Annotated in this window: 50 protein-coding genes and 2 tRNA genes (2 of these 52 running past the window's edge); 22 read left to right on the forward strand and 30 right to left on the reverse strand. The window is 71.9% G+C overall.

The genetic code is table 11. The annotated features are described in order from the left end of the window. The 5 genes from ACGFML_RS10125 to ehuB all read right to left on the reverse strand — a co-directional run. Window positions 1-318: the 5' end (the start) of an IclR family transcriptional regulator gene (locus ACGFML_RS10125; RefSeq protein ID WP_393541957.1), read on the reverse strand. The gene continues 441 nt to the left of window position 1, outside the view; the window shows 318 of its 759 coding nt (coding positions 1-318); it begins with the start codon at window positions 316-318; its stop codon lies off the left edge, out of view. Between the two features lie 439 nt (window positions 319-757). Then, window positions 758-1,513 carry an ectoine/hydroxyectoine ABC transporter ATP-binding protein EhuA gene (gene ehuA / locus ACGFML_RS10130; protein WP_393542718.1) on the reverse strand — a complete coding sequence of 252 codons (756 nt, stop codon included), beginning with the start codon at window positions 1,511-1,513 and terminating at the stop codon, window positions 758-760. 97 nt (window positions 1,514-1,610) lie between these two features. Beyond that, the gene (gene ehuD, locus ACGFML_RS10135; protein ID WP_393541959.1) at window positions 1,611-2,261 is read right to left on the reverse strand and encodes an ectoine/hydroxyectoine ABC transporter permease subunit EhuD; all 651 of its coding nucleotides are present in this window, start codon (window positions 2,259-2,261) and stop codon (window positions 1,611-1,613) included. Beyond that, window positions 2,261-3,040, reverse strand: coding sequence for an ectoine/hydroxyectoine ABC transporter permease subunit EhuC (gene ehuC / locus ACGFML_RS10140; protein ID WP_393541961.1), 780 nt, complete (start codon window positions 3,038-3,040; stop codon window positions 2,261-2,263). The genes ehuD and ehuC overlap by 1 nt, the downstream gene beginning before the upstream one ends. Next, window positions 3,037-3,969, reverse strand: a complete 933-nt coding sequence (gene ehuB / locus ACGFML_RS10145) for an ectoine/hydroxyectoine ABC transporter substrate-binding protein EhuB (protein WP_393541963.1) — start codon at window positions 3,967-3,969, stop codon at window positions 3,037-3,039. The genes ehuC and ehuB overlap by 4 nt, the downstream gene beginning before the upstream one ends. Window positions 3,970-4,108: 139 nt before the next feature. Between ehuB and ACGFML_RS10150 the strand changes: the two genes are divergently transcribed. Next, on the forward strand, window positions 4,109-4,609 hold the full coding sequence (locus ACGFML_RS10150) for a DUF3830 family protein (RefSeq protein WP_393541965.1): 501 nt from the start codon (window positions 4,109-4,111) through the stop codon (window positions 4,607-4,609). 27 nt (window positions 4,610-4,636) lie between these two features. On the opposite strand, the gene ACGFML_RS10155 is transcribed toward ACGFML_RS10150, so the two are convergent. Then, window positions 4,637-6,055, reverse strand: coding sequence for an amidase (locus ACGFML_RS10155; RefSeq protein ID WP_393541967.1), 1,419 nt, complete (start codon window positions 6,053-6,055; stop codon window positions 4,637-4,639). Window positions 6,056-6,137: 82 nt separating this feature from the next. After that, window positions 6,138-7,103: a D-2-hydroxyacid dehydrogenase gene (locus ACGFML_RS10160; RefSeq protein ID WP_393541969.1), complete on the reverse strand. Its 966-nt coding sequence runs from the start codon at window positions 7,101-7,103 to the stop codon at window positions 6,138-6,140. Window positions 7,104-7,310: 207 nt separating this feature from the next. Between ACGFML_RS10160 and ACGFML_RS10165 the strand changes: the two genes are divergently transcribed. From ACGFML_RS10165 to ACGFML_RS10175, 3 genes are all read left to right on the forward strand, one after another. Then, window positions 7,311-8,222, forward strand: a complete 912-nt coding sequence (locus tag ACGFML_RS10165; protein WP_393541971.1) for a decarboxylase — start codon at window positions 7,311-7,313, stop codon at window positions 8,220-8,222. A gap of 104 nt (window positions 8,223-8,326) precedes the next feature. After that, complete coding sequence (locus ACGFML_RS10170; protein ID WP_393541973.1) at window positions 8,327-9,052, forward strand: aspartate/glutamate racemase family protein; 726 nt, start codon at window positions 8,327-8,329, stop codon at window positions 9,050-9,052. 148 nt (window positions 9,053-9,200) lie between these two features. Then, complete coding sequence (locus tag ACGFML_RS10175; protein WP_393542719.1) at window positions 9,201-10,304, forward strand: LLM class flavin-dependent oxidoreductase; 1,104 nt, start codon at window positions 9,201-9,203, stop codon at window positions 10,302-10,304. A gap of 90 nt (window positions 10,305-10,394) precedes the next feature. Here ACGFML_RS10175 and ACGFML_RS10180 read toward each other — a convergent pair whose 3' ends face one another. Further along, on the reverse strand, window positions 10,395-12,215 hold the full coding sequence (locus ACGFML_RS10180) for a putative bifunctional diguanylate cyclase/phosphodiesterase (protein WP_393541975.1): 1,821 nt from the start codon (window positions 12,213-12,215) through the stop codon (window positions 10,395-10,397). 362 nt (window positions 12,216-12,577) lie between these two features. On the opposite strand from ACGFML_RS10180, the gene ACGFML_RS10185 reads away from it, so the two are divergent. After that, window positions 12,578-13,819 (forward strand): M6 family metalloprotease domain-containing protein, encoded by a 1,242-nt coding sequence (locus ACGFML_RS10185; protein ID WP_393541977.1) that lies wholly within the window; start codon window positions 12,578-12,580, stop codon window positions 13,817-13,819. Window positions 13,820-13,887: 68 nt separating this feature from the next. Here the strand turns inward: ACGFML_RS10185 and ACGFML_RS10190 are convergent. From ACGFML_RS10190 to ACGFML_RS10215, 6 genes are all read right to left on the reverse strand, one after another. Continuing rightward, window positions 13,888-13,961 (reverse strand) — tRNA-Lys (locus tag ACGFML_RS10190). 56 nt (window positions 13,962-14,017) lie between these two features. Next, on the reverse strand, window positions 14,018-14,620 hold the full coding sequence (locus ACGFML_RS10195) for a bifunctional DNA primase/polymerase (protein ID WP_393541979.1): 603 nt from the start codon (window positions 14,618-14,620) through the stop codon (window positions 14,018-14,020). Window positions 14,621-14,799: 179 nt separating this feature from the next. Continuing rightward, the gene (locus ACGFML_RS10200; RefSeq protein WP_393541981.1) at window positions 14,800-15,183 is read right to left on the reverse strand and encodes a hypothetical protein; all 384 of its coding nucleotides are present in this window, start codon (window positions 15,181-15,183) and stop codon (window positions 14,800-14,802) included. A gap of 123 nt (window positions 15,184-15,306) precedes the next feature. Next, window positions 15,307-16,686: an AAA domain-containing protein gene (locus ACGFML_RS10205; RefSeq protein ID WP_393541983.1), complete on the reverse strand. Its 1,380-nt coding sequence runs from the start codon at window positions 16,684-16,686 to the stop codon at window positions 15,307-15,309. Beyond that, complete coding sequence (locus ACGFML_RS10210; RefSeq protein ID WP_393541985.1) at window positions 16,683-18,236, reverse strand: hypothetical protein; 1,554 nt, start codon at window positions 18,234-18,236, stop codon at window positions 16,683-16,685. The genes ACGFML_RS10205 and ACGFML_RS10210 overlap by 4 nt, the downstream gene beginning before the upstream one ends. Next, window positions 18,227-19,495: a hypothetical protein gene (locus ACGFML_RS10215; protein WP_393541987.1), complete on the reverse strand. Its 1,269-nt coding sequence runs from the start codon at window positions 19,493-19,495 to the stop codon at window positions 18,227-18,229. The genes ACGFML_RS10210 and ACGFML_RS10215 overlap by 10 nt, the downstream gene beginning before the upstream one ends. A gap of 175 nt (window positions 19,496-19,670) precedes the next feature. Between ACGFML_RS10215 and ACGFML_RS10220 the strand changes: the two genes are divergently transcribed. Further along, the gene (locus ACGFML_RS10220) at window positions 19,671-20,264 is read left to right on the forward strand and encodes a histidine phosphatase family protein (protein ID WP_393541989.1); all 594 of its coding nucleotides are present in this window, start codon (window positions 19,671-19,673) and stop codon (window positions 20,262-20,264) included. Between the two features lie 91 nt (window positions 20,265-20,355). On the opposite strand, the gene ACGFML_RS10225 is transcribed toward ACGFML_RS10220, so the two are convergent. Further along, window positions 20,356-21,744, reverse strand: a complete 1,389-nt coding sequence (locus ACGFML_RS10225; RefSeq protein WP_393541991.1) for a tetratricopeptide repeat protein — start codon at window positions 21,742-21,744, stop codon at window positions 20,356-20,358. A gap of 245 nt (window positions 21,745-21,989) precedes the next feature. Here ACGFML_RS10225 and ACGFML_RS10230 point away from each other — a divergent pair, with 245 nt between their 5' ends. Further along, on the forward strand, window positions 21,990-22,424 hold the full coding sequence (locus tag ACGFML_RS10230; RefSeq protein ID WP_393541993.1) for a hypothetical protein: 435 nt from the start codon (window positions 21,990-21,992) through the stop codon (window positions 22,422-22,424). Between the two features lie 19 nt (window positions 22,425-22,443). Here the strand turns inward: ACGFML_RS10230 and ACGFML_RS10235 are convergent, their stop codons facing one another. Both ACGFML_RS10235 and ACGFML_RS10240 read right to left on the reverse strand, forming a co-directional pair. Then, a complete protein-coding gene (locus ACGFML_RS10235) occupies window positions 22,444-23,739 on the reverse strand; it encodes a glycosyltransferase (protein ID WP_393542721.1) in 1,296 nt (431 codons plus the stop codon). 62 nt (window positions 23,740-23,801) lie between these two features. Continuing rightward, on the reverse strand, window positions 23,802-24,902 hold the full coding sequence (locus ACGFML_RS10240; protein WP_393541994.1) for a hypothetical protein: 1,101 nt from the start codon (window positions 24,900-24,902) through the stop codon (window positions 23,802-23,804). Between the two features lie 265 nt (window positions 24,903-25,167). On the opposite strand from ACGFML_RS10240, the gene ACGFML_RS10245 reads away from it, so the two are divergent. Both ACGFML_RS10245 and ACGFML_RS10250 read left to right on the forward strand, forming a co-directional pair. Continuing rightward, complete coding sequence (locus ACGFML_RS10245; RefSeq protein ID WP_393541996.1) at window positions 25,168-25,440, forward strand: chaplin; 273 nt, start codon at window positions 25,168-25,170, stop codon at window positions 25,438-25,440. Window positions 25,441-25,587: 147 nt separating this feature from the next. Then, complete coding sequence (locus ACGFML_RS10250; protein ID WP_393541998.1) at window positions 25,588-26,448, forward strand: spermidine synthase; 861 nt, start codon at window positions 25,588-25,590, stop codon at window positions 26,446-26,448. Between the two features lie 45 nt (window positions 26,449-26,493). Here ACGFML_RS10250 and ACGFML_RS10255 read toward each other — a convergent pair whose 3' ends face one another. Further along, window positions 26,494-27,066 (reverse strand): hypothetical protein, encoded by a 573-nt coding sequence (locus ACGFML_RS10255; protein WP_393542000.1) that lies wholly within the window; start codon window positions 27,064-27,066, stop codon window positions 26,494-26,496. Window positions 27,067-27,183: 117 nt separating this feature from the next. Here ACGFML_RS10255 and ACGFML_RS10260 point away from each other — a divergent pair, with 117 nt between their 5' ends. The 3 genes from ACGFML_RS10260 (at window position 27,184) to ACGFML_RS10270 (ending at window position 30,544) form a co-directional block, all read left to right on the forward strand. Next, on the forward strand, window positions 27,184-27,876 hold the full coding sequence (locus ACGFML_RS10260; protein ID WP_393542002.1) for a response regulator transcription factor: 693 nt from the start codon (window positions 27,184-27,186) through the stop codon (window positions 27,874-27,876). Further along, window positions 27,873-29,276 (forward strand): sensor histidine kinase, encoded by a 1,404-nt coding sequence (locus ACGFML_RS10265; RefSeq protein ID WP_393542004.1) that lies wholly within the window; start codon window positions 27,873-27,875, stop codon window positions 29,274-29,276. Before ACGFML_RS10260 ends, ACGFML_RS10265 begins: the two co-directional genes overlap by 4 nt. Window positions 29,277-29,482: 206 nt before the next feature. Next, complete coding sequence (locus tag ACGFML_RS10270; protein ID WP_393542006.1) at window positions 29,483-30,544, forward strand: chitinase; 1,062 nt, start codon at window positions 29,483-29,485, stop codon at window positions 30,542-30,544. 92 nt (window positions 30,545-30,636) lie between these two features. On the opposite strand, the gene ACGFML_RS10275 is transcribed toward ACGFML_RS10270, so the two are convergent. Continuing rightward, window positions 30,637-31,560, reverse strand: coding sequence for a helix-turn-helix domain-containing protein (locus ACGFML_RS10275; RefSeq protein ID WP_393542008.1), 924 nt, complete (start codon window positions 31,558-31,560; stop codon window positions 30,637-30,639). A 123-nt stretch (window positions 31,561-31,683) separates the two neighbouring features. On the opposite strand from ACGFML_RS10275, the gene ACGFML_RS10280 reads away from it, so the two are divergent. Next, a complete protein-coding gene (locus tag ACGFML_RS10280; protein ID WP_393542010.1) occupies window positions 31,684-32,337 on the forward strand; it encodes an NAD(P)-dependent oxidoreductase in 654 nt (217 codons plus the stop codon). Window positions 32,338-32,403: 66 nt separating this feature from the next. Here the strand turns inward: ACGFML_RS10280 and ACGFML_RS10285 are convergent. The 4 genes from ACGFML_RS10285 to ACGFML_RS10300 all read right to left on the reverse strand — a co-directional run bounded on the left by ACGFML_RS10285 (window position 32,404) and on the right by ACGFML_RS10300 (window position 35,139). Continuing rightward, a tRNA-His gene (locus tag ACGFML_RS10285) sits at window positions 32,404-32,479 on the reverse strand. Between the two features lie 106 nt (window positions 32,480-32,585). After that, window positions 32,586-33,206: an oligoribonuclease gene (gene orn, locus ACGFML_RS10290; RefSeq protein ID WP_393542012.1), complete on the reverse strand. Its 621-nt coding sequence runs from the start codon at window positions 33,204-33,206 to the stop codon at window positions 32,586-32,588. Window positions 33,207-33,211: 5 nt separating this feature from the next. Further along, window positions 33,212-34,291, reverse strand: coding sequence for a GlxA family transcriptional regulator (locus ACGFML_RS10295; RefSeq protein ID WP_393542014.1), 1,080 nt, complete (start codon window positions 34,289-34,291; stop codon window positions 33,212-33,214). A 542-nt stretch (window positions 34,292-34,833) separates the two neighbouring features. Next, on the reverse strand, window positions 34,834-35,139 hold the full coding sequence (locus ACGFML_RS10300; protein WP_393542016.1) for a hypothetical protein: 306 nt from the start codon (window positions 35,137-35,139) through the stop codon (window positions 34,834-34,836). 365 nt (window positions 35,140-35,504) lie between these two features. Here ACGFML_RS10300 and ACGFML_RS10305 point away from each other — a divergent pair, with 365 nt between their 5' ends. Then, window positions 35,505-36,026 (forward strand): universal stress protein, encoded by a 522-nt coding sequence (locus ACGFML_RS10305; protein ID WP_393542018.1) that lies wholly within the window; start codon window positions 35,505-35,507, stop codon window positions 36,024-36,026. Between the two features lie 344 nt (window positions 36,027-36,370). On the opposite strand, the gene glmS is transcribed toward ACGFML_RS10305, so the two are convergent. Further along, complete coding sequence (glmS, locus tag ACGFML_RS10310; RefSeq protein ID WP_393542020.1) at window positions 36,371-38,200, reverse strand: glutamine--fructose-6-phosphate transaminase (isomerizing); 1,830 nt, start codon at window positions 38,198-38,200, stop codon at window positions 36,371-36,373. 105 nt (window positions 38,201-38,305) lie between these two features. Continuing rightward, entirely contained in the window at window positions 38,306-38,581 is a 276-nt protein-coding gene (locus tag ACGFML_RS10315; protein ID WP_393542022.1) for a hypothetical protein, read from the reverse strand. 218 nt (window positions 38,582-38,799) lie between these two features. Between ACGFML_RS10315 and ACGFML_RS10320 the strand changes: the two genes are divergently transcribed. Next, window positions 38,800-40,389, forward strand: a complete 1,590-nt coding sequence (locus ACGFML_RS10320) for a beta-N-acetylhexosaminidase (protein WP_393542024.1) — start codon at window positions 38,800-38,802, stop codon at window positions 40,387-40,389. Between the two features lie 47 nt (window positions 40,390-40,436). On the opposite strand, the gene ACGFML_RS10325 is transcribed toward ACGFML_RS10320, so the two are convergent. From ACGFML_RS10325 to ACGFML_RS10340, 4 genes are read right to left on the reverse strand one after another with little or no spacing between them, the layout of a single operon-like run. After that, complete coding sequence (locus ACGFML_RS10325; protein ID WP_393542026.1) at window positions 40,437-41,597, reverse strand: acyl-CoA dehydrogenase family protein; 1,161 nt, start codon at window positions 41,595-41,597, stop codon at window positions 40,437-40,439. Window positions 41,598-41,602: 5 nt separating this feature from the next. Further along, a complete protein-coding gene (locus ACGFML_RS10330) occupies window positions 41,603-42,559 on the reverse strand; it encodes a hydroxymethylglutaryl-CoA lyase (RefSeq protein WP_393542028.1) in 957 nt (318 codons plus the stop codon). Beyond that, complete coding sequence (locus ACGFML_RS10335) at window positions 42,556-44,571, reverse strand: biotin carboxylase N-terminal domain-containing protein (protein ID WP_393542030.1); 2,016 nt, start codon at window positions 44,569-44,571, stop codon at window positions 42,556-42,558. Before ACGFML_RS10335 ends, ACGFML_RS10330 begins: the two co-directional genes overlap by 4 nt. 14 nt (window positions 44,572-44,585) lie before the next feature. Next, the gene (locus tag ACGFML_RS10340; protein ID WP_393542032.1) at window positions 44,586-46,217 is read right to left on the reverse strand and encodes a carboxyl transferase domain-containing protein; all 1,632 of its coding nucleotides are present in this window, start codon (window positions 46,215-46,217) and stop codon (window positions 44,586-44,588) included. 127 nt (window positions 46,218-46,344) lie between these two features. Between ACGFML_RS10340 and ACGFML_RS10345 the strand changes: the two genes are divergently transcribed. The 3 genes from ACGFML_RS10345 to ACGFML_RS10355 all read left to right on the forward strand — a co-directional run bounded on the left by ACGFML_RS10345 (window position 46,345) and on the right by ACGFML_RS10355 (window position 49,181). Then, entirely contained in the window at window positions 46,345-46,968 is a 624-nt protein-coding gene (locus ACGFML_RS10345) for a TetR/AcrR family transcriptional regulator (RefSeq protein ID WP_393542034.1), read from the forward strand. A 136-nt stretch (window positions 46,969-47,104) separates the two neighbouring features. After that, window positions 47,105-48,262, forward strand: coding sequence for an acyl-CoA dehydrogenase family protein (locus tag ACGFML_RS10350; RefSeq protein WP_393542036.1), 1,158 nt, complete (start codon window positions 47,105-47,107; stop codon window positions 48,260-48,262). 28 nt (window positions 48,263-48,290) lie between these two features. Continuing rightward, window positions 48,291-49,181: an acyl-CoA thioesterase gene (locus ACGFML_RS10355; protein WP_393542038.1), complete on the forward strand. Its 891-nt coding sequence runs from the start codon at window positions 48,291-48,293 to the stop codon at window positions 49,179-49,181. Window positions 49,182-49,250: 69 nt separating this feature from the next. Here the strand turns inward: ACGFML_RS10355 and ACGFML_RS10360 are convergent, their stop codons facing one another. Next, on the reverse strand, window positions 49,251-50,048 hold the full coding sequence (locus ACGFML_RS10360; protein ID WP_393542040.1) for a phosphatase: 798 nt from the start codon (window positions 50,046-50,048) through the stop codon (window positions 49,251-49,253). Between the two features lie 160 nt (window positions 50,049-50,208). Between ACGFML_RS10360 and speB the strand changes: the two genes are divergently transcribed. The 4 genes from speB to ACGFML_RS10380 form a co-directional block, all read left to right on the forward strand. Next, the gene (gene speB / locus ACGFML_RS10365; RefSeq protein WP_393542042.1) at window positions 50,209-51,186 is read left to right on the forward strand and encodes an agmatinase; all 978 of its coding nucleotides are present in this window, start codon (window positions 50,209-50,211) and stop codon (window positions 51,184-51,186) included. A 118-nt stretch (window positions 51,187-51,304) separates the two neighbouring features. Continuing rightward, window positions 51,305-52,549 carry an ATP/GTP-binding protein gene (locus tag ACGFML_RS10370; RefSeq protein ID WP_393542044.1) on the forward strand — a complete coding sequence of 415 codons (1,245 nt, stop codon included), beginning with the start codon at window positions 51,305-51,307 and terminating at the stop codon, window positions 52,547-52,549. Next, window positions 52,549-53,220, forward strand: coding sequence for an RloB family protein (locus ACGFML_RS10375; RefSeq protein ID WP_393542046.1), 672 nt, complete (start codon window positions 52,549-52,551; stop codon window positions 53,218-53,220). The genes ACGFML_RS10370 and ACGFML_RS10375 overlap by 1 nt, the downstream gene beginning before the upstream one ends. 110 nt (window positions 53,221-53,330) lie before the next feature. Continuing rightward, window positions 53,331-55,888, forward strand: partial view of an N-6 DNA methylase gene (locus ACGFML_RS10380; RefSeq protein ID WP_393542048.1) — the 5' portion only. The gene runs 61 nt beyond the window's last position; the window shows 2,558 of its 2,619 coding nt (coding positions 1-2,558); it begins with the start codon at window positions 53,331-53,333; its stop codon lies off the right edge, out of view.

Genomic DNA, 55,888 nt, shown 5'->3' on the forward strand with positions numbered 1-55,888 from the left:
GACCGCCGCACCCACCGAATCGCGCAGCTCGTCGAGCGTGATCTGGAGCTTGTCGCGCAGCGCGTGGTTCCGGTCGCCGCCGGATCCCAGCAGGAGCAGCGATTCGCCGACCACATACGCGCCGTCCGCGACCTGTTCCACATAGCCTTCGCGCCGCAGCATCGACAGCATGTGGGCGAGGTGGCCCGAGGGCAGGCCGGTTTCGCGTGCGACCTGGACATCGGTCACGCCGTCGGCGTGCCTGGAGATCGTTTCGAGCACGCGAAGGGCGTACTGCACCGAATGGAACGGCGCGGTCGGCTCGGGCTTCAGCGCCACGGTGTCCCCCTAGCAGGTCGGTACCGCTTGCGTCGTCACCTCGTCGGCGGTCACGGCGGCGCATGCGCAGTCGTTCCCGGACAACGGGGCTCGTATCACGATAGCGGTCAACGGCCCGCGATGGAGGGGGTCTTGACCGAAAGACGATGCCTTTCACGCGTCTGTGCAGGGGAGAGTTTCCCTGGCATATGCCAGGAGCATGGTAGAGGTTTGGCGATGCGCCGGGTCGATGCCGTGTGACGTGCCGAAGCCCGGCCCTTCGGGGTGGGCCGGGCTCCGTTCCGTGCGAGACGGGGGGCGCAGAGAGAGGTGTCCGGGCGTGCGCTGGGGGCGCACCAGAAGCATCGACGGGGCGTCCGTCACGAGAGTCGCACGGGTCCCGGCGGTCGCAGGAATTCCATCAAGCCAACTTTCCGCCGGGACCGGTGACCGGCCGCCGCTACAGCACGGCGCTGAGGAACTCCCGCGTCCGCTCGTGCTCCGGGTCCGTGAAGATCTGCTCCGGCGGGCCGAACTCGATGACCCGGCCGGCGTCGAACATCATCACGCAGTCCGAGATGTCCCGGGCGAAGTTCATCTCGTGGGTGACGCAGAGCATCGTGATGTCCGTGGTGTGCGCGATGTCCCGCAGGACGTCCAGCACGCCGGCCACCAGCTCCGGGTCGAGCGCCGAGGTCACCTCGTCCAGCAGGAGGACCTGCGGCCGCATCGCCAACGCCCGCGCGATGGCGACCCGCTGCTGCTGGCCGCCGGAGAGCTGGGTGGGGTACTTGTCGAGGTGCTCGGTCAGGCCCACCAGGTCCAGCAGTTCGCGGGCGCGCTCCTCGGCCGCGTCCTTGTCCAGTCCGAGCACATGGACCGGCGCTTCGGTGATGTTCCGCAGCACCTTCATGTTGGGGAAGAGGTTGAACTGCTGGAAGACCATCCCGATGTTCTTGCGGACCTCGCGGCTGTGCCGGTCGCTCGCCGGGACGAGCTTGCCGCCCTTCTGCTCGTGGGTGAGGTATTCGCCGTTGAGCGTGATGGTGCCCTCGTCCGGCTTCAGCAGCGTCATCATCAGCCGCAGGATCGTGGTCTTGCCGGAGCCGGACGGGCCGATCAGGGTGACGTGCTTGCCGGAGAAGACCTTCATGTCCAGCGAGTCGAGCACGGTGTGCGAACCGAAGCGCTTGGTGACCTTGTCGAAGCGGATCAACTCGCTGCCGTCGACGGCCGGGTTGGTGCCCTCCCCGCCGGCGCCGGACGCGGCGTCCTGCCCGCTCGCGGTGTTCTTGGACGTGTTGGGGGTGCTGTCAGCGGACAAGGCGACGCTCCAGGGCTCGCAGAAGAAGAGAAGCGGGGTAGGCGATGAGGATGAAGGCGATACCGACGACGGTGTAGGGCTCGACGGTCTGGAAGGTCTCGGAGGAGAACTGCCGTGCCTCGCCGAGCATTTCCAGCACACCGATGCCGACGAGCATCGGGGAGTCCTTCAGCATCGCGATGACGTAGTTGCCCAGCGCGGGGGCGACCCGGCGGACCGCCTGCGGCAGGATCACCGCGATCCAGGTGCGGCTGCGCGGCAGGCTCAGCGCGGTCGCCGCCTCCCACTGCCCCACGGGCACGCCCTCGATACCGGCGCGGTAGACCTCGGCGGTGTACGTCGAGTAGTGCAGCCCCAGCCCGATCACGCCGGTGACCATGGCGGTCAGCGTGATGCCCCACTCGGGCATGACGAAGTAGAGGAAGAACAGCTGCACCAGCAGCGGGGTGTTGCGCACGAACTCGGTGAGCGCGGTCACCGGCCAGCGCACCACCTTGAGAGAGGAGCGCTGCGCCAGTGCCCATACGAGACCGAGCGCGAAGGCCATCAGTGAGCCGAGCGCCAGCACCTCGAGGGTGACCACGACGCCCCGCCAGAACGCCGGCATGAAGTCGCCGACCGCGGACCAGTCGAACTTCATCACACATCACCTTCCGCTGCGGCGCCGGTCGTCGGGCCGGCGGCCGTACGGGCCACCGGGCCGATCGGAGACGACTGCCGGCCGATGCTCAACCTCGATGTCAGTCCGGCCCGCTTCGGTGGGGCCTGGCCGATGCCCGTCTTGGCGTGCCGCTCCACCACCCGCATCCCCCGGGTCAGCACAAAGGCCAGTACGAAGTACATGACCAGGATGATCGTGTAGACGGGCGCGCTCTGCGCGGTCGCGTTCCGCACCAGCTGCGCGCCGAAGGTGATGTCGGGGACGCCCAGGAGCGACACCAGCGCGGTGCCCTTGAGCAGCTCGATCAGCAGGTTGTTGAACGGCGGGACCATCTCCGGCCAGGCCTGCGGCAGGATGATCTTCCGCAGCTGCTGGGCGGGCGAGAAGCTGAGCGCGATGCCCGCCTCGCGCTGGGCGGGGGAGACCGCCGCGATGGCGCCGCGGACGACCTCGGAGCCGTACGCGCCGTATGTCAGGCCGAGGGTGAGGACCGCGGCCCACAACTGGACCAGCTGCCAGCCGAAGGCCATCGGCAGCACGAAGAACACCCAGAACATCAGGATCAGCGCGGAGGTGCCGCGGAAGATCTCGAAGTAGGCGCCGGACAGGAAGCGGACGATCCGCAGGCGGTGGGTGCGCGCGATGCCGATCCCGAAGGCCACCACCGCGCCGAGTGCCGCGCTGTAGACGGTCAACTGGATGGTGATCCAGACGCCGTCGAGGAGGAGTTTCCACAAACCCCAGCTGATATCGCTCATGGCCGGCACTTCTCCTTGGCGGTGATCTTCGTCATCTGATCCTTCGTGAAGCCGAAGGGCCGCATGAGCTCGAGGAGTTCGCCGGACTTCTTCATCTTGTGCAGCTCGCGGTTGAACGCGTCGCGCAGATTCGTCTCCGGAGTGCGGAACGCGAAGCCGCCGACATCGATGACCGGCTTGCCCTTCACGTACGGGGTGACCTCTCCGGTCGCCTCGGCCTTGGTGGTCTTCGAGTCCCGTACGACGTTCCGCACGGTCACGGCCGTACCGACGAAGACGTCCACCCGACCCTGCTCGACGGCGAGCAGACCCGCCAGCTGGTCCGGCAGGGTGGTGATGTTCTTGACGCCGGCTTCCTCGCCATATCCGATTTCGGCATAGCCGACACCGGTCGCCATCTTTGCCCCGATACGAGCGATGTCCTTGTAGGAGTGGAGCTTGAGCGGATTGCCCTTTCGGACCACGAACGCGTCCAGCATCTGGTATTCGGGGTCGGCGAAAATGACCTTTGCGCAGCGCTCCGGGTTGATGTACATCCCGGCCGCGACCACGTCGAACTGCTGGGAATTCAGCCCGACGATCAGCGAGCCGAAATCGGTCGGAAAGGGTTCGACCTTGGGCACGCCGAGACGTTTGAAGATCACCCGGGCGATGGTGGGTGCCGAGCCGGTCATCTTGCCGTCCCGGCCGATGTATCCGTAGGGCTGCTCGCCCGCCAGGCCCAGCGTCACGGAGCCCTTCGCGCGCAGCCGTTCCAGCAGATGCCCCCCGTCCGTGGCCTCGGCGGTCGAGACCCGGCTGCAGGCGGTGGTTGCTCCTATCGCACCCGTTGCGCCGAGCGCCACTACCCCCGCGAGCAGCGAGCGACGACGGATGCCGCCTGATGAATGATGTGTGACCTCTGAGGTGTTCCCCTGTGGTGGAGCCATGGGCGCGCGACTACCCGAAAGTCGTCGAATATATGCCGATCGTTTCCAGCCCTTGATGAAAGCGAGAGCAAGGAGAATGGGACGGATCGAGTCAAGGGACTTGTTCCGTTGGCCGGTATTGCACCCCTACGATCTGGGCATGACCGATCGCTTCATCGAAGTCTCCCTGGACAAGCGCGGCGTCAGCTGCACGGCCAAGTTGCTCGACGACCGCGCGCCGATCACCTGCAATGCCGTCTGGAACGCCCTCCCGCTAGGCGGCGACGTCTACCACGCCAAGTACGCCCGCAACGAGATCTACGCCCTGGTCCCACCGTTCGCTCCCCAGGAGCCGCCGCTGGAGAACCCGACGATCACCCCGATCCCCGGCGACCTGTGCTACTTCACCTTCAGCGAGACCCAGCTGGGCACCGCCTCCTACGGCTACGAACAGGAGGCCAAGCACCAGGGCCGCGCCACCGTCGTCGATCTCGCGCTCTTCTACGAGCGCAACAACCTGCTGATCAACGGTGACGCGGGCTGGGTGCCGGGCATCGTGTGGGGTGCGGTCGTCGACGGCCTCGACCGGATGGCGGACGCCTGCCAGGACCTGTGGCGGGCCGGCGCCCTGGGGGAGACCCTCAGCTTCCGGCGGGCCTAGCTCTCCCAGGGACCGTCGTCGACCTCCCTACGGAGCGGGGGGCGCGGGGATCTCCGCGGCCCCCGCTCCGTACAGCGCGTGCGCGGCGCGCAGCACCAGCGCGTCCGCGTGCCGTGCCCCCACCAGCTGGACGCCGATCGGCAGCCCGTCGCCGTCCACCCCGCAGGGCAGGGTCGCGGCGGGCTGCTGCGTCATGTTGAAGGGATAGGTGAACGGCGTCCAGCCGGTCCAGCGGGAGTGGCCGGACCCCTTCGGCACCTCGGCGCCGGCCTCGAACGCGGTGATCGGCTCGGTCGGTGTCACCAGCAGGTCGTAGGCGCTGTGGAAGCGGCCCATCGCCTGACCGAGCGCCATGCGGGTGTCCACCGCCGCCAGATAGTCCAGCGCGCTGTAGCGGGCGCCCTGCTCGCAGATCTCCCGCAGCCCCGGGTCGAGCAACTCGCGCGCCGCGTCGTCCAGGGGCTGGACGACCCGCGCCGCGCCGCTGAACCACAGCGTGTGGAAGGCCTCCACGGGGTCGGCGATGCCCGGGTCGATCTCCTCCACCACCGCGCCGAGCCCGGCGAGCCTTTCGACGGTCGCCCGGACCGCCGCCGCGACCTCGGGCGCGACCGGCACGTCCCAGCCGAGCGACGGGCTGAACGCCACCCGCAGCCCGGCCACCGGACCGTCCAGCGCCGCACGGAACGAGCCGGCCACCGGCCCCAGCTGTGACCAGTCCCGCCAGTCCGCTCCGCAGATCACATCCATCATCAGCGCCGCGTCCGCCGCGTCGCGGGTCATCGGCCCGACGTGCGCCAGCGTCCCGAACGGGCTGGCCGGATAGTGCGGGACCCGCCCGTAGGTGGCCTTCAGGGCGAAGATCCCGCAGAAGGACGCCGGGATCCGGACCGATCCGCCGCCGTCCGTACCCAGGCTCAGCGGGCCCGCGCCCAACGCCACCGCCGCCGCGCTGCCGCCGCTGGAGCCGCCCGCGGTGCGGTCCGGGGCGTACGGATTGCCCGTCACCCCGTGCCGCGGGCTGTCGGTGACACCCTTCCAGCCGAACTCCGGGGTGGTCGTCTTGCCCACGAAGACCGCGCCCGCCTCGCGCAGCCGGGCGACCGACGGCGTGTCCTCGTCCCAGGCCGAGTCCTCGGCCCGGACCGTCCGCGAGCCGCGCAGTGTCGGCGTGCCCCGGGTCAGCAGGAGGTCCTTGACGGTGACCGGCACCCCGTCCAGCGGGCCGGCGGGCTCGGCGGACCGCCAGCGCTCCGCCGACGCGCCGGCCTCGGCCAGCGCCTCGTCGGCGGAGATCCGGGTGAAGCAGTTGGTGCGGGCCTGAGCGGCCTCGGCGCGCTCGAGGACGGCGCGGGTGGCCTCGACGGGGGAGAAGTCGCCGGCGGCGTACCCGGCGGTCAGCGCGGTGGCGGTGAAGTCGGCGAGGTCGGTCGGTTCGGTCGTCATGCGTCCTCCGAGCGTTGGCCGCCCCCGGGGTCGGGGTGCGGGCGGGGTGCGGGGGCTGCCTGGGGCCCAACGGCCCGCACCGTCACTGCACCGGTACGTACCCGAGCCGCTTGTCGACGAGGTTGCGCAGCGGCTCGCCTGCCGACCACTGGTCGAAGTTGTCCTGGAACTGCTCGGCGAGCGCGTCCCGCCAGCCCAGCGTGTCCCCGCTCATGTGCGGCGAGACGATCAGGTGCGGCACGTCCCACAGGGAGCTGTCGGTGCTCAGCGGCTCCTCCTCGAAGACGTCCAGCGCGGCGGCCGCGATCTGCCGGCCGCGCAGCGCCGCGACGAGATCCTTCTCGACGACCAGGGAGCCGCGCCCGATGTTGATGAACCGGGCCCCGGCCGGCATCCGGGCGAACGCCTCCTTGCCGAAGAGGCCGCGGGTGGCGTCCGTCAGGGGCGCCGCGCAGACCACCCAATCCGCCTGCGGCAGCAGGTCGTTCAGGGCGTCACCCGGGTGTACGAAGCCGAAGTCCGGATCGTCCTCCCGCGCCCGGCGGCCGACCAGATCGACCTTGACACCCAGTGCCAGGAGGGTGGTGCCGATGGCCCGGCCGATCGGCCCGGAGCCCACCACCACCGCTCGGCTGCCCGCCACCCGGAGGGTTTCGCGGTGCTGCCAGCGCCGCTGCCGCTGGAGTTCCCAACTTCCGTAAAAATCTTTGGCCATGGCGATCACCAGTCCGGCGACGTATTCGGCGATCGGCTGCTCGAAGACGCCGCGCGCGTTGGTCACCAGGGTGTCGTCGGCGATCAGCGCCGGGCACAGCAGGCGGTCCACGCCGGCGCTGGCGGTGTGCACCCAGCCGGGCCTGGGGCCCTTTTCGGGCCATGCCTCCCGGACGGCGTCCGAGGTGAAATCCCAGGCCAACAGCACATCGGCGGTGGGCAGTCGGTCGGCCAGCGAGGAGGCGTCGGCGTAGATCACCTGGGCCCGGCCGGCGAGACGATCCAGGTTCGGGGGCGGGTCGGAACCGAGGACGAGGACGGTGCTTTTGGGCATAGCCGGAAACCGTTCTGAAACGTGTGTCCCGTATGAAGGAAAGGGACGCCGAAAAGTGCCTGAGATGCGAGGATTGACCACGCTAAGAAGTCGTATCTACCGTGTCAACAACGGCTCTGTTCCGACGTCCCGGCATGCACCGGCTGCACCACCTCCCACGGCCAATGGCCTGGCCATTCCCGCCCTTCGTTTCTTCTAGGGGCCTTCATGGACGTCTCTTTTCTCGGGGGCCCACAGCCTCAGCTCGGCGTGGGCGTCGTCGCGCCCTTCGACTTCGCACTCGACCGTGAGCTGTGGCGCTGGGTTCCCGACGATGTGTCCCTCCACCTCACCCGGACTCCGTTCGTGCCCGTCGAGGTCAGCCTCGACCTGGCCCGCCTGGTCAGCGAGCACGAAACCCTGCAGGCCGCCGTGCAGGCACTTTGCGCGGTTTCCCCGCAGGTCATCTCCTATGCCTGTACCTCCGGCAGTTTCGTCGCGGGGGTGGTGGGCGAGCGGGCCATGTGCGCCGCCATGGCCCAGGCGGGGGAGGTTCCCTCTCTCACCACCTCGGGTGCACTCATCGAAGCGCTGCGCGAGATCGGCGCGCGGCGCATCGCGGTGGTGACCCCGTACACCAAATCGGTCACCGACTCACTGGAGGACTACCTCGGCGAGGCGGGCATCACGGTCACCGGCCGCGCCTACCTCGGACTGACCCGGCACATCTGGAAGGTGCCCTACCGCGACGTCGTCGACATGGCCCGCACGGCCGTCGTCGGTGCGGCCGATGCGCTCTTCATCAGCTGCACGAACCTGCCGACCTACGACGTCATCCCGCAGCTGGAGGCCGAGCTGCGGATGCCCGTGCTGTCCGCCAACCAGGTCACGATGTGGGCCGCGCTGCGCGCCATCGGCGTGGACGCGGTGGGCCCGTACCAGGCCCTGCTCGACCCGGTGGCGCGGCGCGGCCCGGCCGCGATGACCGGCTCGGGTACCGGTGTTCCGGAGAGCCGGCCGGGGGTGACGCCGGAGGCCGCGTTCGCCGGGTCGCCGGTGCCGGCCGACGCGGAGGTGGGTGACGGCGCCGAGCCGTCCGCCTACCTTCCCGACGATCCCGGGCCCCAGCCCCCGGTCTGAGGCCGGTTCGCCCGTCCACCCACCGCGGGCCGCCGGCGGCACCGCCGTCGGCAGCCCGCACCCCGACACCCGCACCCACCGCCGCACACCCAAGGGAGATCTGCATGGCATCGGTCGGCTTCCTCTACCCCGGCCACTCCGCGGAGGACGACTACCCCCGGCTCGAAGCGCTGCTCGGCGGCACGGTCCGGCTGCCGCTCGTGCACACCGACATCGGCGAGGACGCCCACCGGGTCGACGCGCTCCTGGAGATGGGCTCGGCCGCCCGGCTCGCGGCCGGCGTGGACGATCTCAAGGAGCGCGGCGCCGAGGCCGTCGTCTGGGCCTGCACGAGCGCCAGCTTCGTCTTCGGCTGGGAGGGCGCCCACGAACAGGTACGGGAGCTGTCCGCCACGGCCGCGCTGCCCGCCTCCAGTACGTCCTTCGCCTTCGCGCACGCCCTCCAGGCGCTCGGCGCGCGCCGGGTGGCGATCGCCGCCACCTATCCGACGGACGTCGCCGAGCGCTTCCAGGCGTTCTTGAAGTCCGCCGGCACGGAGGTCCTCTCGACCCGCGGCAGCGGCATCATCACCGCCGCCGAGGTCGGCACCTGGGGACGCGAGGAAGTGCTGCGGCTCGCCCGCGCCGGGGACCACCCCGACGCCGAGGCGGTGCTGCTGCCGGACACCGCCCTGCACACCGCCGCGTATCTGCCCGACCTCGAAGCCGAGCTGGGCAAGCCGGTCCTCACCGCCAATCAGGTCACGGTCTGGGAAGGGCTGCGCCTGCTCGGGCGGGAGATCGCCTGCCCGCCGCTGGGCACGCTCTTCGCGCGAGCCGCGCACGGATAGCCGCCGCCGGCCGACCGCATCCGGTACGCGGTACGCGGCACCCGGCACCCGGCACCCGGCACCCGGGCCGGGAATAAGCGGAGAACTTCTCCGGTTGTCCTCCTCGCAGACCGGCAACGCGAGGAGGACCCGCACCGTGAGCGGCGAAATGGACCCGACCCCGGGCACCGACGACGGCATCCGGGGCACCGCCCTGGGCACCGCGCCCGTTCCCCTGTCCGTGCTCGACCTGGTGACCGTCGGCGCCGGCAGCACCGCCACCGGCGCGGTGCGCACCGCCGTGGAGATCGCCCGCACGGCGGAGGGCCGCGGCTTCCACCGCTATTGGGTAGCCGAACACCACTCCATGCCCGGCGTCGCCTCGTCCTCGCCGGCCGTGCTGCTCGCCCACCTCGCCGCGCACACCTCGTCGATCCGGCTCGGTTCCGGCGGCGTCATGCTCCCCAACCACGCGCCGCTGGTCATCGCCGAGCAGTTCGGCACGCTGGAGGCGATGGCCCCCGGCCGCGTCGACCTCGGCCTGGGCCGCGCGCCGGGCACCGACGGCGCCACCGCCGCCGCGCTGCGGCGCACCGAGCGGCTGCACGAAGGTGCGGACGAATTCCCCCAGCAGCTGCTGGAGCTGACCCGCTTCCTCGACGGCTCCTTCCCCGACGGCCACCCGTACGCGCGGATCCATGCCGTGCCCGGCCCGGTGCAGGCCACTTCCCCCGGCGGTGTCCAGTCGCCCCACCGCCCGCCCCTGTGGCTCCTGGGGTCCTCCGGCTTCAGCGCCCAGCTCGCCGGCACGCTGGGTCTGCCCTTCGCCTTCGCGCACCACTTCTCGGCGGCCAACACGATCCCCGCCCTCGACCTCTACCGTTCCTCCTTCCGCCCCTCCGAGGCGCTCGCCGAGCCCTACGCCCTGATCGGCGTCTCGGCGCTGGCCGCCGAGGACGAGCGCGAGGCGCGCCGGCAGGTCATGACCGGCGCCCTGTCGATGGTCCGGCTGCGCACCGGCCGCCCGGGCCTGGTGCCCACCCCGGAGGAGGCCGAGAGCTACGACTTCGGCGCCCGGGAGCGCGACTTCGTCGACAGCTGGCTCGCCAACGTCGTCCACGGCACCCCCGACGCCGTCCGCCAGGGCCTGGACGACCTCGCCAAGCGCACCGGCGCCGACGAGCTGATGATCACGGCCAACGCACACGGCGGCGCGGCGCGGCTGAGGTCGTACGACCTGATAGCCGATGCCTACGGGCTGCCCCGCGGATAGCCGGCACCGGGGAGTGCCCGCAGGGCCGTGGCGGCCGTGCCCCGCACCGTCGCGGCCGGGTGTCGGGTCGGCGCCGCGGCCCGACGGCGCTCAGGTCCCGGTCCGCCGCCCCGCGTCCAGCAGCGCCGCCACCCGGTCCGGCGCGACCGGCCGGGAGTAGAGCCAGCCCTGCCCGGTGTCGCAGCCGATGCGCCGCAACCGCTCGGCCTGCTCGGCGCTTTCCACGCATTCGGCGGTGACCGTGAGGCCGAGGCGGTGGGCGAGGGCGACGAGCGCCTCCACGATCACCTCGTCGGCCGGGTTGGGGTGTTCCTGGGAGCGGAAGCCGTGGACGAAGGAGCCGTCCAGCTTGAGGACGGAGACCGGCAGCCGGCTGAGGTAGGCGAGGTTGGAGTAGCCGGTGCCGAAGTCGTCGATGGCGATCCGCACCCCCATGTCACTGAGGGCCTGGAGTGCCTGGAGGGGGCGGCCGGCCGAGCCCATCACCGCGGACTCGGTCAGCTCCAGCTGGAGCAGGTGCGGCGGCAGCCCGGTCTCGGCCAGGATGCCGGCCACGTCCGCGACGAGGTCGGAGTCCCACACCTGGCGTACGGCCACATTGACGCTGACGAAGAGGGGTTGGCCGCCGGGGTGCGCCAGCTGCCAGGCGCGTGCCTGGTGGCAGGCCCGCTCCAGGACCCAGCGGCCCAGTTCGACGATCGCGCCGTTCTCCTCCGCGAGCGCGATGAACCGATTCGGCGACAGCGTCCCGAACTGCGGATGCCGCCAGCGCACCAGCGCCTCGACGCCCTGCGCCCGGCCGTCACCCAGACCGACCAGCGGCTGGTACTCCAGGGTGAACTCGCCGCGGTCCACGGCCGGCCGCAGGGTGCTCGACAGTGCCTGCCGGGTCATCCGGTGTGCGTTGCGCTCGGGGTCGAACAGCGTCCAGCGGGCCTTGCCGTCCTCCTTGGCCCAGAACAGCGTGGTGTCCGCGGCCTGCATCAGCCCGGTGGCGGTCGTGCCGGCCGCGGTCCGCTCGACGACGCCGATGCTGGCCGAGACCGACAGCCGCTGCCCGGCCAGGTCGAACGGCCGCTGCAATGCGTCCAGAGCGCACTGGGCCAGCTCGGCCACCTGGTCGGTGCCGGTGGAGTCCTCCACCAGAAGCGCGAATTCGTCCCCGCCCAGTCGGGCCACCAGATGCCCGCCGTGCCCGGGGCCCCGGTCGCCGATGCTCTCCGCGCAGCGGGTCAGCCGCTGGGCGACCGCGCTCAACAGCCGGTCGCCGACGCGGTGCCCGAGGGTGTCGTTGACGGCCTTGAAGCCGTCCAGGTCGAGGTAGCACAGCCCGATCCGCCCGGTGCCGGCCGGTTCGAAGGAGGCCGTCTCCAGGGCGGCGGAGAGCCGTTCGAAGAAGAGGGCGCGGTTGGGCAGCCGGGTGACCGGGTCGTGCATCTGCAGATGCCGCAGCCGGGCCAGCAGGTCGTGCCGGTCGCTGATGTCGGCCACCGACAGCAGCACCCGGTCCTCGCCCATCTGCGGCTCGACGGTGACCTCCACCCATACGGAGTGCCCGTCGGGGTGCTTGAGCCGGCGCGTGCAGCGCAGCCGGCTGCTGCGGCCGCACAGCACCTCGCGGTAGGCGGTCCACACCCGCGGGTCGGCGCCGAGGTCGGTGAGATCGGCCGCGGTGGCGGCGACCAGCTCTTCCGGCGCGGTGCCGACCAGTTCGCCGAAGGCGGGGTTGGCGGCGAGGACCAGGCCGTCGCGGTTGAGTACGGCCATCGGGAGGCGGGCGGCGTGGAAGGCGGCGCGGTAGTCGGAGAGCGCGGCGGCGGTGCCGTCGTAGCGGGCCGGGGCGTCGCGGGAGGTCGTCGGGGCGCGCCGCGCGCCCTCGGATCCTTTGGTCCTGCCATCACGTTCCGTCACCGATGGCAGCGTCGCTCCGGGCGTGCGGCCCGTGCTCTCGGGGTGTCCGCTCACTGCTCGCTCCCGCATGGCGCTTGTCTCGTGATGGAGGGTGGGATCTCGCGCTGGAAAGTGTGGCGATCATAGAGGCTGGTGCAACGGCCGATCCAGCGACGCAGCCGTGATCATCGGCACGCATGACGGAACTTCAGCCATTTCTGCACGACTCTGTTCGTACGGATTGCACGATTGGCCGTTTGTTACTTTCCGTTACGAATCGGCGGCGACGCGCAGGTCACCCGTCCGGGCCCCCGAACAGGACGAACGCCGGGCGGACGGCACAGGGTGGGTGAGGTCTTCCGATTCCGTCCCTGGAGGTCGATGTGGCGCGCGCCCGGACACCTGACGGGGTGGAACGCCGTCGCTTTCGGCGCCTCGCGGCCGTCACCACCTCGCTGAGCGCGCTGATCGCGACCTCGATCGTGGCGGGACCGGCCACCGCCTCCGAAGCCGCCTTCTCCTGCGCGCTGGGGCGCACCGACGCCCACCATTCCGAGGGACTGGACAGCTGGAACGGCTCCTACCCCCGCCCCACCGGCTCCCTCGACGCCGTCATGATCTTCCTGTCCTTCCCGGACTCCCGGCCCATAGCCCGCCCGGGAGAGCTGTCCCAGGACTACTTCCCGGCCACATCCCGCTTCTTCGACCGCGCCTCGTACGGCAAGTTCCAGCTGCGTTCGCACGTCCACCGGAAGTGGGTACGGATGCCGCACCCGTCCGCCGCGTACGGAATACAGCGCGACTGGGACTCCGGCCGCCGTTCGGCGTACCTGCGCGATGCGGTCGCCGCCGCCGACTCCTCGATCGATTTCAGTCGCTACGACCTGGTCTACTTCGTCGCCGACCCGGACGCCCCGGGCGTCGACTCGGACGCCACCAAGGTGGTCAACCTGGACGAGCCGATGCACGCCGACCACACCGATCTGCGCCGTTTCGTGACCGTCTTCGAGCAGAGCCCGCCGGACCGCAATGTCCTCGCCCACGAGACCGGCCACGTCTTCGACCTGCCGGATCTCTACCACCGCCCGGGCAACGGCAAGGGGGACTGGGACACCTACGTGGGCGACTGGGACCTCATGGGCAGCCAGTTCGGCCTGGCACCGGACCCCTTCGGCTGGCACAAGTGGAAGCTGGGCTGGCTCCGCGACGACCAGGTCGACTGCGCCACGACGGCCCGCCCGTCGCTGCACTCGCTGCGCAACCTGTCCGCCCCGGTGGAGCCGGGCGACGACCGCCGCCCGCGGCTGCTGGTGGTCCGCACCGGCCCGGAGAGCGCCCTGGCCATCGAGGCCCGCGGCGCCACGGGCAACGACCGCTCCGTGTGCAGCCAGGGCGTCCTCGTCTACCGGGTGCACGGCGACACGGCCTCCGGCGCGGGGCCGGTCCGCGTACTCGACGGGCATCCCCGAAGCGCCGGCTGCTGGGGCACCTCCGTCTACCCGCCGCTCGCGGACGCGCCGCTGGGCGTGGGGGAGAGCCTGACCGACGCCGACGACCACCTGCGCGTCCAGGTCGAGGGGCGCAGCGACGACGGGGAGTGGACGGTCAAGGTGGGCCGCGACTGAGCGACGCCGCGCCCACCGCCCCGGGCATGACGAAGGCCCCCACCGAGGTGGGGGCCTTCGACCGTCTGTGCGCCGCCAGGGACTCGAACCCCGGACCCGCTGATTAAGAGTCAGCTGCTCTAACCAACTGAGCTAGCGGCGCCTGCTGACGGAGGAAACATTAGCACCCGGTCGGGGGAGCGCAAAAATCGGTTTCCCTCAGCCCGGAGCCAGCGCCGGAACCTGTACCTGAGGTGCGGTTTCGTGCTCCTCGTCGACGGCGCAGCGGGCCGCGCGGACGCAGGCCCACAGCAGGACGTCGGGGCCCGGCAGCCAGGGGTGACGGACGTCCGGGGCGACCAGCCAGCGGGATCCGGACGGGGAGCCGCCCTCGGCGTCGTCGGCGGCGTGGCCGGGGTGCAGCGGCGGGACGGTGACCGCGTCGCCGCTGCCGTGGCACAGCAGCGGGGGGACGGCGCGCGCCCACTCCTCCCAGCCGAGCAGCGCCGGCAGCCGCTGCGCGGTCCCCGGCGCGGTGAACAGCAGGATCCGCCCGCGGTGTGCCGCCACCGGCCCCGAGCCGGGGCCCGCGGACCACAGCCGGTCGACCATGTGGCGCCCGAAGAGTGCCGGGGCGTTGATCACGTCGAAGACGGTGCCGCACGGCAGCACGCCGGGAGCGTCGGGGCGGGAGGCCCACAGGCTCTGGACGGTGTGCGGATGAGGGCTGGCGGAGGCGAGCCAGTCGGCGCCCGCGAGGGTGACGTACGCCGCTGTCGGGAACGTGAGGGTCCGGGGAGTCTCGGGCAGCCAGTCGCTCATGGGGACAGGTCTACCCATTCCGCGCGCAGCGGTGATGCGGATTGCGGGAAATCGGGACAGTGCCGGACCTGGCCGGGTATCTTGCCCGACCGCATATGCCAACGGCTCATGGCTGGGGACCATGAGCCGTTCTGTGGCGCAGGGGACGGATGGTGCGTCCGGGACGCGCCGGACGGGTCTCAGTCGGCCTCGCCGGTGTGGGTTCCGCCGTCCCGCATCAGACCGCGGCCGAACTCGATCATCTTCTGCGCGTAGTCCTCGGACCACTCCGCCCGCTCGGCGAGCACGGACAGCGGCATCCGGTCGAAGCGTTTCGGGTCGGTCAGCTGGGCGGCGGCCACCGCCTGGTACTCCGTGGCGCGGTCGGCCGCCACCCGGAAGGCCAGTGCCAGCTCCGTGGAGCGGCGCAGCAGCTCGTGCGGATCCTCCATCGACTCCAGGTCGAAGAAGTGCTCCGGGTCGGCGACGGCCTCCGGCGGCTCGAAGAGCAGCGGCGCGGGCCTCCTGCGCCGGGGGGCCGGCGCCTCGGCGCGGGAGTCGGAAGCCGGACGCGGCTGGGACATGTACCTACCTCCAGGATCGGGTGCCGCATTCCATTGTCCCGCCCCGCGCAAGTGGGCCGCCGGACCCGAGCCGGGCAGCGCGTGCCGGACCCCGCGAGCCCGGCGTGATCCCCACGACAGGCCCTAGGGGCGCCACGGCACCCGGTGCTCCGACAGATGCGCCAGGACGGCGTGGTTGGCCTCCCACCCGTCGGGGAACTTGACCGTCACCCCGAGCTGCACCGGCTCGGTCGAGGGGTGCTCGTCCAGCAGCTCGGTGACCCCCGCCCGGCACACCACGATGCAGGCGTGGCGATGGCGGGAGGCGAGCACGCACAGTCGGCCCGTCTCCAGATGGAAGGCGGTCGCGTCGGGGCGGCCGGAGAGCGGGTGCAGGACGACGGTGACATCGAACTCCCGGCCCTGCAGCCGGTTTGCGGTGTCCACCGTGACGCCGTGCACCCCCAGGTCGGCGAGCGCGGCCCGCACCGCCGCCGCCTGATCGCGATGGGCCGTGCCGACCGCGATCCGCTCGGCCGTGAGCGGCACCGGGTCGGGGGAGTTCTCGCTGGTGGCGGCGCCGCCGCGGTCGAGCAGCCGGCGCGCGACCAGGGCCACCGCGCGCACCGCCTCCGGGTCCGTACGGGGAGTGCGGCGGGCGGGGAGTTCGAGCAGGCCCCAGCCGGAGACAGCGGCTTCGTCCAGGACCCGGTCCACGCCCGAGCCGTCCCCGGCCACGCCGAAGGCGAGGCGGCGGTCGCCGTGGCCGGTGCCGCTGCGGAACGGCGTGTACGGGTAGAACGCGTCGGACACCAAGGGCGCGGCGGAGGCCGGCAGACGCCAGGAGACGGGCAGGCGGTGCTGCGGCAGATCCGGGTTGTGGGCCAGGAGGGTGTGGACGGCGCTGGCGGACGGGTCGTACGACAGCCCGGCCCATTGGTCGGCGCCCACCACGCTGAACGGGTCCAGCTGCCCGGGATCGCCGACGAACAGCGCGCGCTCGAAGAGCCCGGCGACGGCCAGCAGCGCATCGGAGCGCATCTGGTACGCCTCGTCCACGATGGCGTGCTGCCAGGGCGTCTCGACCTTGGTGTAGGCCCATTTGGCGGCGGTCGACACGACGATGTCCATGCCCGCCAGATCCGCCACCTTCGCGGACGTACGGACCGCGGGGAGTTCGGCCAGCGCCGGGTCGAACGCGCCCGCCTCGCTGCTGTGCAGCCGGCCCACCGGCAGCTCCGGGTCCTTCGCGGCGAGCCGGAGGACGAGGTCGTCCACCTGGGCGTTGGTCTGCGCGACGACCATCAACGGGCGTCCGGCGGCGGCGAGTTCGCGGGCCGCGCGGACCACCAGGGTGGATTTCCCGGCCCCGGGCGGGGAGTCGACGACCACGCCGCGCCGGGTGCCGTGCAGCGTGTCGTGCAAGATCGCGTCCGTCGCGGCGGCGGCCGCGGCCGCCGGGTCGGGGGAGCGCTCCCCCGAGCTCCTGGGGAGCTCGGAGCCGTCCCCATCGGGCCGGGTCACAGGAAGTCCTCCGCGGTCATCGTGTCGGGGGCGTCCGCGGGTGCCCCCGCGGCGGCGGCCGCCGGCGGACCGCCGTGCGTCCAGGGGGTGTCCTCGGGATCCGGCAGGCTCGGCCCGCCGCGGGGTGCGTGCTCGAACAGCGTCCACAGCACCGCGTCGTCCGGCTCCGGCACCGAACCCGGCTCCGGCGTCCTGCCGCGCCCCATGCCGCCCGTCAGCCGCACCACCAGGGCGCCGGGTTCCCCGGCCACGTACGAGACGAACTCGGCGGTCTGGGTCTTCCCCTCGGGCAGCGGGCGGTAGAGCTTGGCGTGCTCGGACAGCTGCGGGCGGTCGGCCGTGCGCAGCGTGACCAGCGGCCGCGGCATCGGCCGCTTTCCCTCGGAGAGCGCCATCTCGACGTGCAGGACGGTGCCGCACAGCGCCTCGCCGGCCAGCCGCCGCCCGGCCATCACCAGCGGGTCGTCGAGGGCCTCCTGGGCGTCCAGTTGGGCCTGCGCGGTCTCCCGGGAGGCGAGCTTCTGGGCGGCGGTGACGGCGTCGTCCCGCCTGGGCTGCGGCGGCTCCCCGGCGCGCACCCGGTCGCGGTGCGCGGTGTAGGACCAGCGGTCGCGCTTCCACCGGTCGGTGACCCGCGCGCCCGGCGGCAGGCCGCGCAGCAGGTCGACGCCCTGCCACACGGCGTCCCAGGTCGGCCGCAGCTGACTCTCCACCAGGGCGCGGATCTCCTCCTCGGCACCGAGCAGCCCGGCGTCGTAGCGGGCCGTCGCGGGGGAGAGCAGCCGGTTGTCGAACGCCGGGTCCGTGGCCGGTCCGGCCGGCGGGCACAGGAGTTGGCCGTCGGTGTCGCGCCCCGTCTCCGCGCGCTCGGCCGCCTCCCGGCCGGAGCCGCCACCGGGCGGGTCGATCCAGGCGAGCAGCGCGCCCAGATGCTGGTCCTCCAGCATGCTCTGGCCGGTGGCCCAGTGGCGGCCTAGCAGCCCCGTCATGGACAGCAGCAGACTGGCGCCCGGCACCCGGGAGCGCTCACCGAAGTGCGTGAACCAGCGGCCCAGCAGCGGGACATGGGGCGGCGCGGGGTAGGGCGCCTCCGGCTCCTGTTCGGCCGTCCGGCGAAACCGCATCGAGCGGCCCAGCAGCCGGACGAAGTCGATGCCCGAGGCGCTCGGCACGATCAACTGCGGTGCGTCCGCACACAGTTCGACCTGCACCGGGATCCGTTTGCCGGTCTCGGGGTCGGTCTCCTTGCGCTCCTCCCACTCCACCGCGTCCGCGAAGCCGTCCACGTACGGGAGCACCGAGTCCGCGAGATCCGCCAGGAACGCGAACCGCAGATCACGGTCGCGCGGCTGCGGCACGGCCAGCAGCTGGGGCTTCTCACGGTCCGTGCCGACCAGCATGCCCAGCGGGGCACCGGCCTCGCCCGCGGTCGTCAACGGGACGAGCACCAGAGGCCGTTCGGACAGGTGGCGGTGGCGGACCGTGGCCAGCGGCGCGGCCCGGCCGGACGCCACGGCCTCCATCCGGGCCAGCGTCTGGATCAGTGACATGACCGCTCCTTCGCCTGTCCCGCCGCGGCCAGCGCCTCGGCGCGCAGCGCGGCGGCCCGGCGCAGGGCGAGCACGGCCGGGTCGTCGGGGCCCTCGGCGCGCTCCGGGCTCTCGGGGGCGGCCGCTGCGAGCACCGCCTCGACGGTGCGCAATCCGCCCAGTTCGCCGCGCACCCCGCGCCCCAGAGCCTCCACCGCACCCTGCCGCCGGGACCGCTTACGGCAGTGGAAGGCCAGCTCGCAGGAGGCCAGGCACTCCGGGGAGTAGGCCGCGTCGACCGCCTCGACGGCCTCGTCCAGCTCCTCCGGCGGCCGGGTCGGCGTCCTGCCGTCCTCGGCGAGCCGCAGGTCGAAGGTGGTCCCCGGGGCCAGGGCGGCGGCGATCTCCTCGACGCGGGTGAGACGGTCCAGCTGCCGCCGGGTCGTCGCCAGCTGCTTGCGGACGTCGACGGCCGCGGCGGTGGGCAGGTTGGAGAAGTCCTTCGGACAGACCAGCAGCACCCGGTCGCGCACCCGCACCGGCCGCCCGGTCCGCGCGCCGACGTGCCCGGCGACGGTCTCGAGGGCGAGGACGTACACGGCCGCCTGGCGGGCGGCCTCGCCCACCTTGGAGGCGTCCGCCGCGCCGTCGATCATCGGGAACGACTTGATCTCCACGACCGTCCAGCTGCCGTCCGGGTGGACCACCACCGCGTCCGGCTCCACATAGACCGGCGAGCCGGCCACCTCGAGGGCCAGCATCGGATGGTCCAGCAGCGCCCAGCCGCCCGCCGCGGTCGCCTCGCGCAGCGCCAGCGCCGTACGGGCCGCCCGCCCCTCGGGCCCGGCGGCGGACAGGTCGGGGACGGCGACCTGCGCGTCCTCCGGCGGCGGGGTGTCCGTCCGCAGCCGCTCGTGCAGCAGCCGCATCAGGGCGGCGCCGCCGTCCCCCTTCACCCGGGACTCGAAGGTGATGCCGCGCATGATCGCGAACTGCGACTGGCCGTACGTCGCGGGCGAGCCGAGGGCCTGCGCCAGCGCCCCCTTGTCGACCCCCGCGCCGTCCAGCAGGGCACGCCGCCGGCAGCCGGGATTGGCGGCCAGCGCGGCGAGCGCACGGGCGTCGAGCGAACGGGGCCGTACGCCGGGGCCGCGCAGCTCGGTGAGCCGCCGGCGCAGGCTCGAAGTCGGCGTCTGCTGCCCCGCCGGCGGTGCCGCCGCCGCGGGTCGACTGTCGCGGGAAACGTTCACCTGCGGAAGTCTCGCATCCGGCACTGACATGCGGGGCAATCACCCGGAGATCGGCCCCCGGTGAACTCCGCTCCGGCCCCTGGCGCCCGTCCCCGGTTACGGACAAAACCACCCGTGCGCGATGATGGAGGAACGTCCCGCGGTCAACGCCGCCCGCGCCGAGAACGATCAACGAACCACCGAGGAATCGGCGAGAGGTACGACCATGGCAGCGCGCATATTCCTGGCCAGGCACGGACAGACGGAGTGGTCCCTGAGCGGCAGGCACACCGGGCGCACCGACATCCCCCTCCTGGACGAGGGCCGCCGCGGTGCCAAGCTCCTGGGCGAGCGGCTGCACCGCACCCCCTGGGACGGCCTGCCGGACGTCGAGGTCCGCACCAGCCCCCTGGTGCGCGCGAAGGAGACCTGCGAACTGGCCGGTTTCGGCGGCCGGGCCCGGGACTGGGACGCGCTGATGGAGTTCGACTACGGCGCCTACGAGGGCCTCACCCCGGCCGAGATCAAGGCCTACCGCCCCGACTGGCTCATCTGGCGCGACGGCGTGCCCCGGGGCGAGACCCTCGCCGACGTCAGCGAGCGGGCCGACGAGGTCGTCGCCTGGGCCCGCTCCGCCGACCGCGACGTCCTGCTCTTCGCGCACGGCCACATCCTGCGCGCCCTCGGCGCCCGCTGGCTGGGCCTGGACATCTCCTTCGGCGCCCGCATCCGCCTGGAGCCGACGTCCCTGTCGGTCCTCGGCTGGGCCTACGGCGAGCCCGCGATCGAGCGGTGGAACGACACGGGGCACCTGGGCTGACGGTGTCCGGCACCCGGCCCGGGCGAACTCCCGCGCCCGCGCCCCCGGTCGGCGCCGCCCGGCCGGCCACCGCGGGCCGGGCGGCCCGTGCTCAGCCCGCCGTCACGGCGTGCCGTTCCAGGAAGTCCGCCACCGCCCCGCGGTCCCGGTGCCCGTGCAGCTTGCGGGCGGTGCGGTCGAGCATGGCGCGGATACGGGCCGAGCGGACCTGTTCCAGCAGGACCAGGACGCGGGTGCCGGCCAGGGCGGACTCCTCCGGGGCGCCGCTGTCGGCGAGGTCACCGGCCAGCTCCGCGGTGAACAGGGCGATATTGCGCGTGAAGTGAGGGTCCTGCATCGTCACCGCACGGTGCGCGAGCTCCGCCGCGCGCTTCCCCTCGCCCAGCGCCGACCAGCACTGCGCCTGAAGGCCCGCCAGCTCGGCCTCCCCGTAGAAGGTCATCCACTCGGGGTCGTCGTCCTGCGCCCCGGCCGCGAACAGCCGCTCGGCCCGCGCCAGCGCCTGCTCGCAGCCCGTACGGTCCGCCAGCCCCGCCCAGCCGCCGGCCTCGCGCAGTGCCAGCAGGGACAGCAGCCGGGGTGAGCCGAGGTGCTTGGCGGCCTGCTGCGCGGCCTGGGCGGCGCGTACCGCCTCGCGGGGGCGGCCGGCGTCGCGGGCCAGGAAGGCGGTGTTGCAGAAGGCGTGCGCCTCCAGGGCCGCGTCGCCGCAGACCCGGGCGGTGGCCAGCGCCTCGGCGTAGTGCGAGCGGGCGTCGCCGAAGCGGCCCGAGTCGTGCGCCAGCCACCCCACGGAGATGGCGAGTTCGCCGGCCGAGGCGTGCAGCCGGTCGGCGACGGAGCGGCGCTGGACGCCGGAGTCCAGCATGTCGTAGGCCGCCCGCAGCGGCTCGGCGGCGCGGCGGTAGATGCCCTCCGCGCCGTGCCGGTCGTCCAGCAACCGGATGCGGCGGACGGCCTCCTCGACGGCGGTGGCCTCGGCCGCGCCGGCCCGGCCGCCCGGGGCCCGGGGGCCGGGCACGGCGGCGGCTTCGGTGGGGTACAGGGCGGTGATGCCCAGGGCGGCCGCCGGGCCGCCGGTGATGAACGCGCGACGCAGCACGTCGCTCTCCTCGGGGATCTGGATACAGGTATCGCGGTGGTCGGGTTCGGGTGCCAGGGGCGTGGTGCTCACCGCCGTACGCGCCCCCCGTCCGCGTACCGTCTCGCGCGGCGCGAAGCCCATGTCGGGCAGCGTCAGCCCGGGGAACATGTGCCGGAACACGCGCTCGTAGGCGTAGTTCGGGCAGCGGATCTCACCGGACTCGACGCGGCCCACGTAGCGGGCGTCGCACGAGACCTGCTCGCCGATCTCACGGGCGGACCGTCGGACCGCCGCCGCGAACTCGCCCGGGGACAGCCGGCCGCGCAGCTGTCGGAAGGCGGTGTTCGGGCGGGCGGGTACGGTGTGGGACGACGCTGATCTTGCTGGTGGCGACGCCATGGCGGACCCTCTCCGTGGCCTTTCCGTGCCATCTGGTGGCGGTGCCGCTTCCTGGCGGTGCGGCGGGACGACCGTACCGGCTAACAGGGGCGCGATACCGAGCGTGTTATGACAAAACGCCCATAACGCCCGCGATCCGCCATGAAGTGCCATCCTTTGCAGCGTTATGCCGCCGTAGCTGTTGACATACGAAGCCGTTGAACTCGGTGTAAAGGGCGCGGCGCGTGCATGAGAAGGAGTTCTCCATGTGGGAGACCGGCGTGAGCAGAGTCGTGGGCGGATCCGGACGAGACGTGCCGCCGGGGCTCGCGCGGCCCTGCGACCTCGTCACGGTGCCCGCCCGGCAGGGACTGGAGGCCGTCGACATCCTCCGGCTGCGCGACGGCGTCGGGCCGGTCCTGCACGACGGCGCCTGTCACACCCTCGGCTTCCTCGTGCCGCCGGGCACGGCCGACGGCTGGGACGTCCCGGGCAGCGCGTGTACCCAGAGCAACGGCCGCGGGCTCGCGGTGGGCGCGGCGTGCGGCGGCGACGGCGCCGCATCGGAGCCCCCGGTGTCGGGCACCGGCTGGCTGGTGCCGCCGGAGGGCGCGTATGCCGACGCCACCGACCCGGTCGTGCTGCGCGCGGCGCTCGGCGAGGCGGCCCGCACGATCGAGGCCGTCGACCGCTGTCAGTGACCGCTGCCGCCCGGCACCCTCACCTCTTCGACAGGGAGCCCTCGCGCGGGGACGGCGCGGGCGGCCGGGCCGGATCGGGCAGCACGACCTGGGGCGGGGCCGTTTCCGACGCGGGAGCCGGGAGCGCGGACTCGCCGGGCGCCGGCACCAGCGGGACCCGGGCCCGCGGGGCCCGCCGACCCTGTGCCGCGTCGACGGCCGCCTCGTAGACGTCCATCAAGGACACGCAGCTGCGGGTGATGTCATAGCGCCGCACCACCGGCGGGACCGGCAGTCGGCCGGGCCCCGCGCGCCGCAACTCGCGCAGTGCGGTCGCCACTTCGTGGACCACGGGGCTGATCCGGCGGGCGCCCGGGGTGTGGTCGGCGGGGAGCTCGTCGACGGCCGGGCAGCTGCCGTACAGGACGTGCAGCCCGGCGGCGAGCGCCTCCAGGACGGCCAGCCCGAACGCCTCGTCCTGGGACGGCGAGACGAACACGTCCATCGCCGCCAGCAGCCCGGGGATGTCCAGTGGCCGGCCCGGCCCGGCGTCCGCGGGCGGCTCGATCGCGCCGCCGGGCCCGCCCAGCAGATGGATGCGGTCGCCCGAGCCGAACTGCTCGGCCGTCTTCTGCAGCCTCTCGCGTTCGGGCCCCTCGCCCGCCAGCAGCAGGTGCACCCCCGAGAGCTGGGTCACCGCCCGGACCAGGACGTCGAACCGCTTGGCGGGGACGAGGCGGCCGACGCCGCCGACCACGAACGCGTCGAGCGGGATGCCCAGCCGGGCGCGGACGCCGGACCGGACGACGGGGTCGTGCCGGAAGCGGTGCGCCTCGATGGCGCTCGGCACCACATGGATTCGGGCTTCGGGCACGCCCCAGCGGCGCAGCCGGGCGGCGACGGTGTCCGAGACGGCGACCGTGGCCGAGCCGAGCCGTTCGGTGGCCCGATAGAGGGTGCGCACGCCGCGGGTCAGCCGGCGGCCCTCGATCACCGCGTCGCCCAGGGAGTGTTCGGTGGCGACCACGGCCCGCACGCCGGCCAGCCGGGCCGCGATCCGGCCGTAGACGCAGGCGCGGTAGAGGTGGGTGTGCACCAGGTCGTAGCCGCCGTCGCGGATGAGCCGGGTCAGCTGGGGCAGTGCCCGCAGGTCCCGGGTACCGGTCATGCCCAGATGGGTGACGGGAGTGCCGTCGGCCCGGATGCCGTCCGCGAGCGGCCCGGGGCCGGTGAGTGCGACGACCTCGCAGCGCGCCGGCAGCCGCCGCAGCATCAGCCGCAGCTGCTGCTCGGCGCCGCCCACCTCCAGGCCCGTGATGACATGCAGAACCTTCAGCACGTGCTGCTCCCTGATAACCGAGCTGACAGAAATCTCCGCGGGTATTTCCGGGATGCCGATCAGTGCCCGGTGTCGGCCTGGACGAAGAGCGCACCGAGCAGATATCCCGCATCCCGGTTCTCGAAGCGGAAAGCGATCCGGTCGCCGCCGGGCCGCAGTGCGGGTCCGAGATCGAATACGTCGGAATCAAATCCCAGGGTGTTGCGGTAAGCGGGCCGCCGGAGCGTGTCCCGGCCGAAATCAGTGATGGTGGAATTCATCACATCATTAGCCGGGTTGGCGGCATCCCAGAGCGCGATGGGCGTATTGCCGTCGACCGCGGCGGAGAGTGAATCATTTCCGCTGCCGCGGTCACCGTTGTATGCCAGCACACCCGCGCTGCCGCGCGCATTCGGCGGAAGCCGTAGCCCTTTCAGGTTTACCGAAAGGGCGCGCCGGTTTGCGTTCACGGCCTGAAATCCGTCCCACAGCGCGAGCCTGCGCAGCGGCTCACCGGCATTCACGTACGCGACGACCAGGGTCCAGCCGCCCCAGCCGCCGGCCGCGGAGATTCCGCGGGCCGCGTTCACCTGACCCACCGTGTAGAGGCCGGCGCCGCCGGCCCGCGCCTGCGCGGTGACGTCCGCCGACGCCTGGAACCCGTCGGTCCTGGCCGTGGTGCGGTGGCCCGTCAGGGTGTCGGCGCGCACCTCCCGGTAGCGGCCCTTGGGCGCGGCCAGCAGCACCCGGTGGCCGTCCGCGGCCGGTCGCCGCTCGCCGGCCCGCAGATTGCCGCCCCAGTACAGCCGGGCGTAACTGACCCGGGATCCGGGCGGCAACTCCAGCCGGGCACGGCTGGAGTTGCCGGTGCGGGCGTCGGCGTCGATGTCGATGTAGGTCATCCGGTAGCGGCCGTTGGCCCCGCCGTCGCCCTGCTGGACCGCGGTGCACGGGGCGCCCGCGCGGGTGGTCGACGCACCGCAGGTGAGCGAGGAGTTGGCGGCCCGGATGATTCCGCCGTGCTGGGTCGCGTGAAAGCGTTCCGCGAAGGGAATTCGCGCGGATTCACCGAGGGACGGTGTACGGGCCGCCGACGGCGTCACGGACAGGGCGGCCGACAAAGCCAGCGCCGCCACCGCGTATACGGTGCGGCGCGCGCTGCGGTCCTTCGCCTTCCGCATGCCGTCCTCTCCTGATTCACGCAGTCGCCCGGATTTCAATCAGTCAAACAGGAGAGCACTCTGACAGAAATCATGTTGGAAATCGTGGCAGGCACGCCGGGTGCGGCCCCGACTGTGCCGATCAGCGGAATAGGGTGGCGTGCCGAGCTGGGCGCGAACTCACGGACGGGGGAACATTTTCCCGGAAGGGCGAACGGCCGTATCCCGCCTCCAATTCGCTCGTTGTGACCGTTGCCCCATTCACGAAACCGAAAGGAGAACGGTGATGAAGCGGATCGCCAAGAGCGCTGCTCTGGCCACTGTCAGCTGCGCCATGGTGTTCGGCGGCGCGGGAATCGCCGCCGCCGGCGGCCACGGCCACGGCCACCACCATGGCCACGGCGCGACCGCTGTCGGCAAGGCGGTGCGTTCCCCGGGTGTCCTCAGCGGCAATGTCGTTCAGGTGCCGGTGAACATTCCGATCAACGTGTGCGGAAACACCGTCAACGTCCTCGCGCTGCTGAACCCGGCCTTCGGGAACATCTGCATCAACCGATGACCTGAGCCCGGCCCGGAAGCCATCGGGCCGGTCAGGAGCGTGGTGTACCGCGGCGGGCAACCCGGGGCCTCGTCCCGGGCGGCCCGCCGCTTCGCCGTGCGCGGGCCCCGCGCACGGCGAAGCGCCCGCCCGCCGGATACTTGAGGCATGGCAAAGAGCAGGCGCGGGCGCGGCGGCCCGGAACCCGTCACCCGGGCGGTGGCCGGCGGGGTCGCGGAGCTACGGCCGGACCGCGACCGCCCGCGCGGCTGGACGCTGCTGATCGACGGTGCCCCGCAGTCGCACGTGGACCTCGACGACCCGGCGTATCTGGAGTTCGCCTACCAGCGCCGCCTCGGCCACATCGCCGATCTGGCCGCGCCGCCCGGCAGACCGCTCCAGGTCCTGCACCTCGGCGGCGGCGCGCTGACCCTGGCGCGCTATGTCGCCGCCACCCGCCCGCGCTCCACCCAGCAGGTCGTGGAGATCGACGCCGAGTTGGTCCGACTCGTCCGCAGCCACCTCCCGTTGGACGGCGGCTGGCGTATCCGGGTGCGCGGCGGTGATGCGCGCGCAGGGCTGGCGAAGATACCGGAGGGCTGGGCGGACCTGATCATCGCGGACGTCTTCGGCGGCGCCCGCACGCCTGCGCATCTGACCAGCACCGAGTTCATGGCCGAGGTGCGCCGGGCACTGCGCCCCGGCGGCCATTACGCGGCCAACCTCGCCGACGGGCCGCCGCTGCGCTTTCTGCGCGGCCAGATCGCCACCGTCCGTACGGTCTTCCCCGAGCTGTGCCTGACCGCCGACCCGGCCGTGCTGCGGGGCAAGCGCTTCGGCAACGCCGTACTGCTGGCGTCCGACCGGGAGTTGCCGGTCGCCGAGCTGACCCGGCGGGCGGCGGGGGACCCGCATGCGGGACGGGTCGAACACGGGCGGGCGCTGCTGGACTTCACCGGCGGCGCGGCGCCCGTCGATGACGCCGCGGCGGTCGCCTCCCCCGCCCCGCCGGCCGCGGCCTTCGACTGACGCTGCCCGCCGAGGGTTTCGCCGAGGGTTCCGCCGAGGGGTTCGCTATGTCGCGTTGTTGCTGCTCTGTACGGTCGGCGGGTGGCCGTTCCAGGTGCAGATCACCGAGGTGTGCCCGGACTGGGACGTGAAGTCCACCCGGATCCACTGCTCCTGCTTCCACACCTGCATCTCCCACCCCGCGTTCGGGGTCGCCGACACCAGCGAGGCGGACCGGCCGCCCATGTCGAGGACGACCCGGCCGCCGGACGTGGCATAGCTCTTGACCCGACCGTCGGAGGCCGGCGCGGAGCCGGCCGGCGGGGTGGGGGAGGGGGCGTGGGACCGCGCGTCGCCGCCGCCGGAGGGCGTGGCCGGTTTCGACGCCTTGTCGTCGGAGGGGGGCGCGCTGTGCCCGGCCGTCCCGGACGGTTTGGGGCGGTGCGTGGAGGAGGCGCGGGGCGAGACCCCGGCGTCCGCCCGGGCCCCGGATGCGGTCACCTGACCGGAGAGCGGCAGCGCGCGGGGCGCGTCGTAGGCCGTACCGGACAGCACCGTGTGCACGCCGAACCACGACAGGGTGACCGCGGCGCCCGTCGCCAGCGTCCAGGCCAGCGCGTGAACCAGTCCTCGTTGCATTTGGCTCATACTGCACCACCGGCACGCCCCGTTGCAGCCCGTCCCGGACGGCCGGCGCCCCGGCCCTGCGTCAACCTCGGGCAGGGGCGGTGACCCGTATGGCGTACGGTGCCGCCCATGTCACGTGTGCTCGTCGTCGAGGACGACCAGTTCGTACGCTCGGCCCTCATCCGGCATCTGACCGAGGCCGCCCACACCGTGCGCAGTGTCGGCACCGCCCTGGAGGCACTGCGCGAGGTGGCGCACGTCGGCTTCGACGTCGTCATCCTCGACCTGGGGCTGCCGGACCTGGACGGGGCCGAGGCGCTGAAGATGCTGCGCGGGGTCACCGACGTCCCGGTGATCATCGCCACGGCCCGCGACGACGAGGCCGAAATCGTACGGCTGCTGAACGACGGCGCCGACGACTACCTCATCAAGCCGTTCTCCGTGGAACACCTCTCGGCCCGGATGTCCGCCGTACTGCGCCGCTCCCGTGCCGCCACCGCCGGCGCGGAACCCCCCTCCCGGGTGATGCGGGTAGGCGGCCTCTCCATCGATCCGCTGCGCCGCCAGGCCGAACTGGACGGCGCCGCGCTGGACCTGACCCGCCGGGAATTCGACCTGCTGGCCTTCCTCGCCGGACGCCCCGGCGTCGTCGTCGCCCGCAAGGAGCTGCTCGCCGAGGTCTGGCAGCAGTCGTACGGGGACGACCAGACCATCGACGTCCACCTCTCCTGGCTCCGCCGCAAACTGGGAGAAACGGCGGCGAAGCCCCGGTATCTGCACACCCTGCGGGGCGTCGGCGTGAAGCTGGAGCCGCCGCAGTGAGATGGGCACTGGTCAAGGTGGCGCTGGCGGTCACCGTCATGGTCGTGGTCGCGTTCGCGATACCGCTCGGGCTCGTCGTCAAGGAGCTGGCCCGCGACCGCGCGTTCTCCAACGCCGAGCGGCAGGCCGCCACCATCGGCCCGGTCCTGGCCATCACCACCGACCGCGCCCAGCTCGAACGCGCCGTCGCCAGCGCCGAGACCGGCCCCGGCGGCCGGATCGGCGTCCATGTCCCGGCGAGCGGCAAGCAGGGCCATCCCGCCGAGATCGGCGCCCGGCGGGCCGCACCGAAGGACGTGGCGGCCGCGGTGAAGCTCGGCCGGGCCTCCATCTCGCCCGTTCCCGGTGGCTCCTCGCTGCTCCAGCCGACCGCCGTCGCCTCCGGCATCGCCGTCGTCGAGGTCTTCGTCCCGGACGACGCGCTCACCAACGGGGTGGCCACCTCCTGGGTGGTGCTGGCCGGCGTCGGACTCGCGCTCATCATCGGCTCGGTCGCGGTCGCCGACCGGCTCGGCACCCGCATGGTGCGGCCCGCGGAGCGACTGGCCGGCGCCGCGCACGACCTGGGCAACGGCAGGCTCGGCGTCCGCGTCGCCGAGGACGGCCCCAAGGAGTTGCGGTCCGCGGCAGCCGCCTTCAACTCCATGGCCGACCAGGTGGTCCAGCTGCTGGCCAACGAGCGCGAACTGGCCGCCGACCTCTCGCACCGCCTGCGCACCCCGCTGACCGTCCTGCGGCTCAACGCCGCCTCCCTCGGCGACACCCCGGCAGCCGAACAGACCCGGGCCGCCGTCGAGCAGCTGGAGCGCGAGGTCGACCAGATCATCCGCACCGCCCGGGAGCAGCAGGCGCACGCCGGGCAGGCGGCCGCCGCTGCGGGCTGCGACGCCGCCGAGGTGATCCGCGAGCGGATGGCCTTCTGGTCGGCGCTCGCCGAGGACGAGGGCCGCACCGTGCGGGTGGCCGGCGCCGACCGTCCCGTAAGGATCCCGGTGGCCCGCCCCGAACTCGCCGCCGCCCTGGACGCGATGCTCGGCAACGTCTTCCGGCACACCCCCGAGGGCACCGCCTTCGCGGTCGACGTCCACAACGCGGAGGAGGCGGTGATCGTGCTGGTCTCGGACGCGGGCTCCGGTATCGCCGACCCGGACGCGGCGCTGCGCCGCGGCCACTCGGCGGGTGGGGACGGTTCCACGGGGCTCGGCCTGGACATCGTGCGCCGGCTGGCCGAGTCCACCGGCGGGGATGTCCGGATCGGCCGCTCGGTCCTGGGCGGCACCGAGGTACGGGTCTGGCTGGCGCTGGAGAACGGCAGCCGGCGGAACGGCGTACGGCGTGGCCACCGGCTGCGGCGCCGGCTCGTCGTACGGGGGCGACGGGCGGCGCGCACCGGCTCCTGAGCACCCGCCCGCCCCGGGCCCGGACCGGTTCCCGCGCCGCGGCTCTTAACCACCCCCTTCCGCTTCCTTAAGGCGTCCATAAGTCCGCCGACCGCCGTACCGAACCCGGCATTTGTCCGTTTCCCTGTCGCTAGCGTGCGGGACGCACCGTGGCGCACCCCCGGTGCGTTCCCTCCTCCCCCCACGTGACGACAGGCAGGCACGAGATGAGTTCCTCGGCACACCGCCGGCACAAGAGCCGCACCACCAAGCTGATCGTGGCCGGCGTGGCCGGCGTGGCCGGCGTGGCCGCCGCGGCCGCCGCCGGCGGCGCGTTCGCCGTCGCCGGCTCCGCCATGGCCACCAAGGCGCCGCAGGGCGACGCCCCCGCCAAGGCCGGCGCCGGCTTCTCCCCGTACGTCGACACCTCCCTCGCCCCCGCCTACGACCTGGTGGACACCGCCGAGAAGACCGGGGTGAAGACCTTCAACCTCGCCTTCATCACCTCCGGCGGCGGCTGCGACCCCAAGTGGGGCGGCTCCGGCGAGCTGGGCGGCGACGCGGTGGCCAAGCAGATACCCGCGCTGCGCAAGGCCGGCGGCGACGTCCGGGTCTCCTTCGGCGGCGCCAACGGCTCCGAGCTCGGCACGGCCTGCACCTCCGCCGACCAACTGGCCGCCGCCTACGGCAAGGTCATCGACCGGTTCCAGCTCACCAAGGCCGACTTCGACATCGAGGGCGGCGCGCTGCCCGACACCGCCGCCAACACCCGCCGCGCCCAGGCCATCGCCCAGCTGCAGAAGAAGCACCCGGACCTCGACGTCTCCTTCACCCTGCCGGTGCTGCCCGAGGGCCTGACCCAGGACGGCGTGAACCTCGTCGCCGACGCCAAGAAGAACGGCGTCAAGATCTCCGCCGTCAACATCATGGCGATGGACTACGGCCCCTCCTACAACGGCGACATGGGCACCTACGCCACCAAGGCCGCCACCGCCACCCAGGGGCAGCTCAAGAAGGCCCTCGGGCTCGGCGACGCGGAAGCCTGGAAGACCGTGGCGGTGACCCCGATGATCGGCGTCAACGACGTCCAGAACGAGGTCTTCAAGACCGACGACGCCACCGAACTCGTGAAGTTCGCCCAGGACAAGCACCTGGGCTGGCTGTCCATGTGGTCCTCGACCCGCGACAAGCCCTGCCCGGGCGGCGGCAACTCCGCCCAGCCCACGTGCAGTTCGATCGACCAGGCCCCGCTGGCCTTCACCAAGGCGCTCGGCGCCCACACCGGCTGACCCCCACCGGCGGTCCGGTCACCAGCCGTCCCGGACCACCGTCCCCGTGCGGGGCGCGGCGGGCCTCCCCCCACCCGCTGCGCCCCGCCGCCTCACACCGCGCCCGCCCCGCCCCGTACGGCCGCCCGGAACGCGATCGGCGTCGTCCCGGCCCGCCGCTGGAAGAACTTGCTGAAGTTGGTGGCGTCGGCGAAGCCCAGCCGGTCCGCGATCCGTGCCGCCGGCTGGTCGCCGTGCGCCAGCAGCCGCTTGGCCTCCAGCACCACCCGGCGGTCGATGAACTCCTTCGCACCGATCCCGGCCCCGGCCTCGGTGGCCCGGGAGAGGGTACGCGGCGCATACCCGAGCGACCGGGCGTAGTCGGCGACCCGGCGGCTGCGGGTGAAGTCCCGCTCCACCGCGTCCCGGAACCGCAGATATGTCTCGCTCGCCTCACAGGTCCCGTCCGCACCGGCCACGGCCCCGCCCGGATGGGCTGCCCGCAGCACCAGCACCGCCAGCAGATGGCGCAGCACCTCGACGTGCACCTCCAGTGGCAGCCCGCCCAGTTCGCCGAATTCCTGGTGCAGTGCGCGCAGCGCGGCGTCCAGAGCCCGCGCCGCGGCGCCCTCGGGGCGGCGGACGGCGGGCCCGTACCAGTCCTCGGCCCGGGCCGCCGCCGCGGTGCCCGGGGCCAGGAAACCGGCCTCGAAGAGCACCAGCCGCCCCTCCGCCCCGGTCAGGTCGCCGAAGTGCTGCACCTGTCCGGGGCGCGACCACAGCAGATCGCCGGGGGCCAGGACGTGCTCGCGGAAGTCGACGCTGTGCACCAGCCGGCCGCGCTCCACGAGCAGCAGATGGTGGAAGCCGGGACGGTGCGGCGTCGACAGCCGGCACGCGTCCGCGCGCTCGCGCAGCTCGGCCAGGGTCAGCACCTCCACCCCCGAGGGCCGCCCGGCCGGCGCGGCGAACGCCACCTCCCGGATCTCCGTGACGGCTTGATCGTCCTCCTGCCGCATCTGTCGGTTTCTGACCATGCCTGGTCCCCTCGCTACCCCGAAATGCGCCGCTACTGCTCCTAGCGTAGAAGACGTCGGCGCAACCGCTGACGGAAAAAGGAAGTCCGTCACACCGGACGCAACCACAGCTGGGAGACCCCCTTGTCCACCGAGATCGCTCTCTTCGGGGCCAACGGCACCATCGGCAGCCGCATCCTGAACGAGGCCCTGAGCCGCGGTCACCACGTCACCGCGGTCGTCCGCGACCCCGCGAAGATCACCACGACGCACCCCCGGCTGACCGTGACCACCGGTGACGTCCTCGACCCGGCGTCCGTCACCGCCGCGGCGAAGGGCCGGGACGTGGTGATCAGCGCCGTCGGCGGCGGCGACGGCCCGGGCCACCTGGCCACCATCGAGCCCGCCGCGAAGTCCCTCGTCGCCGGTCTGCGCACGCTCGGCGACCGGGCGCCCCGCCTGATCACCGTCGGCGGCGCCGGCTCCCTGCGCACCCCCGACGGCAAGCAGGTCTGGGACGCCGAGGGGCTCCCCGAGTTCCTGCTGCAGATCATGCACGCGCACGGCGACGCGCTCGACCACTACCGCACCGTCTCCGACGTCCGCTGGACCAATCTCAGCCCGGCCGCCACCATCGAGCCCGGTGAGCGCACCGGCGGGTACCGCACCGCCACCGAGGACCTGGTCGCCGACGCCGCGGGCGCCAGCCGCATCTCCACCGAGGACTACGCCGTCGCCCTGGTCGACGAGATCGAGCGGCCCCGCCACATCGGCGAGCGCTTCACCGTCGGGTACTGAGAGCGGGTACTGAGAGCCCGTACACAACACGCAAGGCCCCCGACCTGAGGTCGGGGGCCTTGACAGTGGGGTGAGTAACGGGACTTGAACCCGCGACATCCTGGACCACAACCAGGTGCTCTACCGGCTGAGCTATACCCACCATGACCGGTGCTGTGTGGTTCTTTTTCCCCACCGGCTGAGGAAAAGTGTACAGGGTCTTGAGGGGTGCTCGCTCCCGGGTTCTGCGCGCCCGGGAGCGAGCCGTGTCACGACGGAGTGGACCGCCCAGGGGCGGGCACGACGTGCTTCGCCGCGATCGTCTTCGCGGTGTCCGAGTCCGGGCCCGGATGGGGCACGAAGACCGCCTCCCGGTAGTACCGCAACTCCGCGATGGATTCGCGGATGTCGGCCAGCGCACGGTGATTGCCGCTCTTGTCCGGACTGTTGAAGTAGGCCCGCGGATACCAGCGCCGGGCCAGCTCCTTCACGGACGAGACGTCGACGATCCGGTAGTGCAGATAGCTTTCCAGCGTCGGCATGTCGCGCAGCAGGAAGCCCCGGTCGGTGCCGACGGAGTTCCCGCACAGCGGGGCCTTCCCCGGCTCCGGCACATGCTGCTTGATGTACGCCAGCACCTGCGCCTCGGCGTCCTCGAGCGTCGTGCCGCCGTCGAGCTCCTCCAGCAGCCCGGAGTCGGTGTGCATGGTGCGCACCACCTCCGGCATGGTGGTCAGTGCCTCGGCCGGGGGGCGGATCACCACATCCACCCCGTCGCCCAGCACGTTCAGCTCCGAGTCGGTGACCAGTGCGGCCACCTCGATGAGTGCGTCGTTCGCCAGCGAGAGCCCGGTCATCTCGCAGTCGATCCACACCATGCGATCGTTCATGCGCCTCACCCTACGGGGCGCTCCCGCTGGCCGGGCAGCACGGGGCGGCCCGCGCCGCGTGCGACGGGGACCTCCGGCAGCCGGGCGGCGAACGCGTCCGACTGCGGTTTCCCGTTCTCGCCCGGTTCCACGGCGGCCAGCGCCGCCGGGCCGTGACCGGCCACCGCGGGCGAGAAGCGTTCCGCACCCCCCGACCCCATCGGCGGCCGCTCGGCCCGCTCCGGCCGCAGCGCGGGCTCGGGTGCGCCGCTCTGCGGCCGCCGCGCGCGGTAGGCCGCGCGGTAGGCCGCGGGCGAGGCGCCCAGCTGCCGCCGGAAGTGGCCGCGCAGCGCGACCGGCGAGCGGAAGCCGCAGCGCCCGGCGACCTCGTCCACCGAATAGTCGGAGGTCTCCAGCAGCCGCTGGGCCTGCAGCACCCGCTGGGTGATCAGCCACTGCAGCGGCGCGCTGCCGGTCAGCGAACGGAAGCGCCGGTCGAAGGTGCGCCGGCTCATGTAAGCGCGCGCGGCGAGCGTCTCCACGTCGAACTGCTCGTGGAGGTGCTCCAGCGCCCAGGCGACGACCTCGGCCAGCGGGTCGGCGCCGATCTCCTCAGGTAATGACCTGTCGAGGTAGCGCTGGTGCCCCATCTCCGAGGCGGTGCGGCGCGGCGGTACGACCAGCCGTCGGGCGAGTGCGTTGGCGGCGTCCGCGCCGTGGTCGGTCCGCACGATGTGCAGGCACAGGTCGATGCCGGCCGCCGTCCCCGCGGAGGTGAGCACGTCGCCGTCGTCGACGAAGAGCTCACGGGGGTCGACATGGACGGACGGATAACGCTTGGCGAGCGTCGGCGCGTACATCCAATGGGTCGTGGCCGGACGGCCGTCGAGCAGTCCGGCCGCGGCGAGGACGAACGCCCCCGTGCACAACCCGACGATCCTGGCCCCTTCTTCGTGCGCGCGACGCAGCGCGTCGAGCGCGGCGGGCGGCGGGGCCTGGGTGATGGAGCGCCAGGCCGGTACGACGACCGTCCCGGCACGGGAGATCGCCTCCAGCCCGTAGGGGGCGGAAAGTTCGAGCCCCCCCGGTGGTGCGCAAAGGCGCATCTTCGCCCGCGCACACAAGCAGTCGGTACCTCGGAACGCCGGCATCCTGTCGGTCGATGCCGAAGACCGAGAGCGGAATGGAGCTCTCGAAAATGGGGCCGCCGCTGAAGAGGAGCACCGCGACTATTTCGCGGCGTCGTCGGGCGGCGAGCTTGCGTGCGGCGTCTGGTACGGCAGCGGAGTCCTGGCTCATGGCACTTAAGCCCCCCTCGGTCGTCTCGCCCTCTCGGTCCTGCACAGTTCCCCCGCCGTCACTACCAAGATCGAATCTACTGTGTCCCGTGAGGATGGATGGCCAAGTTCACCACCCACTGGTATGTCGATATGGCAACTTGGCGCGAAGCATTCGATCACGAAGCGTTCCACTCGTCGGCCCTGCATGGGAAGTACGCGTCTCGGCTCTGCCCGTTCGCAGTAGGGCACAACCGTGCCCAGCGGTCCTTTCCGCCCTGCTCAAGCCCGGGTTGGAGGGTGGTCGGGGCGGGGGTCGGATCCCGGCTGCAAGTTGGCTGAAAACGTGCGTGCGCAGACTTGCGAGTGCCTCAATCGACCGGCGTGCGCCGCTCCCAGTACTGCCCGCCCCCTTGCGCTCCCGCCCCCATATGTCCCGTTCTGTCCCGATGCCGTCCGGCCTCGCGCACCCGGACCCGGGCCGCGCTCCGTTCGGATTGCCGCAGCAGTGCGCGGCAGGCGCAGGTCACCGCGGCGAGACCGGCGGCCGCGCCGGCCGCACCGGCGACCGGGGTACCGCTGACGATCAGAACGAAGGGCACCAGGGCGCAACCGAACGCGCCCCAGCGCACCACATCGCTCACTGAGTCGGGTGATCTCTTGGACGGCGCGGGCATCGCGGGCTCCCTTCCGGCGGGCAGCTACTACAACGCCGCCGACGATCACGGGTCACCGCGATGGGTACGTACGGGGGCAGGCCGGGGCATTGCCATCCGCGCCACGCTCCGGCATGCTCCGGGGAACGTTCGAGGCCCTGATCCGCCCGGCGGGCGCTCCGCGTCCCACGGTGGAGTCTGGGCAGCGGAGGAGTGGCGCCGTACTCTTGGGGTATCGGGTTGGGAAGATGATTCCCAGTCGTATTGTTTCTCTTTGAACTATGGCTCCCGCTCCGCGATCGAGCCAGCTCAGTCAACTGCCGGATCAAGTCAATCGCCGTTCCCCGTCCGCCCCTCCGCAAGAGGACGTTCTCGCCGAGACACCAATGGCCGGTCACGAATTCCCCGAACCCGCGGACCGCAAGCAGGTCGCCGATCCGACGGCGGACCTGGAAGCGGCGGAAGAGACACGCCACTCCTGCGACCCCGCCTTCCAGCACGGCGTGGTGGTCGGCTTCGACGGCTCCATGTCGAGCGAACGCGCGTTGGCGTATGCAATCGGTATGACCCGGCGCTTCGGCTCCGGGTTGATCATCGTCCATGTGGCCAACCGGCTGCCGACGACCGTGTGGGCCGGCTGCGAGCCCCCGGTGTTCGTGGACGTCCCCGATCACCGCACCGAGGTGCTGGGCCTGGAGCTCGCCTGCGCCGACCATCTCACCGAGGTGCCCTGGATCCTCGTCGAGCGCGGCGGGGACATCTGCCACGAGCTGGAGGAGGTCGGCCGGGAGTACGAGGCCGACGCCATCGTGGTCGGCTCGACGCACGGCCTCGTCGGCCGGATCTTCGGATCGGTGGCGGGTCGGCTCGCGCGCCGCGCGCAGCGCCCGGTCATCGTCATCCCCTGACCCCGCCCGGCTCCGGCCCCGGCGCGTGATCAGTTCTCCTCGCCCCGTCCACAGTTGAGGGGGCGTCATGGGGATTGTGGGTAGTCCGCCCGTCCCTCCGCGTGCGGAGGTGGGTCGTCCCCCGGTGAGGGGTAGAACACCGGCACGTGTCCGCGGCGCTCCTCGCGGGATCCGGGGGGCCGCGCACGCGTCAGCGGCGTGCCGCCCACCGGGAGGTGACGGTCTCCGGGGCGGCGGCATCCGGCCGGCGTACGGGCGACGCCGGCCCAGGGGAGGCGGCGGTTCCGTGCGTATGGTGGCACGCGCGGACCCGCCGCCGGTCCCGGAGCGGGTGCGGCCGGTGGCTACTCCACCGTGACCGACTTGGCCAGGTTCCTGGGCTTGTCGATGTCCCGGCCCAGGGCCAGGGCCGTGTGGTAGGCGAGGAGTTGGAGCGGGATGCCCATCAGGATGGGGTCCAGTTCGGGCTCGTTCTTGGGGACGACGATGGTGTGGTCGGCCTTCTCCTGCTCCTGGTGGGCGACGGCGAGGATGCGGCCGCTGCGGGCCTTGATCTCCTCCAGCGCGGCACGGTTCTTCTCCAGCAGGTCGTCGTCCGGCACGATCGCGACGGTCGGCATCGCGGGCTCGATGAGCGCCAGCGGGCCGTGCTTGAGCTCCGAGGCCGGGTACGCCTCGGCGTGGATGTAGGAGACCTCCTTGAGCTTCAGGGAGGCCTCGCGCGCCACCGGGTAGCCGCGCACCCGGCCGATGAACATCATCGACTTGGCGTCCGCGTACCGGGTCGACAGCTTCTTGATCTCGTCCTCGCCCTTGAGGATCTCGTCGATCTGGCCGGGCAGCTTGCGCAGGCCCTCGATGATCCGCTTGCCGTCCGCGACGGACAGGTCACGGATGCGGCCGAGGTGCAGGGCGAGCAGGGCGAAGGAGACCACCATGTTGGTGAAGCACTTGGTGGAGACCACACAGACCTCGGGGCCGGCGTGCACGTAGATGCCGCCGTCGGTCTCCCGGGCGATCGCCGAACCGACGACGTTCACCAGACCCAGCACCCGCGCGCCCTTGCGCTTGAGCTCCTGGACGGCCGCCAGCACGTCGTAGGTCTCACCGGACTGGGAGACGGCGACGTACAGGGTGTCGGGGTCCACGACCGGGTTGCGGTAGCGGAATTCGGAGGCCGGCTCGGCGTCCGAGGGGATGCGGGCCAGCTCCTCGATCATCTGGGCGCCGATCTGGCCCGCGTGGTACGAGGTGCCGCAGCCGAGGATCTTCACCCGGCGCACGCCGCGTGCCTCGCGGGCGTCGAGGTTGAGGCCGCCGAGGTGCACGGTGGAGAACCGGTCGTCGATCCGCCCGCGCAGCGCGCGGTCCACCGCGTCCGCCTGCTCGGAGATCTCCTTGTGCATGTACGTGTCGTGGCCGCCCAAGTCGTAGGACTCGGCCGCGTACTCGACGGTCTCCGGCGTCGCCGTCGTACGGGAGCCCTCGGTGGTGTACGTGCGGTAGTCGTCGGCCTTGAGGGTGGCCATCTCGCCGTCGTCCAGGGTGACGACCTGGCGGGTGTGCGAGACCAGCGCGGCGACGTCGGAGGAGACGAACATCTCGTGCTCGCCGATGCCCAGCACGACCGGGGAGCCGTTGCGGGCGACGACGATGCGGTCGGTGAAGTCGGCGTGCAGCACGGCGATGCCGTACGTGCCCTCGATGTGCCGCAGCGCCTCGCGGACCTTCTCCTCCAGCGTCTCGGCCGCCGAGCGGCCGATCAGGTGGGCGAGGACCTCGGTGTCGGTCTCGGAGGCGAAGTCGACGCCCTCCGCGGTCAGTCGGGCGCGCAGGTCGGCGGCGTTGTCGATGATGCCGTTGTGGACGACCGCGACCTTGCTCCCGGCGTCGAGGTGCGGGTGCGCGTTCGCGTCGGTGGGCGCGCCGTGCGTGGCCCAGCGGGTGTGGGCGATGCCGGTGGTGCCCGCGAACCGCTTCGGCAGTCGGGCCTCCAGCTCACGCACCCGGCCCTTGGCCTTGGCGGTCTTCAGGCCGCCTGCGGCCTTGCCGGAGCCGCCGGCGTGGATGGCGATGCCCGCCGAGTCGTAGCCGCGGTACTCCAGGCGCTGCAGGCCCTCGAGGAGCAGCGGAGCAACATCGCGCTTGCCGATATAGCCGACAATCCCGCACATACAGTGACCTCCGGGTGCATCGTGGTGACGAGTTCGTTCGTGGTGACGGACGTACTGGTGTTTCTTGATCGGTTCCGGGTGTGCCCGGCCGCCCGGGTGGGCGGATCAGCCGTAGACGACGCGGCGCAGCTGGCGTATCGAGAGCGGTGGCGGGGTCACGGCGCGGTGCGGCAGCTCGTGCGAGATCCGCTCGAAGATCGCCTCGTTCCGCAGCCCCTGGGACTGCAGCTCGCGGTGTCTGCGGCGGACGAACCCCTCGGTGGTCTCGTCGAAGTACGCGAGCACGTCCAGGACCACCCGCGTCGCCTCGCCGCGTTGGAGCGGCGTGCTGCGGATCAGGTGGTCGACGAGGTCCTCGTGGGACGGACGATGATCGGGCACCCGTTGATACTGCGTGGCGGCGCCGGGATTCGCAAGAAATCTGCCCGATTTCGGGCAGGTCCCTGAGATGGCGCCCGGAAAGTGGTCTGAACCTTGACCGCGTACGAGGCTCACGGTACGCATGGTCACCGTTCGGTCGCTCCATGCCATGCAGGACATGCCAGACACGGCACATCGACCTCACATGCCGTGCACGAGGTTCGCCGAAGGGACCGTCGATGAGACGACGCAGACTTCTGTTTTCGCTGCTGCTGGTCGCCGCCGCCGGAATGGGGACCGGCGCCGCACCGTCCCCGCCGGCCGCCGCCCCCGTACCCCTGGACCGGGTCGTGCCGGCACCCGCCTCCGTGCGGCCCGGCGGGGACGCCTACACCCTCGGCGAGGGCACCCGGATCCGGGTGCCCGGCGGATCGGCGGAGGCCGGGCGGATCGCCGACCAGCTGGCCGGCCTGCTGCGCCCGGCCACCGGATACCGCCTGCCGGTCACCACCAAGGACGGCCGGGACGGCATCGTCCTGCGGCTCGGCGGCCCCGGGGCCGGCGGGCTGGGCGCGGAGGGCTACCGGCTCACCGTCGGCGCCCGCACGGTGACCATCAGCGCCGGGCGGCCCGCCGGCCTCTTCCACGGCGTCCAGACGCTGCGCCAGCTGCTGCCCGCGGACCTGGAGAAGCGCACCGGGCAGCCCGGGCCGTGGCGGATCGCGGGCGGCACCATCGCCGACTCCCCGCGGTACGGCTACCGCGGCGCGATGCTCGACGTCTCCCGGCACTTCTTCACCGTCGACCAGGTCAAGCGCTACATCGACCAGCTGGCGATGTACAAGATCAACAGGCTCCACCTGCACCTCTCCGACGACCAGGGCTGGCGGATCGCCGTCGACTCCTGGCCGAAGCTCGCCACCTACGGCGGCTCCACCCAGGTCGGCGGCGGCAAGGGCGGCCACTACACGAAGGACGACTACCGCGAGATCCTGCGGTACGCCGCGAGCCGCTATCTGACCGTCGTCCCCGAGATCGACATGCCCGGCCACACCAACGCCGCCCTGGCGTCCTACGCCGAGCTCAACTGCAACGGCCAGGCGCCGCCGCTCTACACCGGCACCAATGTCGGCTTCAGCTCGCTGTGCGTGCCGAAGAAGGTGACGTACGACTTCATCGACGACGTCATCCGCGAGATCGCGGCGCTCACCCCCGGCCGGTACCTCCACATCGGCGGCGACGAGGCACACTCCACCAGCCATGAGGACTACACGGCCTTCATGGACAAGGCGCAGCCGGTGGTCGCCAAGTACGGCAAGACCGTCATCGGCTGGCACCAGCTGACCGGCGCCCACCCGGCGAAGGGCGCCGTCGCGCAGTACTGGGGCTACGACGCCACCTCCGCGGCCGAGCGCAAGCAGGTCGCCGACGCCGCCGCCAACGGCACCGGCCTGATCCTCTCGCCCGCCGACCGCGCCTACCTCGACATGCAGTACGACAAGGACACGCCGCTGGGGCTGCACTGGGCGGGCTATGTGGGGGTGCGGCGGTCCTACGACTGGGACCCGGGCAGCTACCTCCAGGGCGCGCCCGCCGACGCGGTCGTGGGCGTCGAGGCGCCGCTGTGGTCCGAGACCCTGTCCACGTCCGCGCACATCGAGTACATGGCGTTCCCGCGGCTGCCGGGTATCGCGGAGCTGGGCTGGTCGCCCGCCGGGACGCACGACTGGTCCTCCTACCGCGAGCGGCTGGCGGCACAGGGACCCCGCTGGGACGCCCTGGGGATCCACTACTACCGCTCGCCGGAGGTGCCCTGGCCCGCGCGCTGAGCCGCTGGGGCCCGACGTGCCGGCCGGCACGTCGGGCCCTGTGCTTCCTAGGCCCCGACGCCCAGCTCCCGGGCGATCAGCATCCGCTGGACCTCGCTCGTGCCCTCGCCGATCTCCAGGATCTTCGCGTCCCGCCACATCCGCGCGACCGGGTACTCGTTCATGAAGCCGTAGCCGCCGTGGATCTGGGTGGCCTCGCGGGCGTTGTCCACCGCGATCTCGGAGGAGTACAGCTTGGCGAGCGCGGCCTCCTTCTTGAACGGTTCGCCGTGCACCAGGCGGGAGGCCGCATCGCGCCAGGCCAGCCGGGAGGTGTGGGCGCGCATCTCCATGTCGGCGAGCTTGAACTGGATGGCCTGGTTGGTGCCGATCGGGCGGCCGAACGCCGTCCGCTCCCCGGCGTAGCGCACCGACTCGTCCACGCAGCCCTGCGCCAGGCCGGTGGCGAGCGCCGCGATGGCGATCCGGCCCTCGTCGAGGATGCGCAGGAACTGGGCGTAGCCGCGGCCCTCCTCACCCAGCAGGTTGGCGGCCGGGACCCGGACGTCCGCGAAGGACAGCTCGCGGGTGTCCGAGGCGCTCCAGCCGACCTTGGAGTACGGGGCGCCGACGGTGAAGCCGGGGGTGCCGGCGGGCACGATGATGGAGGAGATCAGCGGGCCGCCGTCGTCCTTGCGGCCGGTCACCGCCGTGACGGTGACCAGGCCGGTGATGTCCGTGCCGGAGTTGGTGATGAAGCACTTGCTGCCGTTGATCACCCAGCTGTCGCCGTCCCGCACCGCCGTCGTCCGGGTGGCGCCGGCGTCCGAGCCGCCGTCCGGCTCGGTCAGACCGAAGGCGCCGAGCATCTCGCCGCTGCACAGCTTGGGCAGCCACGTGCGCTTCTGCTCCTCCGTACCGAAGCGGTGGATCGGCATGGCGCCCAGTGAGACGCCCGCCTCCAGGGTGATGGCCACCGAGGAGTCGACCCGGGCCAGCTCCTCCAGGGCGATTCCCAGGGCCAGATAGTCGCCGCCCATCCCGCCGTACTCCTCCGGGAACGGCAGGCCGAACAGGCCCATCTCGCCCATCTGCGCCACGATTTCGTAAGGGAACTCGTGGCGCTCGTAGTAGTCGCCGATCTTGGGGGCGACGACGTCGTGCGCGAACGCCTCGACCGTGCGCCGGAGTTCTTCCAGCTCGGCGGGGAGGCGGTGGTCCAGGGACATGGGGGTCACTCCTTGTGGGAGAGGGCGCGTACGGTGCGGGACGGGCTGGGACGGCCCAGGACCTCGGCCATCCAGGCGCTGGTGGCGGTCAGCCGGCCGAGGTCGACGCCGGTCTCGATGCCGAGGCCGTGCAGCATCCACACGAGGTCCTCGGTGGCGAGGTTGCCGGTGGCGCTCTTGGCGTACGGGCAGCCGCCCAGGCCGCCCGCCGAGGCGTCGACGGTGGTGACGCCGTGCTGGAGCGCGGCGAAGGTGTTGGCGAGCGCCTGCCCGTAGGTGTCGTGGAAGTGGACACCCAGCCGCGAGGTGGGCACGCCCGCTTCGTTCAGGGCGGCGAGCAGGTGCTGGACGTGGCCGGGGGTGGCGGTGCCGATGGTGTCGCCCAGGCTCAGGTCGTCGCAGCCCATGTCGACCAGCTCGCGGCAGACCCGGACGACCTGGGCGAGGGGGACCGCGCCCTCCCAGGGGTCGCCGAAGCACATCGACAGATAGCCGCGGACGTGCACTCCGGCGTCCCGGGCCCGCGCGATGACCGGCGCGAACATCGCCAGCGCCTGCTCGACCGTGCGGTTGAGGTTGGCCTTGGCGAACGACTCGGTGGCGCTGGCGAACACCGCGATCCGGCGGGCGCCCAGGGCCAGCGCCCGGTCCAGGCCGCGTTCGTTGGGCACCAGCACCGGCAGCCGGTGCGGGTCGAGGTCGCCGAGCAGCGGGAAGAGGTCCTCCGCGTCGGCGAGCTGGGGCACCCACTTGGGGTGCACGAAGCTGGTGGCCTCGACCAGCGGCAGCCCGGCGTCGGCCAGGCGGTGGACGAATTCGGCCTTGATCTCCGTGGGGACGACGCCCTGTTCGTTCTGCAGGCCGTCGCGGGCGCCGACCTCATGGATCGTCACGCGGGTGGGCAGCCCCTCCGAGGGGACCTCCATCGGCAGCCGGGAGGTGGCTGTGCCGGCTGCGGTCATGATGCGCTCTCCTGCTCGCCGTCGGGTGCGGTCGCGGTCTGTCCGGTGCTCCCGGCGTCCTCGTGGGGTTCGACGACGGCCAGGACCTGGTCCATGGCGACGGTGGCGCCCGCGGTGACGTCCAGTTCGGTGACGGTGCCGGCGTGCGGGGCGGCGATGACGTGTTCCATCTTCATGGCCTCCACCACCAGCAGGCCCTGGCCGGCCGCGACCTCGTCGCCCACGGCCACCTTCACCACGGTGACCGTGCCGGGCATCGGGGCGGTCAGCGCGTCCACGCCGTGTGCCCCGGCGGCTCCGCGCAGCGTCGCCGCCACCGGGTCGTGATCCTGGACGTGCCAGGAGTCGCCGTCCCTGCCGAGCCATCGACCGGCGCGGTGGAAGGTGTGCAGCACGCCGTCCACGGTCACCCGTACGACACCGGGGCCCACGGATCCGCCGGCTTCGCCCGGCTGCACGTCGTACGCCACCGGGTCGTGGCCCGGGACCCGCAGCCAGTGCCGGGTCGGGGCGGGCTCGCCGCCGAGCCGGAAGCCGGTGGGCGCGGCGAACGGGTCACGCCAGGCGCCGTCGGCCACCGCCGGTTCCAGCGCGGCCTGCCGGACCGCGGCAGCCGCCGCATAGACCTCGTCCGGCACCCCGACGTCCACCAGGGAAGCCGTCTCGCGCTCCACCAGCCCGGTGTCCAGCTCGCCGGAGACCACGTCCGGATGGGCCAGCAGCCGGCGGAGGAAGCCGGCGTTGGTGGTCACGCCGAGGGTGACCGTCGAGGCCAGCGCGGCGCGCAGGGTGCGCAGGGCGGTCGGGCGGTCCGGGCCGTACGCGATGACCTTGGAGAGCATCGGGTCGTAGAGGCTGCCGACCTCGGTGCCCTGCGACAGGCCGGAGTCGGTGCGCGTTCCCCCGCCCTGCGGCTCCCGCAGCTCCAGGATCGTGCCGCCGGTCGGCAGGAAGTCCCGGGACGGGTCCTCGGCGCAGATCCGGGCCTCGACGGCGTGTCCGGTGAGGCTGATGTCCTCCTGGGCGTAGGGGAGATGCTCACCGGCCGCGACCCGCAGCTGCCACTCGACCAGATCCAGGCCGGTCACCAGCTCGGTGACCGGGTGCTCCACCTGGAGGCGGGTGTTCATCTCCATGAAGAAGTACGAGGCCGGGTCCTTGCCCGGGACGATGAACTCGACGGTGCCCGCGCCCCGGTAGCCGCACGAGCGGGCCGCCTGGACGGCCGCCTCGCCCATGGCGGCGCGGGTGGCCTCGTCCAGCAGGACCGACGGGGCCTCCTCGATGACCTTCTGGTGGCGCCGCTGGAGGGAGCACTCGCGCTCGCCCAGGTGGACGACGTTGCCGTGGCCGTCCGCCAGCACCTGGATCTCGATGTGCCGCGGCCGGTCGATCCAGCGCTCGACCAGGAGCGTGTCGTCGCCGAAGGAGCCGCGGGCCTCGCGCCGGGCGGCGGCGATCTCGTCGGCCAGCAGCGCCTCCTCGCGGACCAGCCGCATGCCCTTGCCGCCGCCGCCCGCGGACGGCTTGAGGAGCACCGGCATGCCGATCTCCCGTGCGGCGGCTGCGAGTTGACCGTCGTCCAGGCCGCTGCCGGAGGAGCCGGGCACCACCGGGACCCCGGCCGCCCGGACCGTCTCCTTGGCCCGGATCTTGTCGCCCATCAGGTCGATGGCCTCGGCGGACGGGCCGATGAAGACCAGCCCGGCATCGGTGCACGCGCGGGCGAAGCGGGCGTTCTCGGCGAGGAAGCCGTAGCCGGGGTGCACGGCCTGCGCGCCGGTCCGGGCCGCCGCCGCCAGCAGGCGCTCGGCGGACAGATAGCTCTCGGCGGCCGGTGCGGGGCCGATCCGTACCGCCGTGTCGGCCTCGTGCACATGCCGGGCGTCGGCGTCCGCGTCGCTGAAGACGGCGACCGAGCGGATGCCGAGGGTGCGCAGCGTGCGGATGACGCGGACGGCGATCTCGCCGCGGTTGGCGACCAGGACCGTGTCGAACATTGACGTAGCCATCCCTCTCATGGAGATCACATCCGGAAGACGCCGTAGCCGGGCGCCGCGCTGTCGCGGGCGGGCAGCGGCGCGTTGGCGCAGGCGGTCAGGGCCAGACCGAGCACCTGGCGGGTCTCCAGGGGGTCGATGACGCCGTCGTCCCACAGCCGCGCGGTCGCGTAATAGGCGTTGCCCTGCGTCTCGTACTGCTCGCGCACCGGCGCCTTGAAGGCGTCCTCGTCCTCGGCGCTCCACTCCTCGCCGCGCGCCTCCAACTGGTCGCGCTTGACGGTGGCGAGGACCGAGGCGGCCTGTTCGCCGCCCATCACCGAGATCTTGGCGTTCGGCCACATCCACAGGAAGCGGGGGGAGTAGGCCCGGCCGCACATGGAGTAGTTGCCCGCCCCGTAGGAGCCGCCGATGACGACCGTCAGCTTGGGCACGCGGGTGCAGGCCACCGCCGTCACCATCTTCGCGCCGTGCTTGGCGATACCGCCCGCCTCGTAGGAGCGGCCCACCATGAAGCCGGAGATGTTCTGGAGGAACAGCAGCGGAATGCCGCGCTGGTCGCACAGCTCGATGAAGTGGGCGCCCTTCTGGGCGGATTCGGAGAACAGGATGCCGTTGTTGGCGACGATGCCGACCGGGTGGCCGTGGACGTGCGCGAAGCCGGTGACCAGGGTCGTGCCGTACTCGGCCTTGAACTCCGCGAAGCGGGAGCCGTCGACGATCCGACCGATCACCTCGCGGACGTCGTAGGGCGTACGGGAGTCGGCGGGCACCGCGCCGTAGAGGCCCGCCGGGTCGAGCTTGGGCTCCTCGACGGTCCGCACCGCCCAGGGGAGCGGGCCGCGCTCGCCCAGGGTGGAGACGATGGTGCGGACGATGCGCAGCGCGTGGGCGTCGTCCTCGGCGAGGTGGTCGGTGACCCCCGAGGTCCGGGCGTGCACCTCGCCGCCGCCCAGCTCCTCGGCGGTGACGACCTCGCCGGTGGCGGCCTTCACCAGCGGCGGCCCGCCCAGGAAGATCGTGCCCTGGTCGCGGACGATCACCGCCTCGTCGCTCATCGCCGGGACGTAGGCGCCGCCGGCCGTGCACGAGCCGAGCACGGCGGCGATCTGCGGGATGCCCGCCCCGGACATCCGCGCCTGGTTGTAGAAGATCCGCCCGAAGTGCTCGCGGTCCGGGAAGACCTCGTCCTGCATGGGCAGGAAGGCGCCGCCGGAGTCCACGAGGTACAGGCAGGGGAGGCGGTTCTCCAGGGCGATCTCCTGCGCCCGCAGATGCTTCTTGACCGTCATCGGGTAGTACGTGCCGCCCTTGACGGTGGCGTCGTTGGCGACGATCACCGTCTCGCGGCCGGAGACCCGCCCGATGCCGGAGATCACGCCGGCCGCCGGAGCGGCCCCGCCGTACATCCCGTCGGCGGCCAGCGGCGCCAGCTCCAGGAACGGCGAGCCGGGGTCCAGCAGGGCGTCCACCCGCTCGCGGGGCAACAGTTTGCCGCGCGCGGTGTGCCGCGCCCTGGCCTTCTCGCCGCCGCCCAGCCGGGCTGCCGTGAGCTTCTCGCGCAGCTGGTCGGCCAGCTCGCGGTGCGCGGCCTCATTGGCCCGCCAGGAGTCGGACGCCGGATCGGCGACACTCCCCAGCACCGGTGCCTGCTCCATCTCTACGAGCCCCCTTGCCCGTCGTCCGGTCCGGTCGTTCGCCCGGTCCGGCCGCTTGAGTTAATGGCCGTTAACTTCATTTCTCCCAGGTTAACGAGCACTAACCCGGCTGTCTACAATTGGCCGTATGAGTAATGCGCATGCGCCCGCCGCGACCAGCCGCCGCGAGCAGATCCTCAAGGAGGCGGCCCGGCTCTTCGCGGAGCGCGGCTTCCACGGCGTCGGGGTGGACGAGATAGGGGCCGCCGTGGGCATCTCCGGCCCGGGTCTCTACCGCCACTTCGCGGGCAAGGATGCGATGCTCGCCGAGCTGCTGGTCGGGATCAGTGAGCGGCTGCTGGAAGGCGGTCGGATGCGGGTCGCGGAGGGCGGCGAGAGCCCCGAGGCGGTGCTGGACGCGCTGATCGACGGCCATATCGACTTCGCGCTGGACGACCGGCCGCTGATCACGGTGCACGACCGTGAGCTGGACCGGCTGCGGGAGGCCGACCGCAAGCGGGTCCGCCAGCTCCAGCGGCAGTACGTCGAGCTGTGGGTGGCGGTCGTCCGCCAGGTCCACCCCGGCCCCTCCGAGTCCCAGGCCCGCGCCGCGGTGCACGCCGTGTTCGGCCTGCTCAACTCCACTCCGCACCTGGGCCGCCCCGGCGCGCTCCCGGGTCGTACGGAGATGGCCCAGCTGCTGCACCGGCTCGCGCTGGGGGCGTTCGGGGCGGTGGCCGCCGCGGAGCCGGCGGGGCCCGTCGGGGTGTAGCCGGCGGGGCGCAGGGGGTGGTCGTCCGTCGACCCCGGCCTCTGGACAGTTCCGGTGACCGGCCGGTAGCTTTCGCCGGGTACAGGAACTGAGCAAGCGCTTAGCCAGTGGTGGCGGTCAAGGAGGCGACGTAGCAATGCGCCGTACGGTGTTCAACGAAGATCACGAAGCGTTCCGCGAGACCATACGCGCGTTCATCGAGGCCGAGGTCGTCCCCGTCCACGACGAGTGGTTCGCCGCCGGCCAGACCCCGCGCGACTTCTACTACAAGCTCGCCGAGCTGGGCATCTTCGGGATCCGGGTCGCCGAGGAGTACGGCGGTGCGGGCATCGACTCGCACAAGTTCGAGGCCGTGATGTACGAGGAGACCGCCCGCGCGGGCGTCTCCTTCGGCGGCTCCGGCGTGCATGTGCTGCTCGGCCTGCCGTACATCCACCTGCTCGCCACCGAGGACCAGAAGAAGCGCTACCTGCCGAAGTTCGTCAGCGCCGAGGAGATGTGGGCGCTCGCGATGACCGAGCCGGGCACCGGCTCCGACGTCGCGGGCATGAAGACCACCGCGAAGCTGTCGGACGACGGCACGCACTACGTCCTCAACGGCGCCAAGACCTTCATCACCGGCGGCGTGCACGCCGACCGCGTCATCGTCTGCGCCCGCACCGCCGCCCCCCGCGAGGACGACCGCCGCTTCGGCATCTCGCTCCTCGCCGTGGACACCAAGTCCGAGGGCTACTCCGTCGGCCGCAAGCTGGACAAGCTCGGCCTGAAGGTCTCCGACACCGCCGAGCTGGCCTTCGTCGACGTCAAGGTCCCGGTCGAGGACCTGCTCGGCGAGGAGAACAAGGGCTTTGCCTACCTCGGCCAGAACCTCGCCTCCGAGCGCTGGGGCATCGCCTTCGGCGCCTACGCGCAGGCCAAGGCCGCCGTCCGGTTCGCCAAGGAGTACGTCCAGGAGCGCACCGTCTTCGGCAAGCCCGTCGCCTCCTTCCAGAACACCAAGTTCGAACTGGCCGCCTGCCAGGCCGAGGTGGACGCCGCCGGCGCCGTCGCCGACCGCGCGCTCGAGGCCCTGGACGCCGGCGAGCTGACCCCGGCCGAAGCCGCCTCCGCCAAGCTGTTCTGCACCGAGGTCGCCCACCGCGTCATCGACAAGTGCCTCCAGCTGCACGGCGGTTACGGCTACATGAACGAGTACCCGATCGCCCGTCTGTACGCCGACAACCGCGTCAACCGCATCTACGGCGGCACCAGCGAGGTCATGAAGTCGATCATCGCCAAGTCCATGGGCCTGTAGGCCGTCCGGCGCGACGAACGATACGTACGTGAACGACGCACTCCGGTCCCTGCTCGATCTGCTCGCCCTGGAGCGGATCGAGCAGGACATCTTCCGCGGCCAGAGCCGCGCGGCGGTCGTGCCCCGCGTCTTCGGCGGCCAGGTCGCCGCCCAGGCGCTGGTCGCGGCCGGGCGCACGGTCCCCGCCGACCGCCCGCCGCACTCCCTGCACGCCTACTTCCTGCGTCCCGGCGACCCCGGCGCGCCGATCGTCTACACCGTCGACCGCATCCGCGACGGGCGCTCCTTCACCACCCGCCGGGTCGTGGCCGTCCAGCACGGTCAGCCGATCTTCCACCTCTCGGCCTCCTTCCAGATCCACGAGGAGGGCCTGGAGCACCAGGAGCCGATGCCGAAGGCGCCCGATCCGCTGACGCTGCCCACGGCGGCGGAGATGCTGCCGCGCTACGCGGACCGGTTCGTGGCGCCGGGCGTCACCGAGCGGCTGCTGGAGGCGCGGGCGGCGGTCGATCTGCGGTATGTGGACGAGCCGCCGTTCGGCACGGTCGGAGAGCCGCGCGAGCCGCGCTCCCAGGTGTGGTTCCGCACCACCGGCTCCCTGGACGCCCCGGCGCCCATCGACCGCCCGCTCCTGGACATCTGCCTGGTCACCTACGTGTCCGACATGACCCTGCTGGACTCGGTGCTGCTCGCACACGGCCGGGGCGGCTGGGCGGTCGGCGACGTCGTCGGCGCGAGCCTGGACCACGCGATGTGGTTCCACCGGCCGTTGCGCGCCGACGAGTGGCTCCTGTACGACCAGGAGTCCCCCACCGCCCAGGGCGGCCGGGGCCTGGGCAAGGGCCGGATCTTCACGGCGGACGGGCAGCTGGCCGTGTCGGTGATCCAGGAGGGCGTGATCCGGGTCCCGCGGGAGTAGCGGCTCCCCGCAGCGTCCCGTCCCGCTCGCGAACGGGACGTCGCGGGCGGGACCGGGGCGGCACGGCCGTCAGGCCAGCCCTGCGGCGTTCAGCAGGTACGCGGTCAGCGGGTCGTAGTAGCGCGGGGTCAGCACGTGGTCGTCCAGCGGGATCGTCACCCGGAGCGTGCCCTCGGCCTCTCCCAGGAACAGCGCCGGATCGTTGCAGTCGGCGAAGCCGATGGCCTCGATACCGCGCTGGCCCGCGCAGCCCGCCCAGCCGTGGTCCGCCATGACCAGGTCGGGCAGCGGCAGGCCGTCCCGCTCCAGCTGGTCCAGGATCACCGCCATCGGCGCGGGGGAGTGGGTGTGCCACAGGCTCGCACCGCGTTCCAGCACCGCCACGTCCGCGAACTGGACGACCAGCCCCTCGTCCACGGCCAGCACCCCCGGCACGGCCACGATGTCGCAGCCCTGGGCGCGCAGCGCCTGGGCGGTGGCCCGGTGCACATCCAGCAGACCGCCCGGGTGCCCGGTCGCGAACAGCACCCGCTGCCCGCCGGCCGCCGCCTTGCGCAGCACCGCCGCCGCCCGGTCCAGCGCGTCCACCGTCAGCTCGGGGTCGATGGTGTCCTGCCCCTGCCGGTGGTGCGGGTCGTCGTTCACCCCGCACCGCTCCGCCATCACGGCGAGCACATCCTGCTCGTCCGTCCACCGCTCGCCCAGCTCCAGCCCCAGCCAGTAGTGGCGGTCACCGTTGGCGAGCTTGCGGTAGTGGTCGAGATTGTTCTCGCGGGGGGTGGCGACATCACCGGCGATCCGGGTGCGCACCAGATGATCGACGAGCTCGGCGCGCGAGGGGGCGGTGGCTTCAGCGGCTATCGGCATAGCGCCATTGTGCCCGTCCCCTTCGCCCGGGGCCGGGGAGTTCCGTACGCCGGACACCGGCCCGCCCGTCGCCGCTGCTGGCCAAAACGTCCAACGCCACCGGCCCGCCCGCCATAAATGTCCATGGGTCGTTCCCGTTCCGCTCCCTACCCTCACCCTCATGACCACCGCAGCCAGCGCATCGAACGAGCCCGTGGGCCCCGTCGACTCCTCCCGCATCCCGCGTTACGCGGGACCCGCGACCTTCGCCCGCCTGCCCCGCCTCGACGAGGTCTCCCGGGCCGATGTGGCCGTCGTGGGCGTCCCCTTCGACTCCGGCGTCTCCTACCGCCCCGGCGCCCGCTTCGGCGGCAACGCCATCCGCGAGGCGTCCCGTCTGCTGCGCCCCTACAACCCGGCCCAGGACGCGTCCCCCTTCGCGCTCGCCCAGGTCGCGGACGCCGGCGACATCGCCGCCAACCCCTTCAACATCAACGAGGCCGTCGAGACGGTCGAGGCGGCGGCCGACGACCTGCTCGGCACCGGCGCCCGTCTGATGACCCTCGGCGGTGACCACACCATCGCCCTCCCGCTGCTCCGCTCGGTCGCCAAGCAGCACGGCCCGGTCGCGCTGCTGCACTTCGACGCCCACCTGGACACCTGGGACACCTACTTCGGCGCCGAGTACACCCACGGCACCCCCTTCCGCCGCGCCGTCGAGGAGGGCATCCTCGACACCTCCGCCCTCTCCCACGTCGGCACCCGCGGCCCGCTCTACGGCAAGAAGGACCTCACCGAGGACGAGAAGATGGGCTTCGGCATCGTCACCTCCGCGGACGTCTACCGCCGGGGCGCCGACGAGGTCGCCGACCAGCTCCGCCAGCGCATCGGCGACCGCCCCCTCTACATCTCCATCGACATCGACGTCCTGGACCCGGCCCACGCGCCCGGCACCGGCACGCCCGAGGCGGGCGGCATGACCTCCCGCGAACTCCTGGAGATCCTGCGCGGGCTGGCCTCGTGCAACCTGGTCTCCGCCGACGTCGTCGAGGTCGCCCCGGCGTACGACCACGCGGAGATCACCGCCGTCGCCGCCTCGCACACCGCGTACGAGCTGACGACGATCATGTCGCGGCAGATCGCGGCGGCGCGGGGCTGATCACTCATTCGGCAGTCTGGGGCCTCGGGGAAGCGATATGTTCCCCGAGGCCAACGCGCTGCCCACCGGCGCCGATGTCAGACCGTACGACTACTCTGAGCGTGGAGAGGAGGACTGTGTGCTGCTGAGATTCCGCGTGGCCAACGTCCGCTCCCTGCGCGAGGAGCAGGAGCTGTCCTTCGTCGTTGCCGACGACGAGCCGAGTGCCGCCGCGCGTCCCCTCGAACTGGCGGGTGGCCGGTCCCCAGGTGTGCTCCCCCTGATCGGCATCTTCGGAGCCAACGCCTCGGGTAAGTCGAATGTGCTGATGGCTCTGGTCGACATGCGCAACGCCGTCCTCAATTCCTACGCACACTGGGCGTCGTACGACGGGGTCCCGCGCAAGGTCTTCGCACTGGACGCCGAGGGCGTGAGTGAACCGAGCTTCTTCGAAGTCGATCTCGTGATCGATGGTGTGCGGTGGACGTACGGATTCGAGTTGGGCGCCGGCCGCGTCGAGGCCGAGTGGATCCACAGCTACCCGCGCGGGCACCGTCAGGTGTGGCTCGACCGAGATGCATCACGAGCCGAGGTATACGAATGGCCCGGTAGTCGCGTCAAGGATCGTGCCCAGCTGGTGCGGCGCACTCGTCCTAACGCCCTGGTGCTGTCCACGGCCGGTACGGACAACCACCCCCAGCTGTCTCCGCTCTTTCACTGGTTCCGCCGCAACCTGTGGCTCATCAACCCGGAGGACGAGCGCGCCCAGCGCGAGGCGTTCACCACACAGGAACTCTCCGGAAACCGGGCCCGCCGGATCGAGGAACTGCTCCGGGTCGCCGATCTCGGCATCACCGGGGCGGAAGTGGTGCAGGACAGTAGAGGGCAGGGGACGGTGAAGCTGATCCACCGTTCCGCCACGGGAGAAGTCGCCTTCGACTGGCAGACGGAGTCCTTCGGTACCCGCTCCTGGTTCGCCCTGTTGGGCCCCCTGCTGCTGGCGCTCGACAACGGTGCGGTGCTTCTCGTCGATGAGCTGGACGCGAGCCTTCATCCGCGCTTTGCCGCCGAGGTCGTCCGGCTCTTCCACGACCCGCACGCCAACCCGAACGGCGCGCAGCTCATCTTCACCTCCCACGACCCGTCCGTGCTCACCACACCCAGCGGCGGTCGTCTGCTGGAGCCGGGGCAAGCCTGGCTGACGGAGAAGGACAAGGACGGCGCGACGGAGCTGTACCCGCTGACCGCCGCGTCCCCTGGGGAGGACGAGGACCTCATGAAGTCCTATTTGGCGGGAGCTTTCGGGGCAGTCCCGTCCCTCTTGGAAGGCCAGATCGCCCGGCGGCTGCTGAGCGCACATGAGTACGAGGTGGAGCAGGACTGATGGCGAGGACGAGGGGGAAGGACTCGCTGGGTCCGGCGAAGCAGCGTGGACGGCGCAAAAGGGTCGTACACGTCTTCACCGAAGGGCTGGTGACCGAACCCGCGTACATCGAGATCATCAGGGAACAGGGTGTCCTGGCCGACCCCACGATCGCCGTCGAGGTGCGCATCGCGAACTCCTCGGCACCGGGGTCCCAGCGCAAGCCGCTCAAGCTGGTCGAGGCGGCGGTCCGGCTGATGCGCGACGAACTCCGCGAGGCAAAGCGCAGCAAGCTGAAGAAGGAGTTTCTGCCGCAGGTCTGGTGTCTCTTCGACCGAGACGAACACGAGGGCATCGAGACCGCGTTGAAGCAGGCCCGGGACGCGGATGTCGACGTGGCCTTCTCGCATCCGTGCTTCGAGGTGTGGCGTCTGTTGCACCACAAAACGGTCAGTGGAACCTTCGGCGGTGTGTGCGGCCAGGCGACAGCCAGGCTGCCGTTCGCGAAGGACGCCGTGAATATCAAGATGGTGCTTCCGGAGCAGATCGCGAAGGGCAGCTACGCAGACGCGAAGAAGCACGCCCTTCAGATGAACGCGCAGCACGGCGACCATGTCTCGCTCATCCATCGTGACCCGTACACCGATGTCTTCAAGTTCGTCGAGGACGGCCTCGGGATCTCTTCGTACTGACGCGTCGGAAGCGCGCCGAGCTGCCCGGCTCATCCCGGAGCAGCCGGATTTCAGTCCGACCCGCGACGGCCGTAGGGTTCCTTCGTCATCTCAGGTCTAGGGAGTCGTACGTGGCCAAGCTCACGCTCGCGCAGTTGGAGCGGCATCTGTTCGCCGCCGCGGACATTCTCCGGGGCACGATGGACGCCTCGGAGTACAAGGACTACATCTTCGGTCTGCTGTTTCTGAAGCGGGCCAACGACGAGTTCGAGGCGGCCCGGGAACAGATCAGGGACCACGCGGCCAAGGAGCTTGGCCTCTCCGGAGAGCTGCTGGACGGCTTCCTGGAGCAGGAGTCCGCGTACAGCGACCGCGACGTGCTGTTCGTCCCGACTAATTCCCGCTGGAGGTGGATCTCCTCAGCCACCCACAACATTACCGAGGACCGGCTGCGCCCGGCCCTCCAGGCACTTGAGGGCCAGAACAGCAAGCTCAAGGGTCTCTTCGACCACCTCGACTTCAACCGCATCGGCGGCTCCGGCGCGGCGGCCGGCGCGGCCAAGCTCGCCGACCAGCGGCTGAAGCTGCTCATCGCCCACTTCGGGCGCATCCGGCTGCGCACGGACGACTTCGAGTTCCCCGACCTGATCGGCGCCGCGTATGAATACCTGATCAAGGAATTCGCGGACTCGGCGGGCCGTAAGGGCGGCGAGTTCTACACCCCGCGTGCCGTGGTCCGCATGATGGTCGAGCTGCTGCGCCCGACACAGGGCATGCGGATCTACGACCCGTGCGTCGGCTCGGGCGGCATGCTCATCCACGCCAAGGAATACGTGGAGGAGCACGGCGGTGACACCTCGGACATGTTCTTCGCGGGCCAGGACGCCAACAGCGGTTCGTGGATCATGTCGACGATGAACATGGTGCTGCACGGAGTACGCCGCTTCGACCTGCGTACCGGCGACACCCTCGCCGAACCGGCGCATGTGCCGAAAACGGATGCCGACCGCTTCGACGGTGTGCTCAGCAACCCGCCGTTCTCCATGGACTACACGCTCAGCGATCTCATGCACGGCGCACAGCGCACGACCTACGGGGCGACGAGCGAGCGCGGCAAGGCCGACCTGATGTTCCTCCAGCACATGCTGTGGGAGACAAAGCGGGAAGGACGCGGGGGTATGACCATCACGGTCATGCCGCACGGCGTGCTGTTCCGCGGGGGCGGCGAGCAGGAGATCCGTACGAAGCTGCTGGACGAGGGCCTGGTCGAGGCGGTCATCGGCCTCGCCCCCAACCTGTTCTACGGCACCGGCATCCCGGCCTGCATTCTGGTGTTGCGTCCGGCGGGCGCGTCGAGCCAGGAGAACGACGAGAAGCCGGTGTTGTTCATCAACGCCGACCGTGAGTACCACTCGGAGCGGGCGCAGAACGTCCTTCTCCCGGAGCACGCAGAGAAGATCACATCGGAATTCCACGCGTATGTGGAGGCACCCGGTGCGTACCAGGGGGTGCCCGGTTTCTCGCGTGTGGTGACCCGCAAGGAGCTGCGCGACAACGACGACAACCTCAACATCCGCCGGTACGTGGACAACACTCCGCCGCCGGAGCCGCAGGATGTGCGGGCACATCTGGTGGGTGGGGTCCCGCGTGTCGAAATCGAGGCGCGGAGCGAACTCCTCGATTCGTACGGGATCGGGCTGACGGACCTGTTCGTGGAGCGGGAGCCGGCGGACGCGGAGTACGTGGACTTCCTGCCGGAGGGGCAACGGCCGGACGCGGCGCGGCTGACGGAGCTGGCCCGCCCGAGGGAGGACGCGCTGCGGGCGGCGTTCGATGAGTGGTGGACGTCGGAAGCCAAGCACGTGGAGGCAGTGGCCGCCGACCCGGTACGCCTTGCGGAGACGACGCCTTCGGAGCGCAAGGCGGCGCTCATGGCGGTGCGGGGCTCATTGATCGAGTCGTTCGTGGAGCGGCTGGGCGAGGTGGCCCTGCTGGACCGCTATGCGCTGGCGGGCGCGGTGGCCGGATGGTGGTACGAGGCGAAGTACGACCTGCTCGCGCTGTCGGAGAACGGGTTCGCGGGGGTTCTGGACGGGTGGGTGGAGAACGTCGAGACGATGCTCGCGCCCGAACAGGACCCGAAGACGCGGAAGTTGAGGAAGCGGACTTCGGCTGAGCGCCGGCAGGCGTATGACCACAAGGTGGTCGCGGCGATTGCCCGGGACTTCCTGGAGGAGCTGGCGGAGGCGGACGCGCGAAAGGCGAAGCTGGACGCGCGCTGGAAGGAACTGAACGCGGAGCCGGAGCCGTCGGGAGACGGCGAGGCGGAGGATGACGCCGATGCGCCGACGCGCGAGGAAGTCGCGTTGAGCGTCGAGCAGCTGGCGGAGCTGGCGCAGGTCAAGAAGGATCGCACGAAGGTGGGCGCACTGATCAAGCGCCTTGAGGCGGACTTCTGGTTCGAGCGCAAACCGAGCGACCAGCTCAAGCTGGGCGAGGAGCTGCCGAGGCTGTTCCGGGCGCGGGAGGCGCTGGATCGGGAGGGTGAGCGCCGGGTGGTGCTGGAGCTGCTGCGGGACGACCTTGTAGGCAAGCTGGACGGCCATGTGGTGCGACGGCGCCGGGAGTTGGCGGAGACGTACGGGACGTGGGCCGACAAGTACGCGGTGTCGCTTCAGGAGATCCGTGC

It is taken from the genome of Streptomyces sp. NPDC048650, from assembly GCF_043199095.1.
GTDB lineage: Bacteria > Actinomycetota > Actinomycetes > Streptomycetales > Streptomycetaceae > Streptomyces.

What these genes read in the sequence shown, in the direction of transcription:
- ACGFML_RS10195 (WP_393541979.1), bottom strand. Translation starts at nt 14,620, where the DNA reads ATGAGCGACTGGCTGCCCGAGACTCCCCGGACCCTCACGTTCCCGACA.
- ACGFML_RS10210 (WP_393541985.1), bottom strand. Translation starts at nt 18,236, where the DNA reads ATGTCACTGATCCAGACGCTGGCCCGGATGGAGGCCGTGGCGTCCGGC.
- glmS (WP_393542020.1), bottom strand. Translation starts at nt 38,200, where the DNA reads ATGTGCGGGATTGTCGGCTATATCGGCAAGCGCGATGTTGCTCCGCTG.
- speB (WP_393542042.1), top strand. Translation starts at nt 50,209, where the DNA reads ATGACCACCGCAGCCAGCGCATCGAACGAGCCCGTGGGCCCCGTCGAC.
- ACGFML_RS10245 (WP_393541996.1), top strand. Translation starts at nt 25,168, where the DNA reads ATGAAGCGGATCGCCAAGAGCGCTGCTCTGGCCACTGTCAGCTGCGCC.
- ACGFML_RS10320 (WP_393542024.1), top strand. Translation starts at nt 38,800, where the DNA reads ATGAGACGACGCAGACTTCTGTTTTCGCTGCTGCTGGTCGCCGCCGCC.
- ACGFML_RS10155 (WP_393541967.1), bottom strand. Translation starts at nt 6,055, where the DNA reads ATGACGACCGAACCGACCGACCTCGCCGACTTCACCGCCACCGCGCTG.
- ACGFML_RS10215 (WP_393541987.1), bottom strand. Translation starts at nt 19,495, where the DNA reads ATGTCAGTGCCGGATGCGAGACTTCCGCAGGTGAACGTTTCCCGCGAC.
- ACGFML_RS10225 (WP_393541991.1), bottom strand. Translation starts at nt 21,744, where the DNA reads ATGGCGTCGCCACCAGCAAGATCAGCGTCGTCCCACACCGTACCCGCC.
- ACGFML_RS10305 (WP_393542018.1), top strand. Translation starts at nt 35,505, where the DNA reads ATGGCCGGTCACGAATTCCCCGAACCCGCGGACCGCAAGCAGGTCGCC.
- ACGFML_RS10160 (WP_393541969.1), bottom strand. Translation starts at nt 7,103, where the DNA reads ATGCCCAAAAGCACCGTCCTCGTCCTCGGTTCCGACCCGCCCCCGAAC.
- ACGFML_RS10170 (WP_393541973.1), top strand. Translation starts at nt 8,327, where the DNA reads ATGGCATCGGTCGGCTTCCTCTACCCCGGCCACTCCGCGGAGGACGAC.
- ehuD (WP_393541959.1), bottom strand. Translation starts at nt 2,261, where the DNA reads ATGAAGTTCGACTGGTCCGCGGTCGGCGACTTCATGCCGGCGTTCTGG.
- ACGFML_RS10150 (WP_393541965.1), top strand. Translation starts at nt 4,109, where the DNA reads ATGACCGATCGCTTCATCGAAGTCTCCCTGGACAAGCGCGGCGTCAGC.
- ACGFML_RS10325 (WP_393542026.1), bottom strand. Translation starts at nt 41,597, where the DNA reads ATGTCCCTGGACCACCGCCTCCCCGCCGAGCTGGAAGAACTCCGGCGC.
- ehuB (WP_393541963.1), bottom strand. Translation starts at nt 3,969, where the DNA reads ATGGCTCCACCACAGGGGAACACCTCAGAGGTCACACATCATTCATCA.
- ACGFML_RS10220 (WP_393541989.1), top strand. Translation starts at nt 19,671, where the DNA reads ATGGCAGCGCGCATATTCCTGGCCAGGCACGGACAGACGGAGTGGTCC.
- ACGFML_RS10300 (WP_393542016.1), bottom strand. Translation starts at nt 35,139, where the DNA reads ATGCCCGCGCCGTCCAAGAGATCACCCGACTCAGTGAGCGATGTGGTG.
- ACGFML_RS10330 (WP_393542028.1), bottom strand. Translation starts at nt 42,559, where the DNA reads ATGACCGCAGCCGGCACAGCCACCTCCCGGCTGCCGATGGAGGTCCCC.
- ehuC (WP_393541961.1), bottom strand. Translation starts at nt 3,040, where the DNA reads ATGAGCGATATCAGCTGGGGTTTGTGGAAACTCCTCCTCGACGGCGTC.
- ACGFML_RS10360 (WP_393542040.1), bottom strand. Translation starts at nt 50,048, where the DNA reads ATGCCGATAGCCGCTGAAGCCACCGCCCCCTCGCGCGCCGAGCTCGTC.
- ACGFML_RS10175 (WP_393542719.1), top strand. Translation starts at nt 9,201, where the DNA reads ATGGACCCGACCCCGGGCACCGACGACGGCATCCGGGGCACCGCCCTG.
- ACGFML_RS10335 (WP_393542030.1), bottom strand. Translation starts at nt 44,571, where the DNA reads ATGGCTACGTCAATGTTCGACACGGTCCTGGTCGCCAACCGCGGCGAG.
- ACGFML_RS10230 (WP_393541993.1), top strand. Translation starts at nt 21,990, where the DNA reads ATGTGGGAGACCGGCGTGAGCAGAGTCGTGGGCGGATCCGGACGAGAC.
- ACGFML_RS10345 (WP_393542034.1), top strand. Translation starts at nt 46,345, where the DNA reads ATGAGTAATGCGCATGCGCCCGCCGCGACCAGCCGCCGCGAGCAGATC.
- ACGFML_RS10350 (WP_393542036.1), top strand. Translation starts at nt 47,105, where the DNA reads ATGCGCCGTACGGTGTTCAACGAAGATCACGAAGCGTTCCGCGAGACC.
- ACGFML_RS10295 (WP_393542014.1), bottom strand. Translation starts at nt 34,291, where the DNA reads ATGCGCCTTTGCGCACCACCGGGGGGGCTCGAACTTTCCGCCCCCTAC.
- ACGFML_RS10340 (WP_393542032.1), bottom strand. Translation starts at nt 46,217, where the DNA reads ATGGAGCAGGCACCGGTGCTGGGGAGTGTCGCCGATCCGGCGTCCGAC.
- ACGFML_RS10255 (WP_393542000.1), bottom strand. Translation starts at nt 27,066, where the DNA reads ATGCAACGAGGACTGGTTCACGCGCTGGCCTGGACGCTGGCGACGGGC.
- ACGFML_RS10275 (WP_393542008.1), bottom strand. Translation starts at nt 31,560, where the DNA reads ATGGTCAGAAACCGACAGATGCGGCAGGAGGACGATCAAGCCGTCACG.
- ACGFML_RS10200 (WP_393541981.1), bottom strand. Translation starts at nt 15,183, where the DNA reads ATGTCCCAGCCGCGTCCGGCTTCCGACTCCCGCGCCGAGGCGCCGGCC.
- ACGFML_RS10240 (WP_393541994.1), bottom strand. Translation starts at nt 24,902, where the DNA reads ATGCGGAAGGCGAAGGACCGCAGCGCGCGCCGCACCGTATACGCGGTG.
- ACGFML_RS10165 (WP_393541971.1), top strand. Translation starts at nt 7,311, where the DNA reads ATGGACGTCTCTTTTCTCGGGGGCCCACAGCCTCAGCTCGGCGTGGGC.
- ACGFML_RS10270 (WP_393542006.1), top strand. Translation starts at nt 29,483, where the DNA reads ATGAGTTCCTCGGCACACCGCCGGCACAAGAGCCGCACCACCAAGCTG.
- orn (WP_393542012.1), bottom strand. Translation starts at nt 33,206, where the DNA reads ATGAACGATCGCATGGTGTGGATCGACTGCGAGATGACCGGGCTCTCG.
- ACGFML_RS10250 (WP_393541998.1), top strand. Translation starts at nt 25,588, where the DNA reads ATGGCAAAGAGCAGGCGCGGGCGCGGCGGCCCGGAACCCGTCACCCGG.
- ACGFML_RS10260 (WP_393542002.1), top strand. Translation starts at nt 27,184, where the DNA reads ATGTCACGTGTGCTCGTCGTCGAGGACGACCAGTTCGTACGCTCGGCC.
- ACGFML_RS10375 (WP_393542046.1), top strand. Translation starts at nt 52,549, where the DNA reads ATGGCGAGGACGAGGGGGAAGGACTCGCTGGGTCCGGCGAAGCAGCGT.